The sequence below is a fragment of the Streptomyces sp. NPDC033136 genome (genome assembly GCF_055578235.1).
In genome coordinates this window covers 180,899-237,511 of the sequence record NZ_JBVIPD010000005.1, presented here as the reverse complement: position 1 = coordinate 237,511, position 56,613 = coordinate 180,899, and the positions used below count along the sequence as shown (strand labels likewise).

The 56,613-nt window shown below is 72.5% G+C and carries 45 protein-coding genes, 1 tRNA gene and 1 pseudogene (1 of these 47 running past the window's edge); 20 read left to right on the top strand and 27 right to left on the bottom strand.

Going from position 1 to position 56,613, the window contains the following annotated elements; all coding sequences use genetic code 11:
* Together ACZ5TL_RS11665 and ACZ5TL_RS11660 are read left to right on the top strand one after the other, a co-directional pair.
* A tRNA-Leu gene (locus ACZ5TL_RS11665) sits at positions 1-64 on the top strand; it begins 20 nt to the left of the window's first position.
* Positions 65-149: 85 nt separating this feature from the next.
* Entirely contained in the window at positions 150-938 is a 789-nt protein-coding gene (locus ACZ5TL_RS11660; RefSeq protein WP_468589264.1) for a helix-turn-helix domain-containing protein, read from the top strand.
* Positions 939-945: 7 nt separating this feature from the next.
* Here the strand turns inward: ACZ5TL_RS11660 and pyk are convergent, their stop codons facing one another.
* Complete coding sequence (gene pyk / locus ACZ5TL_RS11655; RefSeq protein WP_468589262.1) at positions 946-2,382, bottom strand: pyruvate kinase; 1,437 nt, start codon at positions 2,380-2,382, stop codon at positions 946-948.
* Positions 2,383-2,538: 156 nt separating this feature from the next.
* Positions 2,539-3,243, bottom strand: a complete 705-nt coding sequence (locus tag ACZ5TL_RS11650) for an SIMPL domain-containing protein (RefSeq protein WP_468589261.1) — start codon at positions 3,241-3,243, stop codon at positions 2,539-2,541.
* Between the two features lie 161 nt (positions 3,244-3,404).
* On the opposite strand from ACZ5TL_RS11650, the gene ACZ5TL_RS11645 reads away from it, so the two are divergent.
* A complete protein-coding gene (locus ACZ5TL_RS11645) occupies positions 3,405-5,213 on the top strand; it encodes a bifunctional metallophosphatase/5'-nucleotidase (protein WP_468589545.1) in 1,809 nt (602 codons plus the stop codon).
* 13 nt (positions 5,214-5,226) lie between these two features.
* Here the strand turns inward: ACZ5TL_RS11645 and ACZ5TL_RS11640 are convergent, their stop codons facing one another.
* The 7 genes and pseudogenes from ACZ5TL_RS11640 to ACZ5TL_RS11610 all read right to left on the bottom strand — a co-directional run bounded on the left by ACZ5TL_RS11640 (position 5,227) and on the right by ACZ5TL_RS11610 (position 13,022).
* The gene (locus ACZ5TL_RS11640; RefSeq protein WP_468589260.1) at positions 5,227-6,666 is read right to left on the bottom strand and encodes a lysine N(6)-hydroxylase/L-ornithine N(5)-oxygenase family protein; all 1,440 of its coding nucleotides are present in this window, start codon (positions 6,664-6,666) and stop codon (positions 5,227-5,229) included.
* On the bottom strand, positions 6,663-8,063 hold the full coding sequence (locus tag ACZ5TL_RS11635; protein WP_468589258.1) for a pyridoxal phosphate-dependent decarboxylase family protein: 1,401 nt from the start codon (positions 8,061-8,063) through the stop codon (positions 6,663-6,665). Before ACZ5TL_RS11635 ends, ACZ5TL_RS11640 begins: the two co-directional genes overlap by 4 nt.
* 176 nt (positions 8,064-8,239) lie before the next feature.
* A pseudogene (locus ACZ5TL_RS11630) lies at positions 8,240-8,485 on the bottom strand (zinc ribbon domain-containing protein); the annotation flags it as partial.
* 362 nt (positions 8,486-8,847) lie between these two features.
* Entirely contained in the window at positions 8,848-11,373 is a 2,526-nt protein-coding gene (gene pepN / locus ACZ5TL_RS11625; RefSeq protein WP_468589257.1) for an aminopeptidase N, read from the bottom strand.
* A gap of 67 nt (positions 11,374-11,440) precedes the next feature.
* Positions 11,441-11,989, bottom strand: coding sequence for a response regulator (locus ACZ5TL_RS11620; RefSeq protein WP_468589255.1), 549 nt, complete (start codon positions 11,987-11,989; stop codon positions 11,441-11,443).
* A gap of 127 nt (positions 11,990-12,116) precedes the next feature.
* The gene (locus tag ACZ5TL_RS11615; RefSeq protein ID WP_468589254.1) at positions 12,117-12,467 is read right to left on the bottom strand and encodes a chorismate mutase; all 351 of its coding nucleotides are present in this window, start codon (positions 12,465-12,467) and stop codon (positions 12,117-12,119) included.
* 99 nt (positions 12,468-12,566) lie between these two features.
* Positions 12,567-13,022: a GNAT family N-acetyltransferase gene (locus ACZ5TL_RS11610; RefSeq protein WP_468589253.1), complete on the bottom strand. Its 456-nt coding sequence runs from the start codon at positions 13,020-13,022 to the stop codon at positions 12,567-12,569.
* A gap of 122 nt (positions 13,023-13,144) precedes the next feature.
* Between ACZ5TL_RS11610 and ACZ5TL_RS11605 the strand changes: the two genes are divergently transcribed.
* On the top strand, positions 13,145-14,032 hold the full coding sequence (locus ACZ5TL_RS11605) for a hypothetical protein (RefSeq protein WP_468589252.1): 888 nt from the start codon (positions 13,145-13,147) through the stop codon (positions 14,030-14,032).
* Positions 14,033-14,448: 416 nt separating this feature from the next.
* On the opposite strand, the gene ACZ5TL_RS11600 is transcribed toward ACZ5TL_RS11605, so the two are convergent.
* Together ACZ5TL_RS11600 and ACZ5TL_RS11595 are read right to left on the bottom strand one after the other, a co-directional pair.
* Entirely contained in the window at positions 14,449-15,354 is a 906-nt protein-coding gene (locus tag ACZ5TL_RS11600; protein ID WP_468589251.1) for an SDR family oxidoreductase, read from the bottom strand.
* Positions 15,351-16,148 (bottom strand): SDR family oxidoreductase, encoded by a 798-nt coding sequence (locus ACZ5TL_RS11595; RefSeq protein WP_468589249.1) that lies wholly within the window; start codon positions 16,146-16,148, stop codon positions 15,351-15,353. Before ACZ5TL_RS11595 ends, ACZ5TL_RS11600 begins: the two co-directional genes overlap by 4 nt.
* A gap of 55 nt (positions 16,149-16,203) precedes the next feature.
* Here ACZ5TL_RS11595 and ACZ5TL_RS11590 point away from each other — a divergent pair, with 55 nt between their 5' ends.
* The 4 genes from ACZ5TL_RS11590 to ACZ5TL_RS11575 are packed head-to-tail and all read left to right on the top strand — an operon-like array spanning position 16,204 to position 19,549.
* Positions 16,204-16,947, top strand: a complete 744-nt coding sequence (locus ACZ5TL_RS11590) for an enoyl-CoA hydratase family protein (RefSeq protein WP_468589543.1) — start codon at positions 16,204-16,206, stop codon at positions 16,945-16,947.
* Positions 16,948-17,784: a CoA transferase subunit A gene (locus ACZ5TL_RS11585; protein WP_468589248.1), complete on the top strand. Its 837-nt coding sequence runs from the start codon at positions 16,948-16,950 to the stop codon at positions 17,782-17,784. It begins immediately after the preceding gene.
* Positions 17,781-18,500 (top strand): CoA-transferase subunit beta, encoded by a 720-nt coding sequence (locus tag ACZ5TL_RS11580; RefSeq protein WP_468589247.1) that lies wholly within the window; start codon positions 17,781-17,783, stop codon positions 18,498-18,500. Before ACZ5TL_RS11585 ends, ACZ5TL_RS11580 begins: the two co-directional genes overlap by 4 nt.
* Positions 18,497-19,549: an NAD(P)H-dependent flavin oxidoreductase gene (locus ACZ5TL_RS11575; RefSeq protein ID WP_468589245.1), complete on the top strand. Its 1,053-nt coding sequence runs from the start codon at positions 18,497-18,499 to the stop codon at positions 19,547-19,549. Before ACZ5TL_RS11580 ends, ACZ5TL_RS11575 begins: the two co-directional genes overlap by 4 nt.
* Here ACZ5TL_RS11575 and ACZ5TL_RS11570 read toward each other — a convergent pair.
* The 3 genes from ACZ5TL_RS11570 to ACZ5TL_RS11560 are packed head-to-tail and all read right to left on the bottom strand — an operon-like array spanning position 19,533 to position 22,156.
* Positions 19,533-20,690, bottom strand: coding sequence for an acetyl-CoA C-acetyltransferase (locus tag ACZ5TL_RS11570; protein ID WP_468589244.1), 1,158 nt, complete (start codon positions 20,688-20,690; stop codon positions 19,533-19,535). The genes ACZ5TL_RS11575 and ACZ5TL_RS11570 overlap by 17 nt on opposite strands.
* A 23-nt stretch (positions 20,691-20,713) precedes the next feature.
* Positions 20,714-21,352, bottom strand: coding sequence for a TetR/AcrR family transcriptional regulator (locus tag ACZ5TL_RS11565; RefSeq protein ID WP_468589242.1), 639 nt, complete (start codon positions 21,350-21,352; stop codon positions 20,714-20,716).
* A 15-nt stretch (positions 21,353-21,367) separates the two neighbouring features.
* Positions 21,368-22,156, bottom strand: coding sequence for an SDR family oxidoreductase (locus ACZ5TL_RS11560; protein WP_468589240.1), 789 nt, complete (start codon positions 22,154-22,156; stop codon positions 21,368-21,370).
* A gap of 47 nt (positions 22,157-22,203) precedes the next feature.
* On the opposite strand from ACZ5TL_RS11560, the gene ACZ5TL_RS11555 reads away from it, so the two are divergent.
* Positions 22,204-23,343, top strand: a complete 1,140-nt coding sequence (locus ACZ5TL_RS11555) for an acyl-CoA dehydrogenase family protein (protein WP_468589239.1) — start codon at positions 22,204-22,206, stop codon at positions 23,341-23,343.
* On the top strand, positions 23,343-24,554 hold the full coding sequence (locus ACZ5TL_RS11550) for an acyl-CoA dehydrogenase family protein (RefSeq protein ID WP_468589237.1): 1,212 nt from the start codon (positions 23,343-23,345) through the stop codon (positions 24,552-24,554). Before ACZ5TL_RS11555 ends, ACZ5TL_RS11550 begins: the two co-directional genes overlap by 1 nt.
* On the opposite strand, the gene qcrB is transcribed toward ACZ5TL_RS11550, so the two are convergent.
* From qcrB to ACZ5TL_RS11535, 3 genes are all read right to left on the bottom strand, one after another.
* Complete coding sequence (qcrB, locus tag ACZ5TL_RS11545) at positions 24,526-26,184, bottom strand: cytochrome bc1 complex cytochrome b subunit (RefSeq protein ID WP_468589236.1); 1,659 nt, start codon at positions 26,182-26,184, stop codon at positions 24,526-24,528. The two genes, ACZ5TL_RS11550 and qcrB, sit on opposite strands and share 29 nt — an antisense overlap.
* A 131-nt stretch (positions 26,185-26,315) precedes the next feature.
* On the bottom strand, positions 26,316-27,041 hold the full coding sequence (locus tag ACZ5TL_RS11540) for a vWA domain-containing protein (protein WP_468589234.1): 726 nt from the start codon (positions 27,039-27,041) through the stop codon (positions 26,316-26,318).
* Positions 27,042-27,105: 64 nt separating this feature from the next.
* Complete coding sequence (locus tag ACZ5TL_RS11535; protein ID WP_468589232.1) at positions 27,106-27,837, bottom strand: ABC transporter ATP-binding protein; 732 nt, start codon at positions 27,835-27,837, stop codon at positions 27,106-27,108.
* Between the two features lie 138 nt (positions 27,838-27,975).
* Between ACZ5TL_RS11535 and ACZ5TL_RS11530 the strand changes: the two genes are divergently transcribed.
* The 4 genes from ACZ5TL_RS11530 (at position 27,976) to ACZ5TL_RS11515 (ending at position 36,221) form a co-directional block, all read left to right on the top strand.
* Complete coding sequence (locus tag ACZ5TL_RS11530; protein WP_468589231.1) at positions 27,976-31,317, top strand: FtsX-like permease family protein; 3,342 nt, start codon at positions 27,976-27,978, stop codon at positions 31,315-31,317.
* Between the two features lies 1 nt (position 31,318).
* On the top strand, positions 31,319-34,054 hold the full coding sequence (locus ACZ5TL_RS11525; RefSeq protein ID WP_468589230.1) for an ABC transporter permease: 2,736 nt from the start codon (positions 31,319-31,321) through the stop codon (positions 34,052-34,054).
* Positions 34,051-35,019 carry an ABC transporter ATP-binding protein gene (locus tag ACZ5TL_RS11520; protein ID WP_468589229.1) on the top strand — a complete coding sequence of 323 codons (969 nt, stop codon included), beginning with the start codon at positions 34,051-34,053 and terminating at the stop codon, positions 35,017-35,019. Before ACZ5TL_RS11525 ends, ACZ5TL_RS11520 begins: the two co-directional genes overlap by 4 nt.
* Before the next feature lie 299 nt (positions 35,020-35,318).
* Positions 35,319-36,221 (top strand): chitosanase, encoded by a 903-nt coding sequence (locus ACZ5TL_RS11515; protein WP_468589228.1) that lies wholly within the window; start codon positions 35,319-35,321, stop codon positions 36,219-36,221.
* Positions 36,222-36,407: 186 nt separating this feature from the next.
* Here ACZ5TL_RS11515 and ACZ5TL_RS11510 read toward each other — a convergent pair whose 3' ends face one another.
* The 3 genes from ACZ5TL_RS11510 to ACZ5TL_RS11500 all read right to left on the bottom strand — a co-directional run bounded on the left by ACZ5TL_RS11510 (position 36,408) and on the right by ACZ5TL_RS11500 (position 43,608).
* On the bottom strand, positions 36,408-37,871 hold the full coding sequence (locus tag ACZ5TL_RS11510) for a glutamate synthase subunit beta (protein ID WP_468589226.1): 1,464 nt from the start codon (positions 37,869-37,871) through the stop codon (positions 36,408-36,410).
* Positions 37,864-42,495: a glutamate synthase large subunit gene (gene gltB / locus ACZ5TL_RS11505; protein WP_468589224.1), complete on the bottom strand. Its 4,632-nt coding sequence runs from the start codon at positions 42,493-42,495 to the stop codon at positions 37,864-37,866. The genes ACZ5TL_RS11510 and gltB overlap by 8 nt, the downstream gene beginning before the upstream one ends.
* Positions 42,496-42,876: 381 nt before the next feature.
* Complete coding sequence (locus ACZ5TL_RS11500; RefSeq protein ID WP_468589223.1) at positions 42,877-43,608, bottom strand: VIT1/CCC1 transporter family protein; 732 nt, start codon at positions 43,606-43,608, stop codon at positions 42,877-42,879.
* Positions 43,609-43,822: 214 nt separating this feature from the next.
* Between ACZ5TL_RS11500 and ACZ5TL_RS11495 the strand changes: the two genes are divergently transcribed.
* From ACZ5TL_RS11495 to ACZ5TL_RS11470, 6 genes are read left to right on the top strand one after another with little or no spacing between them, the layout of a single operon-like run.
* Entirely contained in the window at positions 43,823-44,902 is a 1,080-nt protein-coding gene (locus ACZ5TL_RS11495) for an ADP-ribosylglycohydrolase family protein (RefSeq protein ID WP_468589222.1), read from the top strand.
* A complete protein-coding gene (locus tag ACZ5TL_RS11490) occupies positions 44,899-46,119 on the top strand; it encodes an ADP-ribosylglycohydrolase family protein (protein ID WP_468589221.1) in 1,221 nt (406 codons plus the stop codon). The genes ACZ5TL_RS11495 and ACZ5TL_RS11490 overlap by 4 nt, the downstream gene beginning before the upstream one ends.
* 7 nt (positions 46,120-46,126) lie before the next feature.
* A complete protein-coding gene (locus ACZ5TL_RS11485) occupies positions 46,127-47,296 on the top strand; it encodes an ADP-ribosylglycohydrolase family protein (protein WP_468589220.1) in 1,170 nt (389 codons plus the stop codon).
* Positions 47,284-48,648: an ADP-ribosylglycohydrolase family protein gene (locus tag ACZ5TL_RS11480; RefSeq protein ID WP_468589219.1), complete on the top strand. Its 1,365-nt coding sequence runs from the start codon at positions 47,284-47,286 to the stop codon at positions 48,646-48,648. The genes ACZ5TL_RS11485 and ACZ5TL_RS11480 overlap by 13 nt, the downstream gene beginning before the upstream one ends.
* Positions 48,645-49,844 (top strand): CaiB/BaiF CoA transferase family protein, encoded by a 1,200-nt coding sequence (locus ACZ5TL_RS11475; protein WP_468589218.1) that lies wholly within the window; start codon positions 48,645-48,647, stop codon positions 49,842-49,844. Before ACZ5TL_RS11480 ends, ACZ5TL_RS11475 begins: the two co-directional genes overlap by 4 nt.
* The gene (locus ACZ5TL_RS11470; RefSeq protein WP_468589217.1) at positions 49,841-50,656 is read left to right on the top strand and encodes an HpcH/HpaI aldolase/citrate lyase family protein; all 816 of its coding nucleotides are present in this window, start codon (positions 49,841-49,843) and stop codon (positions 50,654-50,656) included. The genes ACZ5TL_RS11475 and ACZ5TL_RS11470 overlap by 4 nt, the downstream gene beginning before the upstream one ends.
* A 66-nt stretch (positions 50,657-50,722) precedes the next feature.
* On the opposite strand, the gene lgt is transcribed toward ACZ5TL_RS11470, so the two are convergent.
* The 7 genes from lgt to ACZ5TL_RS11435 form a co-directional block, all read right to left on the bottom strand.
* Positions 50,723-51,754 (bottom strand): prolipoprotein diacylglyceryl transferase, encoded by a 1,032-nt coding sequence (gene lgt, locus ACZ5TL_RS11465; RefSeq protein WP_468589216.1) that lies wholly within the window; start codon positions 51,752-51,754, stop codon positions 50,723-50,725.
* 84 nt (positions 51,755-51,838) lie between these two features.
* Positions 51,839-52,615, bottom strand: a complete 777-nt coding sequence (locus ACZ5TL_RS11460) for a DsbA family protein (RefSeq protein WP_468589215.1) — start codon at positions 52,613-52,615, stop codon at positions 51,839-51,841.
* Between the two features lie 86 nt (positions 52,616-52,701).
* Positions 52,702-53,538: a tryptophan synthase subunit alpha gene (trpA, locus tag ACZ5TL_RS11455; RefSeq protein WP_468589214.1), complete on the bottom strand. Its 837-nt coding sequence runs from the start codon at positions 53,536-53,538 to the stop codon at positions 52,702-52,704.
* Positions 53,535-54,821 (bottom strand): tryptophan synthase subunit beta, encoded by a 1,287-nt coding sequence (gene trpB / locus ACZ5TL_RS11450; protein ID WP_468589213.1) that lies wholly within the window; start codon positions 54,819-54,821, stop codon positions 53,535-53,537. The genes trpA and trpB overlap by 4 nt, the downstream gene beginning before the upstream one ends.
* A gap of 56 nt (positions 54,822-54,877) precedes the next feature.
* On the bottom strand, positions 54,878-55,096 hold the full coding sequence (trpM, locus tag ACZ5TL_RS11445) for a tryptophan biosynthesis modulator TrpM (protein ID WP_468589211.1): 219 nt from the start codon (positions 55,094-55,096) through the stop codon (positions 54,878-54,880).
* A gap of 21 nt (positions 55,097-55,117) precedes the next feature.
* A complete protein-coding gene (gene trpC, locus ACZ5TL_RS11440; RefSeq protein ID WP_468589209.1) occupies positions 55,118-55,927 on the bottom strand; it encodes an indole-3-glycerol phosphate synthase TrpC in 810 nt (269 codons plus the stop codon).
* Between the two features lie 139 nt (positions 55,928-56,066).
* Positions 56,067-56,501 carry a DUF2752 domain-containing protein gene (locus tag ACZ5TL_RS11435; RefSeq protein WP_468589208.1) on the bottom strand — a complete coding sequence of 145 codons (435 nt, stop codon included), beginning with the start codon at positions 56,499-56,501 and terminating at the stop codon, positions 56,067-56,069.
* Between the last annotated feature and the right edge of the window lie 112 nt (positions 56,502-56,613).

Sequence of the window (56,613 nt, the reverse complement as noted above, 5' to 3'; positions counted from 1 at the left end):
TCAGACTCGCGGTGCTCAAACCACCGTGCCTTCGGGCATGTGGGTTCGAATCCCACACCGGGCACAACATCAATAAGTGGAGGATCACGTTCGCGTGGTTCTCCGCTTTTTGCTGCTCGCAGTCGCGATCAGTGACGCACAGTGCTCGTATGGACGTCCACGGCACTGATGTACGACAGAAAGCCCTCGTTCTGTTGCGCGGCGGCGCGAGGAACGCTGACGTGGCCCGCAGGCTCAACGTACCGCTGGGGACCATCGGCTACTGGAAACACCTGGACCGGGCGAAACGCGGCGAGTGCCCCGGCAGGCACGATCCGAAGTGCCCCCGCTGTGACGGGCGTGATCTCGACGAGCCCGCCTACGCGTATCTGCTCGGCCTATATCTCGGCGACGGCCATATCAGCCACTACTCGGAGCATCGAGTGCCGAACCTCATGATCTCCTGCACAGAGACATGGCCGGGGCTCATGGATGCCTGCGAAAAAGCCATGCGTGCCGTCTTCCCCGAAAACTCCGTCTGCCGTGTCCGCAAGACCGGTTGCCGCAATGTGAAGGTCTACTCGAAACATCTGCACTGCCTTTTCCCCCAGCACGGGCCCGGCAAGAAGCACGAACGCCGCATCGCCCTCGATCCCTGGCAACAGGTCATCGTCGACAACCACCCCTGGGAGCTCATCCGCGGACTCATCCACTCCGACGGCTGCCGTATCACCAACTGGACGACCCGCATGGTCGCCGGCGAGCGCAAGCGCTATGAGTATCCCCGGTACTTCTTCACCAACGTCTCCGATGACATCCGGCGGCTCTACACCGACACCCTGGACAAGCTCGGCGTCGAGTGGACGCACTGCACCCGCAACGGCAACCCGTTCAACATCTCCGTCGCCCGCAAAGCCTCCGTGGCCCTCATGGACGCCCGCGTAGGGCCCAAGTACTGATGACGCCCTACCGCGGGTCGTCGGCCTCGCCGATGTGGTGGACGCGGACCATGTTCGTCGAGCCGGAGACGCCGGGAGGGGAGCCGGCCGTGATGACGACCGTGTCGCCCTCGCGGCAGCGGCCGTGGCGCAGGAGCAGTTCGTCGGCCTGGGCGGCCATCGCGTCGGTCGACCCGACCTCCGGGACGAGGAACGTCTCCACGCCCCAGGTGAGGCTGAGCTGGGAGCGGGTGGCCTGGTCGGGGGTGAAGGCGAGGAGGGGGATCGGGGAGCGGTAGCGGGAGAGGCGGCGGGCGGTGTCGCCGGACTGGGTGAAGGCGACAAGGAAGCGGGCGCCGAGGAAGTCGCCCATTTCGGCTGCTGCCCGGGCCACGGCTCCGCCCTGGGTGCGGGGTTTGTTGCGTTCGGTGAGCGGGGGGAGTCCTTTGGCGAGGACGTCTTCTTCCGCGGCTTCGACGATGCGGGCCATCGTGCGGACCGTTTCGGTCGCGTGTTTGCCGACGCTGGTCTCGCCGGACAGCATGACGGCGTCCGTGCCGTCGATGACGGCGTTGGCGACGTCGGAGGCTTCGGCGCGGGTGGGGCGGGCGTTGTCGATCATCGAGTCGAGCATCTGGGTGGCGACGATGACGGGTTTGGCGTTGCGTTTGGCGAGTTTGATGGCGCGTTTCTGGACGATCGGGACTTGTTCGAGGGGCATTTCGACGCCGAGGTCTCCGCGGGCGACCATGATGCCGTCGAAGGCGGCGACGATGTCGTCGATGTTTTCGACGGCGTGGGGTTTTTCGATTTTGGCGATGACGGGGAGGTGGCGGCCTTCTTCGTCCATGATGCGGTGGACGTCCTGGATGTCGCGGCCGGTGCGGACGAAGGAGAGGGCGATGGTGTCGGCGCCGGTGCGCAGGGCCCAGCGGAGGTCGTCTTCGTCTTTTTTGGAGAGGGCGGGGACGGAGACGGCGACGCCGGGGAGGTTGAGGCCTTTGTGGTCGGAGATGACGCCGCCTTCGATGACCTTCGTGTGGACGCGGGGGCCGTCGATGTGGGTGACTTCGAGGCAGACTTTGCCGTCGTCGACGAGGATGCGTTCGCCGGTGGTGATGTCGTCGGCGAGGCCGGCGTAGGTGGTGCCGCAGGTGGTGCGGTCGCCTTCGATGCCTTCTTCGACGGTGATGGTGAAGGTGTCGCCGCGTTCGAGGAGTACGGGGCCTTCGGTGAAGCGGCCGAGTCGGATTTTCGGGCCTTGAAGGTCGGCGAGGATGCCGACGCTGCGGCCGGTTTCGTCGGCGGCTTTGCGTACGTGGTGGTAGCGCTCCTCGTGTTCGGCGTGTTCGCCGTGGCTGAGGTTGAGGCGGGCTACGTCCATTCCGGCGTCGACCAGGGCTTTGATCTGGTCGTAGGAGTCGGTGGCGGGCCCCAGGGTGCAGACGATCTTTGCTCGGCGCATGGGGTGAGCCTATGAGTTACCGACTGGTAGGGAATTGGTCGTGGGTGACTGCTCGACAGACTTTGTGTGAAGCGTTATGGACAAGTGTTGAATTGTGCGGTGGGGCGCTCCGATGAGCACCCCGGGGAATTCGGTCGGGTTTTCGGAATGGGCCGGCTACAGCTGTGGCGGCACCATCGTGAAGCGGGCGTTGATCTGGGCGTGGACGTGCTGGCGCTGGGGTTCGAGGTCGAGGGGGGCGGGGGCGTCCTCGGCGTAGGCGGCGGTGCGCATGCGGCCGGGGGCCTGAAGGTGGGCGGGTGGGGTGTTCTCGGTCCCGATGTCGGCGAGTTCGACGAGGGCGGAGAGGGTGGTGCCGAGTGCCTCGGCGTATTCGCGGGCGCGTTGGACTGCTTCGTGTACGGCTTTTTTGCGGGCGTCGCGGTGGGCGGGTGAGTCGGGGCGCAGGGCCCACCAGGGGCCGTCGACGCGGGTGAGTTCGAGGTCGGCGAGGCGGGTGGTGAGTTCGCCGAGGGCGGTGAAGTCGGTGAGTTCGGCGGTGACGTGGACGTTGCCGTGGTAGGTGCGGACGCGTTCGCCGCGGCCGTGTTTGAGTTCGGGGGTGATGGAGAAGGCGCCGGTCTCGAGGCGTTCGACGGCGTCGCCGTAGGACTTGACGAGGTCGAGGATGTCGGCGTTGCGGCGGGTGAGGTCGTCGAGGGCGGAGCGGCGGTCGCGGCCGCGGGCGGCGACGGTGATGCCGATGCGGGCGATTTCGGGGTCGACTTCGAGGTGGGCTTCGCCGCGGACGGCTATGCGGGGGGCGTCGGGTGTGCCGTAGGGGACGGCGGGCTGGGTGGCGTCTGTGGTGGGGGTGGTCATACGTCCTACTCTGTCATGTCTTGGCTGGCCGCAGGGGTGGAGTGGGGGCTCTGAGTCATCAGATCGCAACCTGCTGGGTCTGTTGCGGCCGGTCGTGGCCGGGTCAGAATCTACGCGCGTTATCTACGCGCGTCGTTCACAGATTCCGCGAGGAGCCAGACATGCCGTTGAACCGCCGGAAGTTCCTGGAGAAGTCCGCCGTGACCGGGGCGGGGGTGGCGCTGGCCGGTGCGGTCACGGCGCCGGGTGCGCAGGCAGCCGAGGCTCGGGTCGGCGCCGGGCGGCGGGAGAAGCGGTACGCGTTCACCGTGATGGGGACGACGGACCTGCACGGCAACGTCTTCAACTGGGATTACTTCACGGACAGGGAGTTCGACGACAAGGCCCACAACGATGTCGGCCTGGCGAAGGTGTCGACGCTGGTGAACCGTGTCCGTGCGGAGAAGGGTCGCCGCAACACGCTGCTGATCGACGCGGGTGACACCATCCAGGGCACGCAGTTGTCGTACTACTACGCGAAGGTCGACCCGATCACCGCCGTGGGCGGCCCGGTGCACCCGATGGCGCAGGCGATGAACGCCATGGACTACGACGCGGCCGCGCTCGGCAATCACGAGTTCAACTACGGCATTCCGGTGTTGCGGAAGTTCGAGCAGCAGTGCCGTTTCCCGTTGCTGGGGGCGAACGCGCTGGACGCGAAGACGCTGCGGCCGGCTTTCGCGCCGTACAGCATGCACCGGTTGCGCACGCCGTTCGGGCGGGATGTGAAGGTGGCGGTGCTGGGTCTGACCAATCCGGGTATCGCGATCTGGGACAAGGCGAACGTGCAGGGGAAGATGACGTTCCCGGGTCTGGAGGAGCAGGCGGCGAAGTGGGTGCCGAAGCTGCGGTCGATGGGTGCGGACGTGGTCATCGTGTCGGCGCACAGTGGTTCGTCGGGGACGTCGTCCTACGGTGACCAGTTGCCGTACGTCGAGAACGCGGCCGGGCTGGTGGCGGAGCAGGTGCCGGGGATCGACGCGATCCTGGTCGGACACGCGCACACGGAGATTCCCGAGTACTTCGTGACCAACAAGGAGACCGGCAAGCAGGTCGTGCTGTCGGAGCCGCTGAAGTGGGGGCAGCGGCTGACGCTGTTCGACTTCGAGCTGGTGTGGCGCAGGGGCCGCTGGGCGGTGGAGAAGGTGGGCGCGCAGGTTCTGAACTCCAACACGGTGGAGGAGGATCCGAAGATCGTCGGGCTGCTCTCGGACGAGCACGAGAAGGTCGTGGCGTACGTCAATCAGGTGATCGGCACGAACGCGGCGGAGATGACGTCGGCCGAGGCGCCGTACAAGGACGTGCCGATCATCGACCTGATCAACCACATCCAGGCGGACACGGTGAGGCAGGCGCTGGCGGGTGGGGAGCATGCGGCGCTGCCGGTGCTGTCGCAGGCGGCGTGTTTCTCGCGGTCCGCGCGGATTCCGGCGGGCGAGGTGACGATCCGGGATGTGGCGGGGCTGTACGTGTTCGAGAACACGCTGGAGGCGCGTCTGATGACGGGCGCCCAGATGAAGGCGTATCTGGAGTTCTCGGCGGGTTACTTCGTGCAGACGGCGCCGGGTGATCCGGTGGATCCGGCGAAGCTGACGAACGCGAACGGCACGCCGGACTACAACTACGACGTGGTGAGCGGTCTGTCGTACGAGATCGACATCGCGAAGCCGGCTGGTTCGCGGGTGACGGATGTGCGGTTCGAGGGGGAGCCGCTGGCGGATGATGCGAGGTTCGTGTTCGCGGTGAACAACTACCGGGCCAACGGCGGCGGGAACTTCCCGCATGTCGCCGCGGCCCCGTTGCTGTGGTCGAACTCGGAGGAGATCCGCAACACCATGATCGCCTGGGTGAAGGCGAAGGGGGCGATCGTTCCGGCCGAGTTCGCGGCGGTGGACTGGAGGCTGACGCGGAACGGTACGCCGGTGTTCTGAGCCGCGGGCTTCGTCACCTTCGGTCGACGAGCGGGGTGAGTGCGGGTGCTTCGCGGGGCGGCGGGACGTGCCGGCGCTGGGTGAGGCCGAAGGTGGTGAAGGCGGTGCGGCGCGGGAGTCGGTATGTCTCGCTGCCGGTGAGGGAGTTGAGGATGATCGCGCCGCGCCAGGCGGCGAGGCCGAGGTCGGGGGCGCCGATGCCGTGGGTGTGGGTTTCGGCGTTCTGGACATAGACGGTGCCGGTGACGGACGGGTCGAGGATGAGGCGGTAGTCCTCGTCGATGCGCGGGCGTTCCTGGCTGTCGCGGCGCATGTAGGGGTCGAGGCCGGCGAGGATGCGGTCGAGGGGGCGTTCGCGGTGGCCGGTGGCGAGGACGACGGCGTCGGTGGTGAGGCGGGTGCGGCTGGCCTGGAGGCTGTGCTCCAGGTGTAGTTCCACTTGGGTCATGGCGACGCGGCCGGCGGTACGGACGCGGACGCCGGGGGTGAGGACGGCGTCGGGCCAGCCGCCGTGCAGGGTGCGGCGGTAGAGCTCGTCGTGGATGGCGGCGATGGTGGCGGTGTCGATGCCCTGGTGCAGTTGCCACTGTCCGGCGACGAGCCGATCGCGGGCGGCCTCGGGCAGGGCGTGGAAGTAGCGGGTGTGGTCGGGGGTGAAGTGTTCCAGGCCGAGCTTGGAGTATTCCATGGGGGCGAAGGCGTCGGTGCGGCCGAGCCAGTGCAGTTTCTCGCGTCCGGCCGGCCTGTTGCGGAGGAGGTCGAGGAAGATCTCGGCGCCGGACTGTCCGATGCCGACGACGGTGACGTGTTCGGCGGTGAGCAGGGCGGCGCGGTGGTCGAGGTAGTCGGCGGCGTGCAGGACGGGCACGCCGGGGGCGTCGACGAGGGGTTTGAGGGGGTCGGGGACGTAGGGCTCGGTGCCGATGCCGAGGACGACGTTGCGGGTGTAGGTCCGGCCGAGGGCTTCGGCTTCTCCGTCGGTGTCGAGCTGGGTGAAGTCGACTTCGAAGAGGTCGCGTTCGGGGTTCCAGCGGACGGCGTCGACCTGGTGGCCGAAGTTCAGGCGGGGGAGGCTTTCGCTGACCCAGCGGCAGTAGGCGTCGTACTCGGCGCGCTGGATGTGGAAGCGCTCGGCGAAGTAGAAGGGGAAGAGCCGTTCACGGGACCTGAGGTAGTTGAGGAAGGTCCAGGGGCTGGTGGGGTCGGCGAGGGTCACCAGGTCGGCGAGGAAGGGGACTTGGATGGTGGCGCCTTCGACGAGTAGTCCGGTGTGCCAGCCGAAGGTGGGGTGCTGGTCGTAGAAGACGGTGTCGAGGTCGCTGAGGGGGTGGGCGAGGGCGGCGAGGGAGAGGTTGGCGGGGCCGATGCCGATGCCGACGAGGTCGCGGGGGGCGTCGGGTGCGTGGTGGGGGTGGGGGTGGGGCATGGGAGTGGGGGTGGGGTCGGGGTTCATCGGGGGGTGTGTCCTTCCGCGAGTGTCGCTCGGCGTTCTGCCACGAGGTGCAGCAGGGCGGCCAGGTCGTCGGGCCGGGTGGCGGGGTTGAGGAGGGTGGCTTTGAGCCAGAGCCGGCCGTCGAGGCGGGTCCGGCCGAGGGCGGCTTGGCCGTCGGTGAGGAGTGCGCGGCGTACGGCGGCCACGGTGGCGTCGGTGTCGCCCGTGGGGCGGAACAGCACGGTGCTGATGGCGGGCGGGGCGTGCAGTTCGAAGCCGGGGTGCTCGCGGACGAGGGCGGCGAGCTGCCGGGCTTGGGTGCAGACCTGGTCGACGAGTGTGCCGAGGCCGTCGCGGCCGAGGGTTTTGAGGGTGGCGGCGATTTTGAGGACGTCGGGGCGGCGGGTGGTGCGCAGGGAGCGGCCGAGCAGGTCGGGCAGGCCGGCTTCGGTGTCGTCGGCGGCGTTGAGGTAGTCGGCGCGTTGCCGCAGGGCGGCGAGGTCGCGGGAGTCCTTGACGGCGAGGAGGCCGGCGGCGATGGGCTGCCAGCCGAGTTTGTGCAGGTCGAGGGTGACGGTGTCGGCGGCGTGGAGTCCGCCCAGCGCGGCGCGGTGCCGGGCGCTGAAGAGGAGGCCTCCGCCGTAGGCGGCGTCGATGTGCAGCCGGGCGCCGTGGGCTGTGCAGTGGGCGGCGATCTCGGGCAGCGGGTCGATGAGTCCGGCGTCGGTGGTGCCGGCGGTGGCGGCGACGAGCAGCGGTCCGGTCAGGCCGGTGAGGGTCTCGCCGAGCGTGGTGGGGTCGATCGTGCCGCCGGGGGCGTCCATGATGACGGGTTCGGGCAGTCCGAGCAGCCAGGCGGCGCGCGGCAGTGAGTGGTGGGCGTTGGCTCCGGTCACGAGCCGTACGGTTTTGCCGTGTGCCTCCCGGGCGAGGAGCAGGGCGAGTTGGTTGGACTCGGTGCCGCCGGTGGTGATGAGGGAGTCGGGGGTGGCGTTCGGCCCGGGCGAGTGGATCTCGCGGGCCAGTGTCCCCGCGACCATCGCCTCCAGTTCCGATGCGGCCGGGGCCTGGTCCCAGGAGTCCAGGGACGGGTTGAGGGCGGAGGCGGCGAGGTCGGCGGCGGTGGCTACGGCCAGGGGCGGGCAGTGGAGGTGGGCCGCGCAGTGGGGGTGGGCCGGGTCGGCGGCGCCTTCCGCGAAGGCGTGGACCAGGGTGTGCAGGGCGTGCGGGTCGCCGTGGTCGGGGAGGATGTCCCCCACCGCTGCGCGCAGCCGCGCGGCGACCGTGTCCGGCCCGCCGGCCGGCAGGGGCCCGCCGCGTGCCCGGGCGCCGGCTTCGAGCGCTTCGAGCACGGTGTCGAGCAAGGGCCGCAGGGCGCGGGGGCCTTCGGGGCCTGAGGCGAGGGGCGGCGTGCTCATGGGCTGACCTCCGGGGGCGTGGGGCGGCACGCCCGAAGAGCCCAACGACCCAACCCGGGTGGAGGTATTTCGGTACGGGGGTCTCAGTTCGTCAACTTGACCCGGCCCTAAAAGACCGGGCTTGGAGGTAGTGCCCAACTGGCTGCTGGGGTGGACTCCTCCGTCCAGGCACCCCGTTATGGGGTGGCAGGGACGCGTGACTCACGCCCCGCATTCCACACGTTCCCGCCACGGGTGGCGATGTTGTGGGAAGCATTCCGGTCGGCGTGGGCAACGACCCCGCACCCCCGGCAGATGAAAAGCCCCTGGTCGACACGGTTGCGCTTGTCGACGTGGCCGCACTCGGCGCACGTCTGCGACGTGTACGCGGGATCAACGAAGACCTCTTGTGCCCGGTGGCGGGCGGGGCGGCCGGCGCGCCGCATCGGTGATCGGGCTTGCGCCGCTCGGCCGGATGTTCCGTGTCCGCGGGCCTGCCTCTCGGCCGGCCGCGAGGCCGACGGCGGGGGCGCCCCGCGCGCACGGTCGTGCATCTCCGCCGGCCGTGAGGCCCGCGGCCCGATCACCATCCGCCAGGCCCGCGACCCGATCGCGCCTTCAGGCCCGAAAGCAGGCCAGGCAGCCGACCCACCGCATCGGTGACCGGGCCGGGCCCAACGCCCACGGCCCTGCGTCTCCGCCGACCGCCAGGCCCGCGGCCCGGTCACCCCCTCATGCCCGGAATCAGGCCAGGCAGCCGGCCCGCCGTATCGGCGGTCGGGTCGGGCGCTGCGTGTTCGGGGTCCTAGTTCTTCTCGGCGCCCTGTACGCGCAGTGCCCGCTTCAGGTCGTCCAGTTGGTCGACCAGTTTGCGGTGCAGTGACGGGTTCGGTCCGCCGCCGCTGAGGCATTCCTCGCCGAGGCGGAGGTTGTCCGTGTCGACGGCGTGTGCGGGGAAGGCCCAGCGTCCGGCGGCGTCGGCGATGGCGGGGCCGCGGCGGTCGGCGACGGCGACCGCGTCGGCGTAGTAGCGGGGTACGTACTCGCGTACCAGGTCGGCCTGTTCCGGCTGCCAGAAGCCCTGGGCGGTGGCGGTGAAGAGGTAGTTGGACAGGTCGTCGGAGCCGAACATGGCCTGCCAGGCGCGGGCCTTGGCCTCGGGATCGGGCAGGGCGGCGCGGCAGCGGGCGGCGCCCTCCTGGCCGGTGGCGCTCGGGTCGCGTTCCAGTTCGGCGGCGATGGCGGTCTCGTCGGTCGCGCCGAGGACGGCGAGCCTGGCGAGGACGCGCCAGCGCAGTTCGGGGTCGAGTTCGGGGCCGCCGGGGACGGTGCCGTCGGCGAGCCAGGCGGCGATGGTGTCGGGGTGGGCGGCGGCGTCGATGCGGTGGCGTACGGCGATCAGGCGCAGGCCGGGGTTGTCGCCGTCCTCGGTGCGGCGGATGAGGTCGCGGCACAGTTCGGACAGGGTGGCGAGCGCGGCGGGCCGCTCCTCGGGGGTGAGGTAGCGGTCGGCGATGTGTGTGGAGGCGAAGGCGAGTACGCCTTGGACGATGGCGAGGTCCGTTTCGAGGGGGAGGTGGGCCCGGGCGGTCTCCAGGTAGGCGGCGGGTGCGAGTTCGCCGTCGCGGACGGCGTCGCGCAGGGCGTTCCAGACGACGGCGCGGGTGAGTGGTTCGGGCAGGCCGGACAGTTCCTTGCGGACGGTCTCGAAGGACTCGGGGTCGAAGCGGACCTTGGCGTAGGTGAGGTCGCTGTCGTTGAGGAGGAGCAGGGCGGGCCGCTTGCCGATGGGGTGGGGGGCGTTCTGCGGGAGGTCGAGGTGGAGGCGTTCGCGCAGGACGAGGTGTCCGCCGTTGTCTCCGAGGTCCCGGTCGTAGAGGCCGACGGCGACGCGGTGCGGGCGGCTGCCGGTGTGGTCGGTGGTGAGGGTGCAGGTGCCGTGCTCGCCGGGGGTGATGCGGGGGGTGAGGGTGTCGACGCCGGTGGTGCGCAGCCAGGCGTCGGCCCAGGCGTGGACGTCGCGGTCGGTGGCGCCGGCGAGGTTGTCGATGAAGTCGGCGAGGGTGGCGTTGCCGAACTGGTGGCGGGCGAAGTGGGCGTTGATGCCGGCGAGGAAGTCCTTCTCGCCGAGCCAGGCGACCAGTTGCCTCAGGGCGCTCGCGCCCTTGGCGTAGGAGATGCCGTCGAAGTTGAGCAGGGCGGAGGCGGTGTCGTCGACGGCTTCGGGGGCGACGGGGTGGGTGGAGGGGCGCTGGTCGGCGTCGTAGCCCCAGGATTTGCGGGTGACGCCGAAGTCGGTCCATGTGTCGGTGCCCCACTTTCTGGGGGGAGTCCCGCCGGAGCCGCCGAGGGGCGCCTCGGTGAGGGTCTGGTAGCCCATGTACTCGGCGAAGGACTCGTTCAGCCAGATGTCGTCCCACCATGTGAGGGTGACGAGGTCGCCGAACCACATGTGGGCCATCTCGTGGGCGATGACCATGGCGCGGGTCTGCCGTTCGGTGTCGGTGACGGCGGAGCGGTAGACGAACTCGTCGCGGAAGGTGACCAGGCCCGGGTTCTCCATGGCGCCGGCGTTGAACTCGGGGACGAAGGCCTGGTCGTAGGAGTCGAAGGGGTAGGGCGTGTCGAACTTCTCGTGGTAGCGGTCGAAGCACGCGCGGGTGACGTCGAGGAGTTCGTCGGCGTCGGCGTCCAGGTAGGGGGCGAGGGAGCGGCGGCAGTGCAGTGCGAAGGGCAGGCCGCGGTGTTCCGTCTGTACGGAGTGCCAGGGGCCGGCGGCGACGGCGACGAGGTAGGTGGAGATGAGTGGGGTGGGCGCTGCCCGCCATACGCCGTCGGTCTGTTCGGTGACGCCGTTGGCGAGGACGGTCCAGTTCCGCGGGGCGTGGACCGACAGTTCGAAGACGGCTTTGAGGTCGGGCTGGTCGAAGGCGGCGAAGACGCGCTGGACGTCGTCCAGGAACAGCTGGGTGTAGACGTAGGTCTCGCCGTCGGTGGGGTCGGTGAAGCGGTGCATGCCCTCGCCGGTGCGGGAGTAGCGCATCCGCGCGTCGACGCGCAGTTCGTGCTCGCCGGCGGTGAGGTTTTTAAGGGGGAGCCGGTTGCCGTCGAGGGCTTCCGGGTCCAGGGGCTGTCCGTCCAGGGTGGCGGTGCGCAGTTCGGCGGGCTTGACCTCGACGAAGGTGTCCCCGTCCGCGCGGGCGCTGAACCTGATCAGGGTGCGGGAGTCGAAGGTCTCGTCCCCGCCGGTCAGGTCGAGTTCGATCGTGTAGCGGTGGACGTCGAGGAGCTCTGCTCGGGCCTGCGCTTCGTCGCGCGTCAGTACGGACATGCAGGACATGCTGCCTGATGGCGTCGGCATGGCACAGAGGCGGATCGGTACGTGCCCAATGTCCGGTCTAGGTGCGGTCCTTTTCGAGCTCCCCGGCGTGCGCCCCGGGTCGCTGGAGGGGTACGTGCGCGTCGGGGTGGGGCAGTGCGGGGCGCGGGGGGTGTGCGGCGGATTCGGGGTGCTCCCGGACGAAGGTGCGCAGGCGGCGTACTTCCCGTTCCAGGGCGAGGTGGTGCTGGTGGGCGTCGTAGAGGTAGCGGACCTTGGTGCGCAGGGCCCAGGGGTCGACGGGTTTCAGGACGAGGTCGGCGACTCGGAGTCCGAAGGCGGTTGTGGCCAGTTCGTGGTCGGCGCCGAAGCCGGTGAGGAGGATGACGGGGATGTGCTGGGTCTGTTCGACGCGGCGCATGTAGCGCACGACTTCCAGGCCGCTGACGCCGGGCATGCGCACGTCGAGCAGGAGCAGGCCGACCTGGCCGCGGAGGACCTGCTTGAGTGCTTCGTCGCCGCTGGTGGCCCGGCTCAGCCGGTAGCCCAGTGGGGCCAGGGCGCTCTCCAGCGCGTACAGCGTGTCCTCGTGGTCGTCGACGATGAGGATCCTGGTTTCCGACGGCATGGCCCGACGCCCCCTCCCTCGTGGAGGACCAGAGTAGTCCGGGACGCTGACGCGCAGTGCTCGTCAGCTGACATGCTGTGCACAGCGCAGCATGCACCGGCCTGGGCGCCGTGTCACTCCCCCGAGGTCAGTTACCGGTGGTCGCGGAGCCGTTGAGTGCCTCGTCCGCGATGCGTTCGTGGTGGCGGATGACTTCGCCCACGATGAAGTTCAGGAACTTCTCGGCGAAGGCCGGGTCCAGCTTGGCGTTCTCGGCGAGCGCGCGCAGCCGGGCGATCTGGCGGGCCTCGCGGGCCGGGTCGGCGGGCGGCAGCTGGTGTCGGGCTTTGAGGTGGCCGACCTGCTGGGTGCACTTGAAGCGCTCGGCGAGCATGTGGACGACGGCGGCGTCGATGTTGTCGATGCTGTCGCGCAGCCGTGCGAGCTCCTCGCGGACGGCCGGGTCGACGTCAGCGGAACCGGTGTTGCTGGTGGTCATGGGTCGTCAGCCTACGGGGAGCGGGCCCGGCGGCCGCAGGCCGTCTCACGACTCGGCCGGACCTCACGACTGGGCCGGACCTCACGACTCGGCCGGACCTCACGACTCGGCCGGACCGAGCCGCTTGTGGAAGCAGATGTCCTCGTGGCCGCCGGGGACGCCTTCGATGCGGCCTCGTTCCCGGTAGCCGAGCCGGAGGTAGAAGCCGGGCGCCTGGAAACCGCAGGTCGAGACGATCATGTGGGTGCAGCCGCGCCGGGCGGCCTCCGTCTCCGCGGCGCGCGCATCAGGCGGCCGCCCCGGCCCGCGTGCCGCTGGTCCTCGCGCACCCGGAGCATGTCCACGGAAGCAAAGGCTGCCCCAGGTCCGGGCGGTGAGGCCGCCGATCAGGTCACCGGGGTCGCCGGTGGCGCGGACCGAGAGGGGCTCCGTGGCGGCACCGTCGGCGGCGGCGGTGTTGAAGGCGGTCAGTTCCTCGTCGAGCCGCCTTTCGAGGTCGTCGTCCTGGCCGCCCACCCGCAGGCCGACGGCGACGGCGTGCTGTTCGCTGGTCACGGCCCGGATTGTGGCAGCGGCCCCGGGGCACGACGACCGGTTTTCGCCGCTCCTCGGACCGTCAGCGACGGGGGCGGCCCTCGTACAGTGGAAGCGGGTTCTGGGCGTCTTGGGGGTGAGGCGTGGCGAACGACGGGCCGGTCGAGCACGGGTACCCGCATCTGGAGACGGTGCGGGCCGCCATCACGGCGCTGTACAGACGGCTGTCGTACGACACGATCCAGACGTTCGCGGCGAGTGTGGTCCCCGCCGACGTGGCGTTCTGCGACACCGACGATCTCTATGCGGGGGCGCAGCGGGTGGCGCGCGAGCTGGTGCGGCACTACCGGCTGCCGGACGCGCGGCTGATCGTGGGTTTCCGGGAGATGCGGCACGCGGCGAATGTCGAGCTCACGGCCGGGCCGGAGTACTTCGTGGAGCTGAACGACCGGTTCCGTAAGCATCGGCGGGACATCGGGGCGGCTCTCGCGCATGAGGTGATGCACGTGTACCTGCATCGCCTGGACCTGTCCTTCCCGGGTGTGCGGGACAACGAGATCCTCACGGACACGGCGACGACGTACCTGGGCGCGGGGTGGCTGCTGCTGGACGCCTTCCGGGAGGACGGGGTGTCGTCGCAGAAACTGGGGTATCTCACGCCGGAGGAGTTCGGGTACGTGCTGGCCAAGCGGGCGCTGGTGTTCGGGGAGGATCCGTCGGTGTGGTTCACCAGTCCGCAGGCGTACACGGCGTACGGGAAGGGGATGGAGCTGGCCCGGCGGGACGAGCGGCAGCCGCCGTTGACCGCGGCGGGGTGGGCGGGGCGGCGGAGGTATGCCAGGGACCGCAGGCATGCGCCGGCGGGGCCGCCGCAGCCGGGCGTGCGGTACGCGTTCTCTCCTGACGGGGGCGGGCGGTTGCGGGTGTCGTTCCCCTGTCCCACGTGTCATCAGCGGATCAGGGTGCCGGTGAAGGGCCGGGTCCGGGCGCGGTGCGCGCTGTGCCGGAGTGTGCTGGAGTGCGACACCTAGGGTCACCCAGGGGGCTTCTGACGGGGCTCCGCGGCGTCGCGACGCCCGGCACGCGCCCCCACGCTCCCCCGCCGCCACGCCCTCACTTCCCCCACGCCCCCACGCCCCCACTGCCTCAACGGCGTCCCAGGGCCGTGACAGGCGGCGTCCGGGTGTCGCGGCGGGGCGGACATCGCCTGTCGTGGCACGGGGGTGCCCGGTCGGTGCCGGGGGCCGGGCCCGGGCCCGCCCGCCTCCGCCGGCAGCACGGCACGGGGACGCCCTGTCGGTTCCGTGGGGCCGGGCGCGCCCGCCTCCACCGGCAGCGCGGTACCGGGACGCCCTGCCGCCGCCGCGAGGCGCCCGGGCCCGCCCGCCTCCGCCGGTAGCTCATGTCCCGTGGACAGGCCTCGGCTTCACAGGCTTCTGCCAGCGGCTCAGGCCCCGTGAACAGCCCCGGCTTCGCAGGCCTCCGCCAGGAGCTTCCGTACCGTCTCCCCGGCTTCCGCCGGCTCCCATCGCGCTCCCTTGTCCGCGCTCGGCCCCGGCCTCCAGCCCTCCATCACGGTGATCTTGCCGCCTTCCGTCTCGAAGACCCGGCCCGTCACCCCGGTGCTCGCCGCCGAGCCCAGCCAGACCACCAGGGGGGAGACGTTCTCCGGGGCCATCGCGTCGAAGCCCGAGTCGGGGGCCGCCATGGTGTCCGCGAAGGTGCGTTCCGTCATGCGGGTCCGGGCGGCGGGGGCGATCGCGTTGACCTGGACGCCGTAACGGCGCAGTTCGGCCGCCGCCACAAGCGTCAGGGCGACGATCCCGGCCTTCGCCGCGCTGTAGTTTCCCTGCCCGACCGAGCCCAGCAGCCCGGCTCCGCTGCTGGTGTTGACGATCCGGGCCGCGGTCGGGCGGCCCGCCTTGGTCTCGGCCCGCCAGTGCGCTGCCGCGTGGCGCAGGGGCAGGAAGTGGCCCTTGAGGTGGACGCGTACGACCGCGTCGAAGTCGTCCTCGTCGAGGTTGACCAGCATCCGGTCGCGCAGGAAGCCCGCGTTGTTGACGAGGGTGTCGAACCGGCCGTACGTGTCCAGGGCCGCGCGGACCAGCGAGGCGGCGCCTTCGGTGGTGGCGATGTCGCCGCCGTGCGCCACCGCCTCGCCGCCCGCCGCGTGGATCTCCGCGACGACGCGGGCGGCGGGTCCGTCGGGTTCGGGCGTGCCGTCGAGGCCCACTCCGAGGTCGTTGACGACCAGCCGCGCCCCCTCGGCCGCGAAGGCGAGCGCGTGGGCGCGGCCTAGCCCCCGCCCCGCGCCCGTGACGACGACGACCCGGTTCGCGCAGATTCCGCTCATCGGTTCTCCCTGTCCGCGACGGGTGTGCGGCCGGTGCCGCCTGTACGGCCGGTGCCGCCTGTACGACCGCTGCCGGCCGCGTCCAGGAACGCCGGCCGCTCCCCGCCCCCGTGCACGAGCAGGCTGGCGCCACTGATGTAGGCGGCGGCGGGCGATGCCAGGAAGACCGCTGCCGCGCCCACGTCGGACGGCTCGGCGAGACGGCCCAGCGGGACGGTGCGGGCGACCGCGGCGATGCCGTCCGGGTCGCCGTAGTGGAGGTGGGACAGTTCGGTGCGGACCATGCCCACCACGAGGGTGTTGACCCGGATGTCGGGCGCCCACTCCACGGCCATGGAGCGGGCGAGGTTCTCCAGGCCCGCCTTGGCGGCGCCGTAGGCGGCGGTGCCGGGTGAGGGGCGGCTGCCGCTGACGCTGCCGATCATGACGATCGAGCCCCTGGTAGTGCGGAGGTGGTCGTGGGCGGCGAGGGAGACGGTCAGCGGGGCGAGGAGGTTGAGCTCCACGACGCGCGCGTGCCGGTCCGCTCCGCTGTCGGTGAGCAGCCGGTGGGGTGCGCCGCCCGCGTTGTTGACGAGGACGTCCAGGCGGGGCAGGGCGGCGAGGAAGCTCCGGACGGCCTCGGGGTCCCTGATGTCCAGCGGCACGAAGACGGTGCCGGGCAGGGGGACGTCCGGGGGGTGGCGGGCGCAGACCACGACCTCGGCGCCCGCCCTGACGAAGGCGTCCGCGATGCCGGCGCCGACGCCCCGGGTCCCGCCCGTGACGACGGCGACCTTCCCGTCCAGCTCCATGCGCTGCTACCTTTCACCTAACAAACGTTTGGTGGAAAGGTAGCTGATGCGACCCATGGGTGTCTCCACCTCGCGCGGGGAAAAGGGCATAGCCCTCGTCACGGTCGACGTCCCGCCGGTGAACGCCCTGCCGGTGGCCGGGTGGTACGCGCTGGCCGACGCGGTGCGCGCGGCCGGACGCGACGCGGAGGTCCGGTGCGTGGTGCTGGCCGCCGAGGGGCGCGGGTTCAACGCGGGCGTGGACGTCAAGGAGCTGCAGAGGGGCGGGAACGGCGCTTTGATCGGCGCCAACCACGCCTGCGCGGAGGCCTTCGCCGCGGTGTACGACTGTGCCGTGCCGGTCGTGGCGGCGGTGCACGGCTTCTGTCTGGGCGGGGGCGTCGGCCTGGCGGGCAACGCGGACGCGATCGTGGCGAGCGAGGACGCCGTGTTCGGACTGCCCGAGCTGGACCGGGGCGCGCTGGGCGCGGCCACCCATCTGGCCCGGCTGGTCCCGCAGCATCTGATGCGCGCCCTGTACTACACCTCGCGCACGGTGACCGCGGCCGAGCTGCACGCGCACGGCTCGGTGTGGCGGGTGGTGCCGCGCGGGGAACTGCGGGCCGCGGCGATGGAGCTGGCCCGTGAGATCGCCGCGAAGGACGGACGGCTGGTGCGCCTGGCCAAGGCCGCCATCAACGGCATCGACCCGGTCGACGTGCGCCGCAGTTACCGCTTCGAGCAGGGCTTCACCTTCGAGGCGGGCCTCAGCGGGGTGGCCGGCCGGGTGCGGGCCGGATTCGGGAAGGAGGGGGCGTAGGTGAGTGACAAGACGATGACCGCGGACGAGGTCGTCAGCCGTCTGCACAGCGGCATGACGCTCGGCATCGGCGGCTGGGGCTCGCGCCGCAAGCCGATGGCCCTGGTGAGGGCAGTGCTCCGGTCGGAGATCACCGATCTCACCGTCGTCTCGTACGGCGGCCCGGACGTGGGCATGCTGGCCGCCGCCGGCCGGATCCGCAAGCTCGTCACGCCCTTTGTCACCCTTGACTCGATTCCCCTGGAGCCGCACTACCGGGCGGCCCGCGAGCGCGGCGCCTTCGAACTGGCCGAGATCGACGAGGCGATGTTCATGTGGGGCCTGCACGCGGCGGCGAACCGGCTGCCGTTCCTACCGGTGCGGGCCGGACTCGGCTCGGACGTGATGCGGGTCAACCCCGGTCTGCGCACGGTCACTTCACCGTACGAGGACGGGGAGACGTTCGTGGCCGTGCCCGCCCTGCGGATGGACGCGGCCCTGGTGCACGTCAACCGCGCGGACCGGTCGGGCAACGGGCAGTACCTGGGCCCCGACCCGTACTTCGACGACTTGTTCTGCGCGGCGGCCGGCACGGCGTACCTGAGCTGCGAGCGGATCGTCGGCACGGCCGAGCTGACGAAGAAGGCCCCGCCCCAGACCCTGCTCGTCAAACGGCACACCGTCACCGGCGTCGTCGAGGCCCCCCACGGCGCGCACTTCACGTCCTGCGCGCCCGACTACGGCCGGGACGAGGCCTTCCAGAAGACGTACGCGACCACGCCCTGGCCCGACTTCGCGGCACGGTTCCTCAGCGGGGACGAGCGGACGTACCGGTCGGCCGTCGGGGAGGGGACATGACGGCGGTCACCCGCGCCGAGTACTGCGTGGTCGCCTGCGCCGAGGCCTGGCGGGGCGACGGCGAGGTGCTCGCCAGTCCCATGGGTGTGATCCCCTCCGTCGGTGCCCGGCTGGCCCGGCTCACCTTCGCTCCGGAGCTGCTGCTCACCGACGGCGAGGCCCTGCTCGTCCGCCCGGACGGCACGCCCGAGGGCTGGCTGCCCTACCGGCAGCATCTGGCCCTGGTCACGGGTGGGCGGCGGCACGTGATGATGGGCGCGAGCCAGATCGACCGGTTCGGCAACCAGAACATCTCCTGCGTCGGCGACTGGGAGCGGCCGACGCGGCAGCTGCTGGGAGTGCGCGGGGCCCCGGTCAACACCCTGAACAACCCGACCAGTTACTGGATCCCGAGGCACTCCCGGCGGGTCTTCGTCGAGCGGGTCGACATGGTCTGCGGCGTCGGGTACGACCGTGCGGCCGGGGCGCGGCACCACCGCATCCCGCGGGTCGTCTCCGACCTGGGCGTCTTCGACTTCGCCACGGCCGACCGCTCGATGCGGCTGGCCTCGCTGCACCCCGGTGTCACGATCGAGCAGGTCAGGGAGGCGACGGGTTTCGAGCTGGCCGTCCCCAAGGAGGTGCCGGCCACCCGTGAGCCGACCGCCGAGGAGCTCCGGCTGATCCGTGAGGTCCTCGACCCGGCCGGCACCCGGGCCAGGGAGGTCGCCGCGTGAGCCGGACGGCCCTGACCCGGCTCACCGGTGTCCGCCATCCGATCGTGCAGACCGGGATGGGCTGGGTGGCGGGCCCCCGCCTGGTCTCCGCCGCGGCGAACGCGGGCGCCCTCGGCATCCTGGCGTCCGCGACGATGACGCCCGGGCGGCTGCGGGCGGCCGTACGGGAGGTGCGGGCTCGGACGGACGCGCCGTTCGGTGTGAATCTGCGGGCCGACGCGGTGGACGCGGGCGAGCGCGTGCGGATCCTCGTCGAGGAGGGTGTCCGTGTCGCCTCCTTCGCCCTGGCGCCCTCCCGGGAGCTGATCGGTGAGCTCAAGGAGGCCGGGGTGGTCGTCATGCCGACGGTGGGGGCGCGGCGGCATGCCGAGAAGGTCGCGGCCTGGGGGGCGGACGCGGTGCTCGTGCAGGGCGCGGAGGGCGGCGGGCACACCGGCGAGGTGGCCACGACCGTCCTGCTGCCGCAGGTGGTGGACGCGGTGCGCATCCCGGTCGTCGCGGCCGGCGGCTTCTTCGACGGGCGCGGACTGGTCGCGGCGCTCGCCTACGGGGCGGCGGGCGTGGCCATGGGCACGCGGTTCCTGCTGACGTCGGACTCGACCGTGCCGGACGCGGTGAAGGCCCGGTATCTCGCGGCGACGGTGCGGGACGTGACGGTGACCAGGGCGGTGGACGGGCTGCCGCACCGGATGCTGCGGACGGAGCTGGTCGACGCCCTGGAGCGGGCCGGACGGGCCCGGGCGCTGCTACGGGCGCTGCGGCACGCGTCCGGCTTCCGGAAGCTGTCGGGGGTCGGCCGGCGCCGGATGATCCGCGACGGGCTGGCCCTCCGGCACGGCAAGGACCTGTCCTGGAGCCAGGTGCTGCTCGCCGCGAACACGCCGATGCTGCTGAGGTCGGCGATGGTGGACGGGCGTACGGATCTGGGTGTGATGGCTTCGGGACAGGTCGCCGGGGTCATCGACGACCTGCCGTCGTGCGCGGAGCTGGTGGAGCGGATCATGCGGGAGGCCGACGAGACGCTGGAGCGGCTCAGAGCCGTTCGATGATCGTCACGTTGGCCTGGCCGCCGCCCTCGCACATGGTCTGCAGGCCGAACCGGCCGCCGGTGCGCTCCAGTTCGTGCAGCAGCGTCGTCATGAGCTTCACGCCGGTCGCGCCGAGGGGATGGCCCAGGGCGATGGCCCCGCCGCTGACGTTGACCCGCTCCGGGTCCGCGCCGGTCTCCTTCAGCCAGGCCAGGACGACCGGGGCGAAGGCCTCGTTGATCTCGACGAGGTCGATGTCGTCGATGGCCAGGCCGGTCTTCCGCAGGGCGTGGGCGGTGGCCGGGATGGGGGCGGTGAGCATGCGGATGGGGTCCTCGCCGCGTACTGAGAGGTGGTGCACGCGGGCGCGGGGGGTGAGCCCGTGGTCGCGCACGGCCCGCTCGGAAGCCAGCAGCATCGCCGCCGCTCCGTCGGAGACCTGGGAGGAGCAGGCGGCGGTGACGGTGCCGCCGTCGAGGACCGGCTTGAGCCCGGCCATCTTCTCCAGGGAGGTGTCCCGGCGCGGGCCCTCGTCGGCGGTGACCTCACCGTAGGGCACGGTCTCGCGGTCGAAGCGGCCCTCGTCGATCGCCCGTACCGCCCGCCGGTGGGAGCGCAGGGCGAACTCCTCCTGGTCCCGCCGGCTGATCCCCCAGTGCGCGGCGATCATCTCGGCGCCCACGAACTGGTTCACGGGCTTGTCCCCGTACCGGGCCCGCCAGCCCGCGCTGCCGGCGAACGGTCCCTGGGTCAGCCCGAGCGGTTCGGCGGCCTGCCGGGCGGCGAAGGCGATGGGGATCATCGACATGTTCTGCACCCCGCCGGCGACCACCAGGTCCTGGGTGCCGGACAGCACGGCCTGCGCGGCGAAGTGCACGGCCTGCTGCGAGGAGCCGCACTGCCGGTCGACGGTCACGCCCGGCACCTCCTCGGGCAGCCCGGCCGCCAGCCAGCAGGTCCGCGCGATGTCCCCGGCCTGCGGCCCGACCGCGTCCAGACAGCCGAGGACGACGTCCTCCACGGCGGCCGGGTCGGCGCCCGAGCGGCTCATCAGCTCCTTCAGGACGTGCGCGCCGAGGTCGGCCGGGTGGACAGCGCCCAGTCCTCCCCCGCGTCGCCCGACGGGCGTGCGGACCGCTTCGACGATGTAGGCCTCGGCCATGACGACTCCCTCACGAGTAGGGGCTATGCGCGTACGGCGATCCCGTCCAGCACCATCGACAGGTACTGCCGGGCGATCTCGTCCGGGCTGTGCTGTCCGCCCGGCCGGTACCAGGACGCGGCGACCCACACCGTGTCGCGCACGAACCGGTAGGTGAGCCGGACGTCGAGGTCGGCGCGGAAGGCCCGCTCGGCGACGCCGCGCTCCAGCGTGGACAGCCAGGCCTTCTCGAACCTGCGCTGCGACTCGGCGAGGAACGCGAACCGCTCCTGCGCCACCAGTTGCCTGCTCTCCTTCTGGTAGATCGCGACGGCCGCCCGATGCCGGTCGATCTCCCGGAACGACTCGGTGACCAGGGCCTGCAGCGTCTCGCGCGGACCGAGCCCGGCGCCCAGGACGGCGTCGTAGCCGTCCCAGAGCTCGTCGAGGAAGGTGCGCAGGATCTCCTCCAGCATCGACTCCTTGGAGTCGAAGTGGTAGTAGAGGCTGCCGGCGAGCATCCCCGCGTGGTCCGCGATCTTGCGGACGGTGGTGGCGTTGTAGCCCTGCTCGGCGAAGACCTCGGCGGCGGTGCCGAGGAGTTCGCCGCGGCGGTCGCGAGCGGCGGCGGCCGCGGCGGGCTCCGTGGCGGTCCCCTGGGGGTTCTTCTTCGTAGGAGGCACGGGTCCATTGTCGTCCTAGGGATGCCTGCTGCTGACGGACACCACTTCTCCCGTCATGTACGAGGAGTAGCCGGACACGAGGAACACGATCACGTTGGCCACCTCCCAGGGCTCGGCGTGGCGCCCGTAGGCCTCGCGGGAGGTCAGCTCGGCGAGCAGCTCGGGCGTGGTCACCTTCACCAGGTGCGGATGCAGCGCGAGGCTGGGCGCGACCGCGTTGACCCGCACCCCGTACTCGGCCGCCTCGACCGCCGCGCACCGGGTCAGTGCCATCACGCCCGCCTTCGCGGCGGCGTAGTGGGCCTGTCCGGCCTGGGCGCGCCAGCCGACGACGGAGGCGTTGTTGACGATGACGCCGCCGCCGGTGCCCTTCATGTGGCGCAGGGCGGCCCGCAGGCACCGGAACGTGCCGTTCAGTGTGACGTCCAGGACGCGGGACCACTGTTCGTCCGTCATGTCGACGAGGTCCGCGGTGCCGCCGAGGCCGGCGTTGTTGACCACGACGTCGAGGCGTCCGTGTTCCGCCACGGCCGTCTCGAAGAGGGCGCTGACCTGCGTCTCGTCGGTGACATCGCAGGGCACGGCGGCGACCGAGCCCGCACCGAACGCGCCGGAGAGTTCGGCCTCGTATTCCTTGAGGCGTCCCAGGTGCCTGTCGCTGATCAACACGCGCGCGCCCTCCTCCAGGAGGCGGCGTGCCGTGGCCCCGCCGATGCCCGCCCCGGCCGCCGCGGTGACGACGGCGGTCCGCCCCTTCAGCAGGCCGTGGCCGGGCACGTACGCCGGACTCTCGACGTCTGTCATGGGTTCACGCTAACCTACCAAACACTTGTTAGGGAAGGAGGGCGGTCGTGGACCTCGCGTTCTCCGCGGCGGACGAGGAGTTCCGCACCGAGGTGCGGGAGTGGCTGCGCGCACACGTGCCGCGCACCCCCCTGCCCTCCCTGGAGACCGAGGAGGGCTTCGCCGCGCACCGCGCCTGGGAGGCGGAACTGGCCGCGGGCCGCTGGTCGGCCGTCACCTGGCCGCACCGGTACGGCGGCCGGGACTCCGGGCTCCTGCGGTGGCTGCTCTTCGAGGAGGAGTACTGGGCGGCGGGCGCCCCGGGACGCGTCGGGCAGAACGGCATCCAGTTGCTCGCCCCGACCCTCCTCGACCACGGCACCGAGGAGCAGCGGGCCCGGGTGCTCCCCCCGATGGCCTCCGGCGAGGTGGTCTGGGCGCAGGCCTGGTCGGAACCGGAGGCCGGCTCGGACCTGGCCTCCCTGCGGGCGAGGGCCGTGCGCACGGACGGCGGCTGGCGCCTGAGCGGCCAGAAGACATGGTCCTCGCGGGCCGCCTTCGCCGACCGCGCCTTCGGCCTGTTCCGCAGCGACCCGCACGCCGCGAAACCCCACCAGGGCCTGACGTATCTCATGTTCGGCCTGCGTGCCCCCGGCGTCACGGTCCGCCCGATCGCCCGCCTCGACGGCAAGCCGGCGTTCGCCGAGCTGTTCCTGAACGAGGTCTTCGTGCCCGACGGGGACGTGATCGGCCCACCCGGCCAGGGCTGGCGGATCGCGATGTCGACAGCGGGCCATGAGCGGGGGCTGATGCTCCGCTCCCCCGGCCGTTTCCTCGCGGCCGCGCGCGGGCTGGAGGCGCTGTGGCGGGAGCGGGGCAGCCCGCTGTCCGCCCGGGACCGGGTGGCCGACGCCCTGATCGGCGCCCGCGCCTACCAGCTCTTCACGTACGCGGCCGCCTCCCGCTTCCTGGAGGGCGAGGCCGTCGGCCCGGAGTCGAGCCTGAACAAGGTCTTCTGGTCCGAGCTGGACATCGCGCTGCACGAGACAGCCCTCGACCTGCTCGGCCCCGAGGGCGAGAGGGCGGACACCGACTGGGCGCAGCGGTACGTCTTCGCACTCGCCGGCCCCCTCTACGCGGGCACGAACGAGATCCAGCGCGACATCATCGCCGAGCGCCTGCTCGGCCTGCCGAAGGGACGCCGCTGATGCGTTTCCTCCTGGACGCCGAGCAGCGCGCCTTCGCCGCCTCGCTGGACGCCCTGCTGACGGCGGCGGGCACCCAGGCGGTGGTCCGGGACTGGAGCCGGGGCGACCATGCGAGCGGGCGGGCCCTGTGGTCCCGTCTCGCGGAGGCGGGCGTGTTCGCGCTGGCGGTGCCGGAGGCCTACGAGGGGCTCGGCCCGCGGCCCGTCGAACTGGCCGTCGCCTTCGAGGAGCTGGGCCGCCACGTGGTGCCGGGCCCGCTGGTCGAGACGGTCACGGCGGCGGTGCTCCTCGCCGGGGCCGACCCGGGTCTCGCCGAGCGGCTGCTGCCGGCGCTGGCGTCCGGGGAGACGATGGCGACGGTGGCACCGCCGGGGCCGAACGGGCCCGCGCGGGAGCAACCACCGGACGGGACTGATGAACCGGGCTTGCCACCACCCCCGGACGGGACCGGTGAACCGAGCTCACCACCACCCCCGCACGAGACCGGTGAACCGAGCTCACCACCACCCCCGCAAGGGACGGTTGAACCAGGCTCACCACCACCCCCGCATGCCACCGATGAACCGGGCTCGCCACCCCCGCAAGGCTCCTACGCCCCGCAAATCCCCTACGCTCCGCACGGCCCCTACGCCCTGGACGGCGACGCCGCCACCCTCCGGCTCGCCCTCACCCCGGACGGCATCCGCCTCTCCCCCGGCCACGGCCCCGTCCGCCCCTCCCTCGACCCCGCCCGCCGCCTCACCCCCCTCACCCCCGGCGGCGAACTCCTCGGCGCCCCCACGGAACCGGCCCTCCTCTGGGCCCGCCTCGCCACCGCCGCCCAGGCCCTCGGCGTGGGCCTCGCGCTCCTCGACAGGACGGTCGGATACGTCGGGCAGCGCACGCAGTTCGGTGTCCCCGTCGGCTCGTTCCAGGCGGTCAAGCACCGGCTGGCCGACGCGAGGACCGCCCTCGGCTTCGCCCGGCCGCTGGTCCACGGCGCCGCGCTGACCCTGCGTCCGGCCGACGTCGCCGCCGCGAAGGCCGCCGCGTGCGAGGCGGCGTACGCCACCGCCCGTACCGCGCTGCAACTGCACGGCGCGATCGGCTACACCGCGGAGTACGGCCTGTCGCTGTGGCTGACCAAGGCCCGGGCCCTGCGCACGGCCTGGGGCGGCCCCGAGGAGTGCCGGGCCCTGGTCGTCAGTGCGGCTGGTGATCGCCGCTGGTGATCTCCCGGTACTCCTCCACCGTCGGCTTCTCGATGCGCGCGTCCGGCCCGAACATGGCCTTCGCGAGCCGGGCTCGCAGCCGCTCGGACCGCTTGACCCGGCGGCGGACACCGCCCTCGTCGACCTCGGGCCCGATCTCGTACGGCGGGTTCTGCTCGTGCTGCGTGAGGGTGAACAGCTGGGCCTGGGAAAGGGGCTCGTGCACCTCGATGTACTCGCCGTTCGGCAGCCGCTTGATCGTGCCCGTCTCCATGCCGTGCAGCACCTTGGCACGGTCACGGCGCTGCAGGCCCATGCAGATCTTCTTGGTGACGATGAAGGCGGCGACGGGCAGCACGAAGACGCCGATCCGCACGAACCAGGTGATCACGTTGATGGACAGGTGCAGATGGGTGGCGACGATGTCGTTGCCGCCGCCGATCAGCAGCACCGCGTACAGGGTCAGCCAGGCCACGCCCAGGCCGGTGCGGACGGGCGCGTTGCGCGGCCGGTCCAGGATGTGGTGCTCGCGCTTGTCGCCGGTGATCCACGCCTCGATGAAGGGGTAGACGCCGAGGGCGAGCAGGATCAGCGGGAAGAGCGAGAAGGGGATGAACACGCCCAGGGCGAGCGTGTGGCCCCAGAGGTTGATCTCCCATCCCGGCATCACCCGGATCAGGCCTTCGGAGAACCCGAGGTACCAGTCGGGCTGGGCGCCGGTGGTGACGAGGTCGGGCCGGTAGGGGCCGTAGGCCCACAGGGGGTTGATCTGGGCGATCGCGCCCATCACCGTCAGGACACCGAAGACGAGGAAGAAGAAGCCGCCCGCCTTGGCCATGTACACCGGCAGGAACGGCATCCCGACGACCGACCGCTCATCGCGTCCGGGCCCCGGGTACTGGGTGTGCTTGTGGTAGAAGACCAGGATCAGATGGGCGGCCACCAGGCCCAGCATGATCCCGGGCAGCAGCAGGATGTGGACGGGGTACAGCCGCGAGATGATGTCCTCACCCGGGAACTCCCCGCCGAAGAGGAAGAACGACAGGTACGTCCCGACGACCGGGATCGACAGGATCGCGCCCTGGGCGAAGCGGACGCCGGTGCCGGACAGCAGGTCGTCGGGGAGGGAGTAGCCGGTCAGGCCGGTGATGATGCCGAGCATCAGCAGGGTCCAGCCGAAGACCCAGTTGAGCTCGCGGGGCTTGCGGAAGGCGCCCGTGAAGAACACCCGCATCATGTGCACCAGCATGCCGGCGACGAAGACCAGCGCCGCCCAGTGGTGGATCTGCCGGATCAGCAGCCCGCCGCGCACGTCGAAGCTGATCTCCAGGGTGGACTCGAACGCCCTGGACATGAGCACGCCGTTGAGCTCCGTGTAGGACCCCTGGTACACGACCTCCTGCATGCTCGGTTCGAAGAACAGCGTGAGGTAGACGCCGGTGAGGATCAGGACGACGAAGCTGTAGAGGGTGACCTCGCCCAGCATGAAGGACCAGTGGTCCGGGAACACCTTGCGCATGTTGGCCTTGGCCAGCGCGAGGAGCCCGAGCCGTCCGTCCGCCCAGTCGGCGAGCTGCTCGCCCTTGCCGGCGGGAGGTCTCCGGCGAGCGGAGTCCGTCCCGTACGCCCGTCGTGCGCCGTCGTCGCCCATACGTCGTCGCCTCCCCGTCGGATCCTTCCCAGCGTGGCACGGTGCCGCCGCGGCGCAAACGGGGCGTGGGGGCGACTGGGCCAAGGGGCGGGCGGTTGGGCCGAGGGGGCGAGCCGGGCGGCTCGGACGGACTAGGCCGACCGCACGATCCCCTGGGCCCTGGCGGCCACGAGCCACTTCGGGAACTCGCCCACCAGCCGGTCGTACAGCTCGGCGTCCGGCACCTTCCGCGGATCCTCACCCGCGTGGAAGAACCCGGCGTTGTCGACGGCCCGCTTGTCCGGCACGGCCAGCTCGTCCAGCTTGCGCAGGAAGTCGAACTGCTTGCTGCGGGGGTCTCCGAAGCCGATGAACTGCCAGAACAGCGGCAGCTTCGCCGCCTTGCACAGATACCGCTCCGCGGCGAGCTTGCTGAGGGGCCCGCCGTCGGTCTGGAAGACCACCAGGGCGGGCTCGGCCGCCCCGCTGTCCAGGTAGTGGTCGATGACGGCGTCCATCGCCAGGTGGTAGCTGGTCTTCCCCATGTGCCCGAGCCCCGCCACGATCCGGTCGATCCGCCCCTGGTGGCCGGCCAGGGCGATCTCGGTCTCGGCGTCGATGTCCGTGGAGAAGAACACGACCGGCACGGTCCCGTCGTCATCGAGGTGTGCCGACAGCCCGAGCACCCGGTCGGCCAGCGCCTGCACGCTGCCGTCCTTGTAGTACGGCCTCATCGAGCCGGAGTAGTCGACCACGAGGTAGACCGCGGCCCGCAGCCCGTCCAGCCCGTGCTTCGTGAGGGAGACCCCGGCGCTCTTGTAGAGATCCACCAGCGCGGGAGCGGTCTCCTGAACCTTGCTCAGACTGATCGCGGCCATGGCGCCCATCCTCCCACCCCCGGGAGCCACGGGAGTCCACACCGGAAGGCCGGTGCCGGGGCTCTCAGCCCTCGGCGACCACCCCGTCGCTCAGTTCCAGCACTCGGTCGGCGAGGCCGAGGAGTTGGGGGTCGTGGGTGGCGACGAGGGCCGTGACGCCCTCGCTGCGGACCACGGCCCGCAGCAGTTCCATCACCGCCAGGCCGGTCGCGGCGTCGAGCTGGCCGGTCGGCTCGTCGGCGAGCAGCAGGGCCGGGCGGTTGGCGAGGGCCCGGGCGATGGCGACTCGCTGCTGCTGTCCGCCGGAGAGCTCGGCGGGCCGCTGCGTCTCGTGGCCGGCGAGGCCGACCAGGGCCAGGAGCAGCGCCACCCGCTCCTCGCGTTCGCGCGGCTCGGCCCGGCGCAGTCGCAGTGGCACGCCCACGTTCTCGGCGGCGGTGAGGATGGGAATGAGCCCGAAGGACTGGAAGACGAAACCGATCCGGTCGCGGCGCAGCTCCAGCAGCTCGCTCCCGCTCAGCGCCGACAGGTCCGTGCCGCCCACGACGACACGGCCGCTCTGCGGGGAGTCGAGGCCACCGATCAGATGGAGCAGCGTCGACTTGCCGGAGCCCGAACGGCCTTTGAGGGCGACCAGTTCACCGCGCCGGACAGCGAAAGAGGCCCCGCGCAGCGCGTGCACGGCCGCGGCTCCCGTGCCGTAGGAGTGGTGCAGGTCCGCCACCCGCAGCATCGGCTCGTCGGACGCGTCGTCGGCGAGGGCGGCACCGGACCCCGGACTGGTGTTCTCGGTCATCACCGCATCCCATACGGAACCGGTCGGGAAGGTCAAGAGCGGAGCAGCCCGCGTTCGAACACACGTGCCGGGTAGTCAACTCCGTGATATGCATGCCGGGTTGGAACAACAGTGGCTCGGCCGTCGGGTGGGGGAAGAGTGACCGGCTTACTGCTGCTGCGTCTGCGTGCGCACCGGCTGCTCCTCACGACCGCCCTGCTCGCCGTGCTGCTGACCACCTCGGTGCTCGCCGCCCTCACGGCCTACTCCGACTCCGTCGGGCACGCGGCGCTGCGCGGCACCCTGAGCGGCCGGGCCGCGGCCTCCGCGTCCCTGGTCGTCGAGGCGGATGTGCCCCGGGAGCGGCGGGACGCGGCACAGCGGGCCGTGGTGCGCGGGGCGCGGGAGGCGTTCGGCGGGCTGCCGGTGACCGTGCGGAGGCTGGAGCGGTCCGGGCCGTACGCGCTGCCCCGTTCCCTCCGGGACGCCGACGCCCGCGCCGGGCAGCCGGGTCTCACGCATGTCGCCGCGCTCGACCGGTCCCGGATCAGGCTGGTCTCGGGCACCCTGCCGGGGCCGGCCCCGGCCGCCCGCGGCGCCGCCGTGCCCGTCGCCCTGCCCGAGGCGGCCGCCGGAAGGCTGAAGCTGCGGCCCGGAACGCACCTCACGCTCACCGACCGGCTGGGCGGCGAACCCCTCCGGGTACGGGTGACCGGCGTGTACCGGGCGGCCGACAGCTCTGATCCCTACTGGCAGGCGGACGCCCTCGGCGGCCAGGGCGTCCGCACGGTCGACTTCACCACGTACGGGCCGCTGCTGGCGGACACCTCGGTGTTCGCCTCCGGCCGCACCTCCGAGGACGGCACCGGCTGGGTGGCGACGGCCGACTACCGGACCTTCACCACCGACGGCATCGGCACCCTCCGCGAGGCGGCCGTACGCGCGGCCGGGGCGCTGCGCGAGGACGCGGCGCTCGGGGGAGGCGCGGACGTACGGACCGGGCTGCCCGAGGTGCTCGACCGGACCGGGCGGGCCCTGCTGGTGTCCCGGTCCACGCTGATGATCGTCTCCGTGCAGCTGGTGCTGCTCGCCGGGTACGCGCTGCTGCTGGTGGCCCGGCTGCTGGACGCCGAACGGGCGGGCGAGACCGAGCTGCTGCGGGCCAGGGGCGGATCGCGCGGCCGGATCGCGGGGCTCGCCGCGCTGGAGGCGATGCTGCTGGCGGTGCCCGCCGCGCTCGGTGCCGTGCTGCTGTCCGGCCCGCTGGCCCGGCTGCTGGCCCGGTGGTCCTCGCTCGACCGGATCGGGCTGCGGCTCGACGACGCCCCGGCGGGCCGGGTCTGGCTGGTCGCGGGCGGAGTGGCAGTGGCGTGCGCGGTGGCGGTCGTGGCGCCCGCGCTGGCGGCGACGGCGGGCGCCACGATGCGGCTGCGTCGGGTCCGTGCCGCGACGGCGGCCACGCCCGTGCGCGCCGGGGCCGATGTCGGGCTGCTGCTGATCGCGGGCATGGCGTACTGGCAGCTGGCACGGCAGACCGGCGCGACCGGCGGCGGCGTGCTCAGCCGGGACCGCGCCGGAGAGCTGGGCATCGATCCGCTGCTGGTCGCGGCGCCCGCGCTGGCGTTGCTGGCGGGCACTGTGCTGACGCTGCGTCTGCTGCCGTTCGCGGCCCGGCTCGCGGAGCGGCGGTCCGCGAGCGGGCGGGGGCTGCCGGCGGCGCTGGCGGGCTGGCAGTTCAGCCGGCGCCCGCTGCGCGGGGCGGGCCCGGTGCTGCTGCTGGTCATCGCCGTGGCGACCGGGATGCTGGCGATCGGGCACGGCGCGTCCTGGGACCGGTCACAGGACGACCAGGCCGACTTCAGGACGGGCGCCGCCGTACGGGTCCTCGACCACAGACCGGGCAGCCCCGGGCAGTCCGGTCTCTACGCCGCGCTGCCCGGGGCCCGGGACGTCGCTCCGGCGCACCGCGCCGCCCTGGGCCTCTCCGGCGACCGCGAGGCGACGGTCCTCGCCCTGGACACGGCCCGCGCCGGGGAGGGCATGCTGATGCGTGGCGATCTCGCCGACGAGGCCCCGGCGAAGCTGTTGCGGGCCCTGGCACCGCCCGCGCGGGACGAGGACCGGGCCGTACGGCTGCCCGACGGCACCCGGCGGCTCGCCCTCGACGTGCGGATCACCGATGTGCGGGCTCGGACGGGACGCTCCCCCTCCGGCCGCGCACCCCTGCTCACGGTGGTCATCGAGGACCGGTACGGCATCGCGTACCGGCTGGGCGCCGGGAGCGTCCCGGTGGACGGCCGGGTGCACCGGACCACGCTCGACCTGGACGTGACGGCGTCGGGCCGCCGGGCCGACCCGGCCGGGCCGTTGCGGCTGACCGGACTGCAGCTCGACGACACCTCCCCCGTCGGCCGCCCCGAACAGCACCGGCTCACCGTCGAACGTCTGCTCGCCACCGGCCGTGACGGCTCCGCGCGCACCGTCCCGGCGCCCGCCGTGACGCGCTGGCAGGGCGGCCGGACCGTGACGGAGAACGGCGAAGTCGTCGCCCGTACGGCCGTGAAGCCCGCCGCGCCGGGGACCGCGCCGCTGACCGTGTCGTACGGCACCGGTGCCGACGCCGACGGGAGCACCGGCACCGCGCCGGTCTACACCCTGCGCGTCGCCACCGCCGGGGACGGGGCCGGGGCGTCGCGGAGCCTTCCCGCCGTCGCCACCCGGGACTTCCTGCGGGCGGCGGGGGCCGCGCCCGGCGACACCGTCGACGTGCCGCTGTCCGGGGAGCAGCTGCGGGTGCGGATCGTACGGTCGGTCGAGGAGCTGCCGACGACCGCCACCGGCCTGGACGGGGAAACCGTGGACGGCGGGGCACTGCTGCTCGATCTGCGGGCCGTCGACGCCGTCCTGGCGCGGCGGGCCAGTGCGCCGCTCACCCCCACCGAGTGGTGGGTGAGCGCGGTCCCCGGCAAGACCGCCGAGGTCGCCGCCGCGCTGCGGGCGCGCCCCGACCTCGCACCGCAGCAGGTGCTGGTGCGGGACGAGACCGCGTCCGAGCTGCTGCGGGATCCGCTCGGCGCCGGACCGCGGTCGGCGCTGACGGCGGTGGCGGTGGCCGCCGCGGCCCTCGCCGCCGGGGGTTTCGCGGTGAGTGCCGCCGGTGCGCGGCGGGAGCGATCCGCGGAGTTCGCGGTGCTGCGCGCCCTGGGCACACCGCGGCGGGATCTCGCCCGGCTGGTCGCGACGGAGCAGAGCCTGCTCATCGGCGCCGGTCTGCTCGCGGGGCTCGGGCTCGGCACCGTGCTGACCCGGGCGGTCGTCCCGCTGATCGTGCTGACCTCCGATGCCGCCCGGCCGGTCCCGCCCGTCCTCGTCGAACTGCCGGTGGCCCGGGTGGCCCTGCTCCTCGCGGGGGTGGCCGCTCCGCTCCTGCTGATCACCGTCGCGTCGGCGCTGCGCCGTGCCGAGCCGGCGGTCGCGCTCCGCCATCAGGGGGAGGGCTGAGATGCCGCCGAACGCACAGGACGCGCCCTGGGTGCGGACCCGGCTGCGGACCGCGCCGGTGTCCACCGTCGTCTTCGGTGTGCTGGTGCTGGTCACGGCGTTCCTCGCGGCCGTCCTGCCCCGGGCCGTCGAGGCGTACGGGACGGACGGGCTGCGCGCGGCCGTCGCCGAAGCCTCTCCCGAGTCCACCGTGCTGGAGCTGAAGGCGCCGCCGCCCGGTCTCGAACAGCCGGACCAGGCCCGTGCGGACGCGGTGCGGCCAGAGGCGCTCGCGGCGGTCGACGGCACGGCGCGGGCGCTGCTGCCCCGGCCGCTGCGGGCGGATCCTGCCCAGTCGGCGTACGGGGTGCGGACCGGGAGGAGCCTGGAAGCGCAGGACCCGTCCCTGCCGCGGCCCGACGGGCTGCCGCCCCGGTTCACCCTGCTCGCGCAGTCGGGAGTGGCCGGCCACGCCACGGTGCGGGAAGGCCGGCTGCCCACCGCGGGCACGCCGGTGACCGTGGACACCAGGGTGGTGGAAGGCGCCGTGACCACCGAGACCGCCCGCACGCTGCGTCTGCGGGCCGGCTCCACGCTCACGCTGGCCGGCTTCCTGGACGGACCGCTGACCGTACGGATCACCGGCATCCTCCAGCCCCGGCATCCGCAGCGGAGCTACTGGGCCGCGGAACCGGTCCTGCGCAGCCCGGCCCTGACCTCCACCAGCAGCCGTCCGCCGATGCTCTACTGGGAGGCGGGCGTCCTGCTGGCGCCGGGGGCCGCACCGGCGCTGCTCGGCGGCCAGGGCGAGCCGGAGAAGTACTGGCGGTTCGCGCCCGCGACCGGGCGGCTCACCGCGGGGGACAGCTCGGAGATCGTCGACGCGGTCGCGTCCGTCGAGGACGGGCCGGGGCTGGTACGGATGCGCGGGGCCGCCGGTCCCACGGCGCAGCTGTCCACCGGCCTGGAGCAGGTCGTCGGCTCCTACACGAAGACCCGGGACGCGATCACGCCCGTGGTCGCGGTCGCGGCCTTCGGGATCGCCGCGGTCGCCGTCGTCGTCCTGGTCATGAGCGGTGCTCTGGCCGCCGCCCGCCGCGACGCCGAAGTCGCCCTGCTGCGGGCCCGGGGCGGCTCCCTGCGCGGTATCGCCGGGCGGCTGCTGGCCGAGACCGCGGTGCCGGCGGTGCCCGCGGCGGCCTGCGGTCTGCTGCTCGCCGTGCTCGTCGTGGACGGGGGCCAGCCGCTGCCCGCCGTACTCGGGGCGGGCGCCGTGGCGCTGCTCGCCTGTGCCGTGCTGCCGGTGCGCGCGGTCGTGGCGCATCGCAGGCCGCGGGCGCACCGGGAGCGCGACGACCTCGCCCACGCCGGGCCCGGCGGGCGCCGCACGGTCGCCGAACTGACCGTGCTGGTGCTGGCCGTCGGCTCGGTGGCGGCGCTGCGCCGCCGCGGGACGGACGGGGCCGGCGATCTGCTGGTGAGCGCCGCCCCGGTGCTCGTCGGGCTGGTCGCCGCGCTGGTCCTCGTACGGTTGTCCCCGCTGCCCCTGCGGTGGGCCGCCGGCCCGGCCGGGCGGCTGCGCGGCGTGGTCGGGTTCCTGTCACTGGCCCGCGCGGGCCGCTCACCGGCCGCGGTCGCCACACTGCCCCTGCTCGCCCTGCTGACGGCCCTGACGACGGCCGCGTTCGGGGGGTCCGTGCTGGCGGGCGTGGCGGACGCCCGGGACCGGGCCGCGCTGCTGGAGACGGGCGCGGACGTGCGGATGGAAACCACCGACGGCACCGCGCTCCCGGCGGGGCTGGCACGGGCGGTACGGGACGTGGGGGGCGTACGGCAGGTCACGGCCGTGGGATTCGAGTTCGCCGCGGAGCGCGCGGACGACGAGAGGCGGTCGCTGACCGTGGTCGGTGTCGAGCCGGGGACCTACGCGGAGTTGGCCCGGCAGATGGGTCTCGGGGGCTTCGCGGCCGACCGGTTGGGGGCCGGGGGCGGGGTGCTGGACGCCGTCGCCTCCCCCGGCGTCGCCGAGCGGCTCGGGCGGGCGCCGCGCCGGATCGTGACGGACGGCGGAGCGGTCACGGTGCGGATCACCGCCGTGCGCCCCCGCACCCCGGCCGTCCCCGAGGGCGACTTCCTGCTGGTCGACGCTGCGGGCCTGCGGGGCTCCGGCGGTCCCTCGACGCTGCTGGCGTCCGGTGCCGGGCTCGACGCGCAGGCGCTGCGGGCTGCCGTGCGCGGCGCCGGGCCGGACCTCTCCGTGACACTGCGCGGCGAGGTACGCGCGGCGCTGTCCGACTCTCCGTTGCAGGCGGGCGCCGAACGGATCTACGGCTGGGCCGTCCTCGCGGGAGCGGGCTACGCCGTGCTCGCCCTGGTGCTCGACCTGCTGCGGACCGCGCCGGAACGGGCGGCGCTGGTGGCCCGGCTGCGCACCCTGGGTCTGACGTCCCGCCAGGGGCGCCATCTGCTCGGCTTGGAGGCGCTGCCCCTGGCGGTGCTCGCGGCCGGCGGGGGCATGGCTGTCGGCTGGGCCACGGTACGGCTGCTCGCCCCCGGCATCGATCTGGACCAGCTCGCCCTGGCCGGCGCGTCCGGTGTCACGGCGCCGCGGGGTGCCGCGCTGCGGGCCGACCTGTGGTCACTGACCCTGCCGGCCGCGGGCGCGGTGCTGCTGGCGGGGGCGGCCGCCGTCGCGCAGGCCTGGTGGGCGGGACGCCGTTCACCCCTCACTCACCTCAGGGCAGGAGACTTGCGATGAGCGGTACGACGGAGTCGCTCGCGGAGCTGGAGCGGCGGGCGGCGCGGCACCGCGACCGGCCCGCGTACGGGCATGACGCCCTGATCGCCTGCGACCGGCTGGTGCGGATCTTCGCGAAGCGCGGTGGTGGGGACGCCGTGGAGGTGCAGGCGCTCCAGGGGCTCGATCTCCTGGTGCGGGAGGGCGAGTTGATGGCCTTGGTGGGGGCGTCCGGCAGCGGCAAGTCGACGTTGATGAACATCCTCGCGGGCCTGGACGCCCCCACCGCGGGCACCGCGAGGGTCGCGGGCCGTGATCTGCTGGCGATGGACGCGAAGGGGCGGTTGCGGTACCGGCGTGAGGTGGTCGGATTTGTCTGGCAGCAGACGGCACGCAATCTGCTGCCCTACCTGACGGCGGCCCAGAACGTCGACCTGCCCATACGGCTGGCGGGCGGCTCGCGTGGGAAACGGGCCGGACGGGCGGACGACCTGCTGTCCCTGCTCGGCGTCGCCGACTGCCGGGACCGGCGTCCGCAGCAGATGTCCGGCGGTCAGCAGCAGCGCGTCGCGATCGCCGTCGCCCTGGCCAACTCCCCCGCCGTACTGCTCGCCGACGAGCCGACCGGCGAGCTGGACTCGGCGACCGGGCAGCAGGTCTTCGCGGCGTTCCGCCGGGTCAACGAGGAGCTGGGCACGACCGTCGTCGTCGTCACGCACGACCAGGCGGTAGCCGGCGAGGTCCGCCGCACGGTCGCGATCCGCGACGGCCGTACCTCGACGGAGGTGCTGCGCCGCACGGAGGTCGACGAGGCGGGCGAGGAGGCCCTGGTGGCCCGTGAGTACGCGATGCTCGACCGCGCGGGCCGCCTCCAGCTGCCGGCCGAGTACACGAGAGCACTGGGCATGCGGGACCGGGTGCTGCTGGGGCTGGAGGAGGACCACATTCAGGTGCGGCCGGACAGGAACGGGAGCGGGAGCGGCTGAGGACATGCGAGCGCCGGCGGGGTGGCTGGGCCAAGGGAGGTCACCGGCGCGGGAGCGGGCTCCTGGACCTTGCTCAGACTGATCGCGGCCATGCGTGTTCCCCTGGGGTCACCGGACGCGATGCCGAAAGTACGCCCCATGCGACCTGCCGGTGGACGTGTGCGGACGCTGGCGTACGCTTACGCGCCCCTGGACCGGCGCCGCGCGCCGGTGCGGGCGGGGGCGTGTGCCGGCCGCTGGTGCTCCAGGCGGCCGGGACGGCGGGGAACGTGAGGGAGCTGACAGGCAGGGTGATCCCAGTGAATCGTGCTGGTGTGGCGTTCTTCGTCGCCGTTCCCGTGGTCGCCACGGCGGCCTACTTCCTCGTACCCGCGGATTCCGCCGAGCCCACGGCGAAGCCCGCCGTGTCCGCCGCCCAGGCGGCCCGGGACGAGGCCAAGGACCGGGCCGAGAAGGAGCGGGCGGAGGACGACAAGGTGATCGCCGGGCTGCCCGCGGGCCTGGCCGCCCCGGAGAAGAAGGAACTGGCGCAGCAGATCGTGGCGAGCGCCCACCAGTCGACACTGAACTGGCGCGCCCTCTACGGCTCGATCGAGGACCTGGAGGACGGGCGGGGCTACACCGCCGGGATCGCCGGCTTCTGCACCGGCACCCACGACCTGCTCGCCCTTGTCGAGCGCTACACCGAAACCCACCCGGACAACGGCCTGGCCCGCTACCTGCCGGCCCTGCGCGAGGTCGACGGCACGGACTCCCACGAGGGCCTGGACCCCGGCTTCACCGCGGCCTGGAAGGCGGAGGCGAAGCTCCCGGCCTTCCGCAGGGCCCAGGACGAGCACCGTGACCGTGTCTCCTTCGACCCGGCGGTCCGCCTCGCCAAGCTGGACGGCCTGGGCACGCTCGGCCAGTTCGTCTACTACGACGCTCTGATCTTCCACGGTCCCGACTCCGGCCCCGAGGGCTTCTACGGCGTGCGCGAACGCACGCTGCGCGTGGCGGACACGCCGGCCGAGGGCGGCAGTGAGAAGGCGTACCTGGACGCCTTCCTCGACGTCCGCCGCACCGCCATGGCCACCGAGCGCCCCGGCGCGGACACGAGCCGCGTCGACACCGCCCAGCGCCGCTTCCTGAACGAGGGCAACCTGCGTCTGGAGACGCCGCTGGAGTGGGCCGTCTACGGGGACACGTACAAGGTGCCATGACCAGGACCCGTACAGGGTGTCGTCGTACCGGGGGAAAACGGCGGCGCCTGCCCGTTCGTCCGGTCGGGGACAAGGGGGCAGGCGCCGTCTCGGGGGGTCTGGGAGGGGAGCCCTCTCAGATATCCCGCCCGTACGCCTTTGTACGGGTTGTCTGTGCGTGACCGTCAGGTCAGTTCGTCACCGGGCTCAGACCATCAGCGCGCGGTCCGTCGGGCCGATCGGCGCCGGCAGCTCGCTGTTGCCCGTGAGGTGGCGGTCCACACCGCGCGCCGCCGAGCGGCCCTCCGCGATCGCCCAGACGATGAGTGACTGGCCGCGGCCCGCGTCCCCGGCGACGAACACGCCCGGCACGTTGGTCTGGAAGTCGGCGTCGCGGGCGATGTTGCCGCGCTCGTCGAGCTCCAGGCCGAACTGGTCCACGAGGCCGTTGTCGCGGTCGGTGCCCGTGAAGCCCATGGCCAGCGTGACCAGCTGGGCGGGGATCTTGCGCTCGGTGCCCGGCTTCGGGGTCAGCCTGCCGTCGATGAACTCCACCTCGGTGAGGTGCAGCCACTGGACGTTGCCCTCCTCGTCGCCCTCGAAGTGGGTCGTCGAGACCGCGTAGACGCGCTCGCCGCCCTCCTCGTGGGCCGAGGTGACCTTGTAGAGCATGGGGAAGGTCGGCCAGGGCTGGCTGATCGGGTGCCGCTCCTCGCCCGGGCGGGGCATGATCTCCAGCTGCGTGACGGAGGCCGCGCCCTGGCGGTGGGCGGTGCCCACGCAGTCCGCGCCGGTGTCACCGCCGCCGATGACCACGACGTGCTTGCCCTCGGCGGAGATCGGAGTGGTGACGTAGTCGCCCTCCTGCACCTTGTTGGCCAGCGGCAGGTACTCCATGGCCTGGTAGATGCCCTTGAGTTCGCGGCCCGGCACCGGCAGGTCGCGGGCCGTGGTCGCGCCGACGGCCAGGACGACCGCGTCGTAGCGCTTCTTCAGGTCCGTGGCCTTCAGGTCGCGGCCGATCTCGACGCCCGTGCGGAAGCGGGTGCCCTCCGCGCGCATCTGCTCGATGCGGCGGTTGATGTGCCGCTTCTCCATCTTGAACTCGGGGATGCCGTAGCGGAGGAGGCCTCCGACGCGGTCCGCGCGCTCGTAGACGGCGACGGTGTGGCCGGCGCGGGTCAGTTGCTGGGCGGCGGCGAGGCCCGCCGGGCCCGAGCCGACGACCGCGACGGTCTTGCCGGACAGGCGCTCCGGGATCTGCGGGGCGACGTCCCCGGTCTCCCACGCCTTGTCGATGATCGAGACCTCGACGTTCTTGATGGTGACCGGCGGCTGGTTGATGCCGAGCACACACGCGGCCTCACACGGAGCGGGGCACAGACGGCCCGTGAACTCCGGGAAGTTGTTGGTCGCGTGCAGCCGCTCCGAGGCGGCGGCCCAGTCCTCGCGGTAGGCGTAGTCGTTCCACTCGGGGATCAGGTTCCCCAGCGGGCAGCCGTTGTGGCAGAACGGGATGCCGCAGTCCATGCAGCGGCTGGCCTGCTTGCTGATGATGGGCAGCAGGGAGCCGGGGACGTAGACCTCGTTCCAGTCCTTGACGCGCTCCTCGACGGGGCGGGACCTGGCGACCTCGCGGCCGTGGTTCAGAAAGCCCTTCGGGTCAGCCATTGATCGCCGCCTCCATCATCTTCTCGTGGGTCTCGGTCTCGGAGAGACCGGCTCGCTCGGCGGCGTCCTTGGCGGCGAGCACTGCCTGGTACGTGCTGGGGATGATCTTGCTGAAGCGCTCGACGGCTGTGTCCCACTCGGCCAGGAGCTTCTCGGCGACGGTCGAGCCCGTCTCCTCCTGGTGGCGGCGGACCACGTCGTGCAGCCACTGCTTGTCGGTGTCGTCCAGCGCCTGAACGGCGTCCAGGTTGCCGACATTGACGTTGTCCCGGTCGAGGTCGATCACGTAGGCGATACCGCCGGACATGCCGGCCGCGAAGTTGCGGCCCGTCTCGCCGAGGACCACCGCGTGGCCTCCGGTCATGTACTCGCAGCCGTGGTCGCCCACGCCCTCGGAGACGACCGTCGCGCCGGAGTTGCGGACGCAGAAGCGTTCGCCGACCTTGCCCCGCAGGAATATCTCGCCGCCGGTGGCGCCGTAGCCGATGGTGTTGCCGGCGATGACGCTGAACTCGGCGAGGTGGTCGGCCGCGCGGTCCGGGCGGACGACGATCCGGCCGCCGGAGAGGCCCTTGCCGACGTAGTCGTTGGCGTCGCCCTCCAGGCGCAGCGTGACACCGCGCGGCACGAACGCGCCGAAGGACTGGCCGGCGGAGCCGGTGAAGGTGATGTCGATGGTGTCGTCGGGCAGACCCGCGCCACCGAACTTCTTCGTCACCTCGTGGCCGAGCATGGTGCCGACCGTGCGGTTGATGTTGCGGATGGCGACCTGGGCGCGCACCGGGTGGGCGTCGTTGGCGCCGGCGGCGGCGAGCGCGTCGGCGGCGAGCTTGATGAGCTCGTTGTCGAGCGCCTTCTCCAGGCCGTGGTCCTGCGCGATCAGCTGGTGGCGCACCGCGCCCTCGGGCAGCTCGGGCACGTGGAACAGTGGTGCCAGGTCCAGGCCCTGCGCCTTCCAGTGGTCGACGGCGCGGGTGACGTCGAGGGTCTCGGCGTGACCGACGGCCTCCTCGAGGGAGCGGAAGCCCAGCTCGGCGAGGATCTCGCGGACCTCTTCGGCGATGTACTGGAAGAAGTTCACGACGTACTCGGCCTTGCCGTTGTACCGCTCGCGCAGGACCGGGTTCTGCGTGGCGATGCCGACCGGGCAGGTGTCCAGGTGGCAGACGCGCATCATGACGCAGCCGGAGACGACGAGCGGCGCGGTCGCGAAACCGAACTCCTCGGCGCCGAGCAGCGCGGCGATGACCACGTCACGGCCGGTCTTCAGCTGGCCGTCGGTCTGCACGACGATGCGGTCGCGCAGGCCGTTGAGCAGCAGCGTCTGCTGGGTCTCGGCGAGGCCGAGCTCCCAGGGGCCGCCGGCGTGCTTCAGCGAGGTGAGCGGCGAGGCGCCCGTACCGCCGTCGTGGCCGGAGATGAGCACGACGTCCGCGTGCGCCTTGGAGACACCCGCGGCGACCGTGCCGACGCCGACCTCGGAGACCAGCTTGACGTGAATCCGCGCCTGCGGGTTCGCGTTCTTCAGGTCGTGGATCAGCTGGGCCAGGTCCTCGATGGAGTAGATGTCGTGGTGCGGGGGCGGCGAGATGAGCCCGACGCCCGGCGTCGAGTGACGCGTCTTGGCGACCCACGGGTAGACCTTGTGGCCGGGCAGCTGGCCGCCCTCGCCGGGCTTGGCGCCCTGGGCCATCTTGATCTGGATGTCGTCGGAGTTGACCAGGTACTCGGAGGTCACACCGAAGCGGCCGGAGGCGACCTGCTTGATGGACGACCGGCGGGCCGGGTCGTACAGGCGCTCCGGGTCCTCGCCGCCCTCACCGGTGTTGGACTTGCCGCCCAGCTGGTTCATGGCGATGGCGAGGGTCTCGTGCGCCTCCTGGGAGATGGAGCCGTACGACATGGCGCCCGTCGAGAACCGCTTGACGATCTCGGAGACCGGCTCGACCTCGTCGATGGAGATCGGCTGGCGGTCCGACTTGAAGCCGAAGAGCCCGCGGAGCGTCATCAGCCGCTCGGACTGCTCGTTCACGCGCTCGGTGTACTTCTTGAAGATGTCGTAGCGGCCGGAGCGCGTGGAGTGCTGGAGGCGGAAGACCGTCTCCGGGTCGAACAGGTGCGGCTCGCCCTCGCGGCGCCACTGGTACTCGCCGCCTATGTCCAGCGCGCGGTGCGCCGGGGCGATGCCGGAGGCCGGGTAGGCCTTGGCGTGGCGGGCGGCGACCTCCTTGGCGATGACGTCGATGCCGACGCCGCCGATCTTGGTGGCCGTGCCGTTGAAGTACTTCCCGACGAAGGTCTCGTCGAGGCCGACGGCCTCGAAGACCTGGGCGCCGCGGTAGGAGGCGACGGTCGAGATGCCCATCTTGGACATGACCTTCAGCACGCCCTTGCCGAGGGCGTAGATGAGGTTGCGGATGGCCTGCTCGGGCTCGATGCCCGGCAGGAAGGTGCCGGCGCGGACCAGGTCCTCGACGGACTCCATCGCCAGGTACGGGTTGACGGCGGCGGCGCCGTAGCCGATGAGCAGGGCGACGTGGTGGACCTCGCGGACGTCCCCGGCCTCGACCAGCAGGCCCACCTGGGTGCGCTGCTTGGTGCGGATGAGGTGGTGGTGGACGGCCGCGGTGAGCAGCAGCGACGGGATCGGCGCGTGCTCGGCGTCCGAGTGGCGGTCCGAGAGGACGATCAGCCGGGCGCCGTTGCCGATGGCGGCGTCGGCCTCGGCGCAGATCTCCTCGATGCGCGCGGCCAGCGCGTCACCGCCGCCGTGCACCCGGTACAGGCCGGACAGCGTCGCGGCCTTGAAGCCGGGCATGTCGCCGTCGGCGTTGATGTGGATGAGCTTGGCCAGCTCGTCGTTGTCGATGACCGGGAAGGGCAGCAGGACGCTGCGGCAGGACGCGGCCGACGGCTCCAGCAGGTTGCCCTGCGGGCCCAGCGACGAGCGCAGGGAGGTGACCAGCTCCTCGCGGATGGCGTCCAGCGGAGGGTTGGTGACCTGCGCGAACAGCTGGGTGAAGTAGTCGAACAGCAGCCGCGGGCGGTCGGAGAGCGCGGCGATGGGCGAGTCGGTGCCCATGGAGCCGATCGGCTCGGCACCGGCCTTGGCCATCGGCGCGAGGATGACGCGCAGCTCCTCCTCGGTGTAGCCGAAGGTCTGCTGGCGGCGGGTGACCGAGGCGTGGGTGTGCACGATGTGCTCGCGCTCGGGCAGGTCGGACAGCTCGATCTCGCCGGCCTCGACCCACTCGGCGTAGGGGTGCTCGGCGGCGAGCTGCGCCTTGATCTCGTCGTCCTCGATGATGCGGTGCTCGGCGGTGTCCACGAGGAACATGCGGCCGGGCTGGAGGCGGCCCTTGCGGACGACCTTGGCCGGGTCGATGTCCAGGACGCCGACCTCGGAGCCGAGGACGACGAGGCCGTCGTCGGTGACCCAGTAGCGGCCGGGGCGCAGGCCGTTGCGGTCGAGGACCGCGCCGACCTGGGTGCCGTCGGTGAAGGTGACACAGGCCGGGCCGTCCCAGGGCTCCATCATCGTGGAGTGGAACTGGTAGAAGGCGCGCCGGGTCGGGTCCATGGAGTCGTGGTTCTCCCACGCCTCCGGGATCATCATCAGCACGGAGTGCGGCAGCGAACGGCCGCCCAGGTGCAGCAGTTCCAGGACCTCGTCGAAGGAGGCGGAGTCGGAGGCGTCCGGCGTGCAGACCGGGAAGATCCGCTCGATGGCCTTGTCGTCGGAGCCGCTGTGTCCATGGTCGGCAGAGCCGAACAAGTCCGAGACGAGCTGCGACTCGCGGGCCACCATCCAGTTGCGGTTGCCCTTGACGGTGTTGATCTCACCGTTGTGCGCGACGAAGCGGTAGGGGTGTGCCAGCGGCCACGACGGGAACGTGTTCGTGGAGAACCGGGAGTGCACGAGCGCGACCGCGGAGGCGAAGCGGCGGTCGGACAGGTCCGGGAAGAAAGGCTCGAGCTGGCCGGTGGTCAGCATGCCCTTGTAGACGATGGTCCGCGCGGACAGTGACGGGAAGTACACGCCGGCCTCGCGCTCGGCGCGCTTGCGCAGCACGAAGGCCTTGCGGTCGAGGTCGATGCCCGTCGCGGGCACGGCCGCGCCGTCGCTGACGAAGATCTGACGGAAGACCGGCATGGTCGACCGGGCGGTGGCACCCAGCAGTTGGGGAGCGACCGGCACCTCGCGCCAGCCGAGGACGGTCAGGCCCTCGTCGGACGCGATCGCCTCGATCTGTGAGACGGCCTCGTCGGCGGCGTCTTCCGGCAGGAAGGCGATGCCGACCGCGTATCCGCCGGCCGCGGGCAGCTCGAATCCGGCCACGTCACGGAAGAAGGCGTCCGGGACCTGCGACAGGATGCCGGCGCCGTCGCCGGAGTCCGGCTCGGAGCCGGTGGCCCCGCGGTGTTCGAGGTTGCGCAGAACGGTCAGAGCCTGCTCGACCAGGGTGTGGGACGCCTCGCCGGTGAGGGTGGCGACGAAGCCGACGCCGCAGGCGTCGTGCTCGTTGCGGGGGTCGTACATACCCTGCGCAGCAGGGCGAGCATCCATGAAGGACCAGTTCTGGCCATTCGCGGAGTGCTGGGACGGCTGGCGCGGCGTACGCATCGGCTCTCCCGTCGTCGTCATCTGGCATATGCATGGCGCCGAGGGACGACGTTGGCCCTCGCGTGGTCGCAAAATTTCGTGCAGGTTACATGATGGAGCGGTTCTCGGGAAGCGGGATAATTCGTTCCATCATGCGGACACTGCGGGTTCGCGGCGGGGGTACCGCACCAGCAGTGGAAGCCATGGAGGGGCCGCACGGAACGATCGGGTCAGATCGATGTCCGTCGGCCCGGGGGCGGGACGGGCGCCTTCGCCCACCTCGCCGTGGTGCGCGGCGGGCGTCATTGCCCGCAGCGCTTACGGCTCATGCCCCGTGGTCGCACGGTCGAAACCAGCAAGTAACGGCTACTTATGCGGTCCCTTGTATAGGTCCGAGCCGAGCTATCCTACGGCCGTTCCGAACAAGGTGCCCAGGGCGTACGTCACACCGGCCGCCGCGCCACCCAGGAGCAGCTGCCGCAGTCCGCTGTACCACCAGGTGCGCGCCGTCACCTTGGCCACGACCGCACCGCACAGGAAGAGCCCCAGCAGCGCCAGCAGCACGGCCGGCCACATACTGCTCGCCCCCAGCAGGTACGGCAGGACGGGAACCAGCGCGCCCAGCGCGAAGGAGCCGAAGCTCGACACCGCGGCGACGGTGGGCGAGGGCAGATCGCCGGGGTCGATGCCGAGTTCCTCCCGGGCATGGATCTCCAGCGCCTGCTCGGGATCCTTGGACAGCTGCCGGGCGACATCCCGGGCCAGCCGCGGCTCGACGCCTCTCGACTCGTAGAGCGCGGCGAGCTCGGCCTCTTCGTCCTTCGGGTGCTTGCGCAGCTGGTGCCGCTCCACGTCCAGCTCGGCCTCGACGAGCTCGCGCTGGGAGGCCACCGAGGTGTACTCGCCGGCGGCCATGGAGAAGGCGCCGGCGGCCAGGCCCGCGAGTCCGCTGAGGACGACGGCGTGCTGCCCGGCCGACCCGCCCGCCACACCGGTCATCAGGGCGAGGTTGGAGACGAGGCCGTCCATCGCGCCGAACACCGCGGGACGCAGCCAGCCGCCGTTCACGTCCCGGTGGGTGTGGTTGTCCCGGTGCGCCCCGTGCAGTGTCGCCTCGGTCTCGATGATGGCCATGGAAGACCCCCGCTCCCCTTCTTTGGACAACTTCCAGATTTTTACAACACATAAACTACGCTCTGGATCCGCCCTCCGCCAGCAAGGAAAGGCTGCGCTAACCTGCGGCTTTACCCTTCCGTGCTCACTTGATGGCCAGCCCGCGCAGATGTCGACCGGGTGATGCTGAGGCTCGTGAGGCTCGGGGCAGCCACCCCGGTGGGACACATGCCGTATGGCATCGACCGCCTGCATCCCCTCCGTCCCGGCGCCCGGGGACGCCGCCGCGTTCCGCGCCCGGGCACGGGGCGCGTTGCTGGGCCTGGCCGTCGGCGACGCCCTCGGAGCCCCCGCGGAGAACCTGAAGCCCTCCGAGATCCGCGCCCGCTGGGGCCGGATCACCGGCTACGTGGCCGAGAACCCGGCGGGCACCGACGACACCGAGTACGCGATCTTCTCCGGCCTCCTCCTGGCCCGGCACGGCTCCGCCCTCGCCCCGGCCCACGTGGAAGCGGCCTGGCACGAGCTGATCGCCGACCGTGACGAGGGCCCCTTCCGGGGCGCCGGCTTCAGCGAACGCGGCACCCTGGAGAACCTGCGCCGGGGCCTGGCCGCCCCCATCTCCGCCCAGCACCGGCACGCCTGGAGCGACGGTCTGGCCATGCGCGCGGCCCCCTTCGGCGTGTTCGCCGCCGGCCGCCCGGCCGAGGCGGCCCGGCTGGTCGCGATCGACGGCTCGGTGAGCCATGACGGCGAGGGCATCTACGGCGGTCAGGCGGTGGCGGCGGGCGTCGCCGCGGCGATGGCGGGTGCCCCGGCGATCGCCGTCGTGGCCGCGGCCCTCGCGGTCGTCCCCGACGACTCCTGGACGGCCCGCTGCCTGCGCCGCGCCGTGGCGGTGGCCCATCGCGGCGAACGCGCGGTCCGCTCCGCGGTCGTCATCGGCGGCTACCCCTGGACCGACCTGGCCCCCGAGGCGGTCGCCCTCGCCTTCGGCGCGTACGCGGCGGCCGACGGCGACTTCGAGCAGTCGGTCCTGACGGCGGTGAACATGGGCCGCGACGCGGACACGACGGCGGCGGTGGCGGGGGCGCTGGCGGGTGCGACGCGGGGGGTGCCGGCGATCCCGGCGGCATGGGCGGCGGCCATCACCCCGGCCCGCGGGTCATGCCTCCCGGCGATGGCGGGCTACCACGTCCTGGACGTGGCGGACCTGCTGACACCGGCGGACGGCGACGCCCGGCCCGCCACCGCCGGGCCCCCGGCCCTCACGGACTTCGTCCTCGCGGCGGGCGACGGGACAGAGCCCTCATGACGACCGAGGCAGCGGCAGCCGCCGACGGCGTGGATGCCCCACGGGAGACCAGGACCCCTCGGGTGACAGTGACGGGCGGTGCTCCGGGCGGTGCTCGGGTGGGAGACAAGAGGGCCGAAGGCCTCCTGCTCGGACTGGCCGCGGGCGACGCCGCCGGCTGGCCCGCCGCCCGCCACAGAGCCGCCCGCATGCCCGACTGGACCCGCCGCCTCACCCGCGAACTGGACACCTTCGCCGAGGACAACGCGACCACCACCCTCCCCGTCCCCATCGCCCTGAACCAGTCCCCCGAGCCCCTCCGCCTGGGCCCCTCCGACGACGCGGAATGGGCGGCATTCGCCGCCGAGGCCCTCCTGCGCGCCGGTGACGACGGCGTCCTGGGCGACCTCAGCCGGGAACGCCGCGCCCGGGCCGCGATCGACCTCACCTGGAACGCCGTCGCGAGCGAGGTGGCGGCCGCGGCGGACCGCGCCCCCGAGATCGAGTCCGCGGTCCTGCCCCTGCGCGCCCGCATCTCCGTCCGGGCCGGCCTCGGCAACCTCGCCACCGGCCTGCGCCCGCCCGCCACCGGCCACGACAACCCGCACTACTTCGACGACGCCGCCTGCGTACGCGCCTGCGTCCTGGCCGTGGCCCACCCCGGCGACCCCCGGCGCGCGGCCGACCTCGCCGAGTTCGACGCCCGCTACACCCAGGACGGCGACGGCGTCCACGGCGCCCGCGCGATGGCGGCGGCGCTCGCCCTCGCCCTGGCCGGCGCGCACGTCGACGCCTGCGTCACGGCGGCCCTCGCCGAACTCCCCGAGGAGACGGAGATCGGCCGCAACGCCCGCCACGCCCTCAAGCTCGCCGCCGACGCGGACGGCGTCTTCGCCCTGGTCCCGCCCCTGGAACACCAGATCGTCGACCACGTCTACAGCTACGGCATCGCCGCCGCCGAGACGGTCCCGGTCGCCCTCGCCCTGGCCACCGCCGCCCGCGGCCGCATCGCGGAGGCGATCCCGGCCGCGGCCTGCCTGTCCCGCGTCGCGGACTCCGCCCCGGCCCTGACGGGCGCCCTGACCGGCGCCCTCGGCGGCGGCGCGTCGATCCCGGCCTCCTGGCGGGAGACCTGCCGCACCCTCTCCGGCTGCGTCCTGCCCCGCCTGACCGGCACGGACCTCGTGGAACTCGCCGAACTCCTGGAAGCCGCACAACCGGCCCGCCCGGGTGGATGATGCGCCCATGCAGCCCAAACCACACCAAAACACCCCGCTGGACGAGCGGATCACCGGAGCCCTGGTCGGAGCCGCCGTCGGCGACGCCCTCGGCGGACCGGTCGAGGGCTACTCGCCCGAGCAGATCCTGGAACGCCACGGCGGCCGCGTCCACGGCATCGTCGGCCCCTGGCACGGCGACGACTGGCGCACGGCCCGCCCCCTCGCCCCGTACCACAAGGGCGACGGCCACGTCACCGACGACACCTTGATGACCCACGCCCTGATCCGCGTCTACGCCCGGGTCCGCGACCACCTCGACGCCTACGCGATCGCCGGCCACCTGGTCCCCGACCTGATGACCGAGCCCCGCTGGATCCCGGAACTGGAGACCGAGGCACTGCCCCTGCACCGCCTCTTCCTGGCGGAGAAATGGCTGGTGACGAGGATCCACTACGGCCACGCCGACCCGCGCGAGGCCGGCACCGGCAACATCGTCAACTGCGGCGCGGCGATGTACATCCCCCCGGTCGGCCTGGTCAACGCGGCCAACCCGCAGGGGGCCTACGCCGAGGCACTCGACATCGCCGGCGCGCACCAGTCCTCGTACGGCCGTGAGGCGGCGGGCGTCCTGGCCGCGGCGGTGGCGGCGGCCTGCACCCCCGGAGCGACCCCGGACTCGATCGTCTCGACGTGCCTGTCCCTCGCGAAGGACGGGACCCGGACGGCGATCGAGCGGGTCTGCGAGGAGGCGTCCCGCCACACGGACTTCGAGTCGGCACTGGGCTCCCTGCGCGAGACGGTCGCCCCCTACGACACCGTGGGCCCCGACTACCGCGCCCCGTCCCTGGGCGCCCGCCGCCCCTCCCGCCTGCACGCGATCGAGGAACTCCCCGTCGCCCTGGGCATGTTGCTCGTGGCGCGGGGCGACTACCGCCACGCGGTGCTCGGCGCGGTGAACTACGGCCGCGACTGCGACTCCATCGCCACCATGGCGGGCGCCCTGGCAGGCGCCCTCGGCTCCCCGGTCCCGGAGGACTGGGCCAAGACCGTGGCGGAGGCCAGCCGCCTGGACCTCTGGGAACCGGCCGCCACCCTCACCACCGTGACACGCGAGATCTTCACCCGCGACGTGGCCCGCCGCCGCACCCATGAACACGCCTTCACGTCCCTCGGGGGCCAGGAATGCTCCGACTGACCTGGGTCCAGCCGGAGGACCTGATCGGCCACGAACTGCGCCAGGCGTCCCAGGACGGCCGCGAGCCGAAGGCGATCGCAGCCCGCTGGCGCGCGGCAGGCGGCCGGGCCGCCCCCCTCGCGGCAGGCGCGTCCCCCACCCCCGTCTCCCGCTACCTGCGTCAGCTGGCGGAAGACCTCCTGGACGAACTGGCCGACCTGCCGAGCGCGTTGGCGGACGACGAACCCACGCACCTCGACAGGATCAGGTCCTCCTGCCCCGAGTGGCCACCGCCGCGGGCGAGCGCCCCGGCCCCCACGCCGCAGCGCCTGGAAGCCGCCTGGCTCGGCCGCGCCGTCGGCTGCCTCCTGGGCAAACCGGTCGAGAAACTCCCCCTGCAGGCCATCCGCCGACTGGCCGGGTCCACCGGCAACTGGCCCCTGACCACCTGGTTCACCGCCCGGGGCGTACCCGCTGAACTCCTGGCCGCACATCCCTGGAACCGCCGCTCGGCCACCACTTCCCTGGCCGAGAACATCGACGGCATGCCCGAGGACGACGACCTCGACTACCCGCTCCTCAACCTCGTCCTCCTCCAACGCCACGGCATGTCCTTCACCACCACGGACGTGGCCCGCACCTGGCTGGACGAACTCCCCGCCGGCCGCACGTTCACCGCCGAACGCGTCGCCTACCGCAACCTCCTCACCGGCCTGGAACCCCCGCACACCGCCCGCCACCGCAACCCGTTCCGCGAATGGATCGGCGCCCTGATCCGCGCCGACGTCCACGGCTGGACCAACCCCGGCGACCCGTCCGCCGCCGCCGAACAGGCCCACCGGGACGCCGTTCTCACCCACACCGCCAACGGTGTCTACGCGGCGATGTTCGCGGCGGCCACCATCGCCACGGCCGCGACCGGCGAGCACGACGTCCACACCTGCCTGCGCACCGGCCTCACGGTCGTGCCCCCACGCTCCCGCCTCGCCCGAGCCGTCCGCCACGCCATCCGACTTGCCCGGGGACACGACGACTTCGACACGGTGGTCGACGAACTGCACGCCACCCACGCCGCCACCCACCACTGGGTGCACGCCGTCCCCAACACCGCCCTGATCGCCGCCGCCCTCACCCACGCGGACGGCGACTTCACCGGCTCCATCTGCCGCGCGGTGAGCGGCGGTTGGGACACCGACTCAGGCGGCGCCACAGCCGGCGGCATCGCCGGCCTGCTGGCCGGACACCCCGCGGCACTCCCCGACCGCTGGACGGCCCCGCTGAAGAACCGGCTGTCCACGTCCATCGGTGACTTCAACGGCATCGGCTTCGACACCCTCGCCCACCTCACCCACCGGGAGACCCACCGCTCATGACCCCGCCCATGACCGCGCCCCTCACCGGCCTCCGCGTCCTCGACCTCGCGACCCTCTTCGCCGGCCCGATGGCCGCCACCCTGCTCGGCGACTTCGGCGCGGAGGTCGTCAAGGTCGAGCACCCGTCGAAGCCAGACCCCTCCCGCGGCCACGGCCCGTCGAAGGACGGCGTGGGTCTGTGGTGGAAGATGCTCGGCCGCAACAAGCGCACCATCACCCTCGACCTGTCGAAGCCCGGCGGCCGCACCACCCTCCTGCGCCTCGCCGCCGGCGCCGACGTGATCATCGAGAACTTCCGCCCCGGCACCCTGGAGAAGTGGGACCTGGGCTGGCCGGAGCTGTCGGCCGCCAACCCCCGTCTGGTCCTGGCCCGCGTCACCGGCTTCGGCCAGTTCGGCCCCTCCGCGCACCGCCCCGGCTTCGGCACCCTCGCGGAGGCGATGAGCGGCTTCGCCGCGATCACCGGTGAACCCGACGCGCCCCCGACCCTCCCACCGTTCGGCCTGGCCGACTCCATCGCGGGCCTCACCACGGCGTACGCGGTGATGACGGCCCTCGCCGCCCGGGACAGGACCGGCGAGGGCCAGGTCGTCGACCTGGCTCTGATCGAGCCCATCCTGGCCGCCCTCGGCCCCCAGCCCCTCTGGTACGACCAGCTCGGCCACGTCCAGCCCCGCACCGGCAACCGCTCCCCCAACAACGCACCGCGCGGCGTCTACCGCACCGCGGACGGCACCTGGGTCGCCGTCTCCACCTCGGCCCAGTCGGTCGCGGAACGCGTGATGCGCCTGGTTGGCCGCCCGGAACTGATCGACGAGCCCTGGTTCGCCACCGGCGCCGACCGGGCCCGCCACGCCGACGTCCTGGACGAGGCGGTCGGCGGCTGGATCGCCGAGCGCACCCGGACCGACGTGATGGCCGCGTTCGAGAAGGCGGAGGCGGCGGTGGCCCCGGTCCAGGACATCCGGGACGTGATGACGGACCCGCAGTACCAGGCCCTGGACACCATCACCACCGTCGACGACCCGGAGCTGGGCCCCCTGCGCATGCAGAACGTCCTCTTCCGCCTCTCCGCCACGCCCGGCGCGATCCGCTGGGCCGGCCGCCCGCACGGTGCCGACACCGACGAGGTCCTCACCGAACTGGGCCTGTCCCCGGCCGACCTCACGGCGCTGCGCACGGCGGGCGCCCTGTGACGGCACACCCGCTCACCTGGCTCTACGCCCCGGGCGACCGCCCCCGCGTGGTGGCGAAGGCACTCGCCTCCGGCGCCGACACCGTCGTGATCGACCTGGAGGACGCGGTCGCCCCCGACCGCAAGACTTACGCCCGTGCCGCCACCGCCGACCTGCTCGAAGACCCGCCGCCCGTCCCGGTCCACGTCCGCGTCAACGCCCTGGACAGCCCCTGGGGCGAACAGGACATCGCGGCGGTGGTCCGGGCCCCCGGCCTCTCCGGCCTCCGCCTGCCCAAGATCAGCTCGCCCGCGCAGGTCACGCACGTCGCACGCCGCGCCGCCCGGGCCGGCCTGTACGCCCTCCTGGAGACGGCCCTCGCCGTGGAACAGGCGTACGCCATCGCCGGCGCCCATCCGAACCTGCGCGGCATCGCGCTCGGTGAGGCCGACCTGCGGGCCGACCTGGGGGCATCCGACGACTCGGGCCTCGACTGGCCCCGCTCCCGGGTGATCGTGGCGGCCCGGGCCGCCGGCCTGCCCCCACCGCCCCAGTCGGTCCACCCGGACACCCGCGACCTGGAGGGCCTGGCCGCCTCCTGCGCTCACGGCCGCGCCCTGGGGTTCTTCGGCCGCGCCGCGATCCACCCCCGCCAGCTCCCGGTGATCGTACGGGCCTACCGGCCCACCGAGGAGGAGATCGAGCAGGCGGAGGCGGTCCTCAAGGCGGCCGCCACCGAGCCGGGCGCCCAGGCCCTGCCGGACGGCCGTTTCATCGACGCGGCGGTGGTGACGGCGGCCCAGCGCACCCTTGCTCTGTCCCGCCTCCGCTGACACCCCCCACACGCACCGAGGGCGCCCGGATAGCTCCGGGCGCCCTCGGTGTCGTACGGAGGATCGTCAGGTCTTCTTCGCCGAGCCGGCCTCGTTCTTGGCCTCCTCGGCGTCGCCGGCCTTCACGGCGTCGCCGGCCTTCGCGGCGTCGCCGGCCTTCGCGGCGTCGCCGTCCTTCGCGGCGTCGCCGTCCTTCGCGGCCTTGCCGTCCTCGCCCTCGGCGTCGCCGTCCTCGCGCTCGCCGTCGGCCTCGCCGTCCGCGTCGCCGGCCGGACCGCCGGAGGCTCCCGGCTCCACGACTTCCTCCCGGCCGGGCCGCTTCTTCGACGACACCACCAGGTACGCCACGGCGAGCAGGAACACCAGGATCGCGGTCCAGACGTTCAGCCGGAGGCCCAGGATGTGGTGGGCGTCGTCGACGCGCATGTACTCGATCCACGCCCGGCCCGAGCAGTACGCGGCGACGTACAGCGCGAACGCCCGTCCGTGTCCGAGCCGGAAGCGGCGGTCCGCCCAGATGACCAGGAACGCGACACCGACGCACCACAGCGACTCGTACAGGAACGTCGGGTGGTACGTGCCCGGCACCCGCCCGTCCGCCGACGAGGTGATCTCCAGGGCCCACGGCAGGTCGGTGGGCTTGCCGTACAGCTCCTGGTTGAACCAGTTGCCCCAGCGGCCGATCGCCTGGGCGAGGGCGATGCCCGGCGCGACGGCGTCGGCGTACGCGGGGATCGGGATGCCCCGGCGCCGGCAGCCGATCCACGCGCCCAGCGCGCCGAACGCGATCGCGCCCCAGATGCCGAGACCGCCCTCCCAGATCTTGAAGGCGTCCACCCAGTCACGGCCCTCGCTGAAGTACAGCTGGTAGTCCGTGATCACGTGGTAGAGCCGGCCGCCGACGAGGCCGAAGGGCACGGCCCAGACAGCGATGTCGGCCACCGTGCCGGCCCGCCCGCCCCGGGCGATCCAGCGCTTGTTGCCGAGCCAGACGGCAACGAAGACGCCGATGATGATGCAGAACGCGTAGCCGCGCAGCGGAACGGGGCCGAGGTACAGCACCCCGCGCGACGGGCTGGGAATGAAGGCAAGTTCCATGGCAAGGTCGACGCTACCGTGCCGGACCGGGGCCGCGGCAGGCAGCCCGGCTACGGGTCCATAACGGGGGCGTGAGAATCTCCTTTACCCCTTGTTCGCCTCCTGCACCATCTGCTTCAGCTTGGCCGGGGTCATCGTCCGGTCCTGGTAGATGTTCTTGCCGTCGAACAGCACGGTCGGCGTGCCCGAGAAGCCGCCCTTGTCGAAGGCCTCGTGGGACTTGGCGACCCACGCGTTGTGCGTGCCGTCCTCAACGCACCTGCGGAAGGCGGGGGTGTCCAGGCCGTCGACCTTGCCGGCCAGTTCGATCAGCTTGTCGGTGCCGGCATAGGCGTCGTCGACCTCCGGGGGCTGGTTGTCGAAGAGCACGTCATGGTACGCGGGGAACTTCCCGGCGTCCTGGGCGCAGGCGGCGGCGTTGGCCGCGTTACGGGAGCCGCTGCCGCCCATGTTGCCGTCGATGAGGGTGACCAGGTGGTACTCGGTCCTCAACTGACCCGCGTTCGTCAGCTCGTGGATCACCGGACGGTACGCCGTTTCGAAGGACTTGCAGGCCGGGCAGCGGAAGTCCTCCCACACCGTGAGCGTGGACTTGGCGCTGTCCTTGCCGACCGGGATCGCGAGGCCGTCCTTGCCCTGGGCTCCCGAGGGGGCCACGACCGGGCCCGAGGCCTCGCTGTCGTCGTCCTTGCCGGCGTTGGCCGCGACGACGCCGATCACCGCCGCGAGTCCCAGGACGGCGACGACGGCCCCGCCCACGATCAGCGTACGCCGGCGCTTGTCCGCGGACTTCTGCTTCTCGCGCTCGGCCGCCAGCTTCTCCCGGGCGGTGCGCTTTCCCTCAGGGTTCTTCTCGCTCACATCCCGGAAACGAACCGGGGAGACGCACCGCGCCTCCCCGGTCCCAGGTCCACCCGTACGAGGGACCTGTATGACTTCCGGCTTTCCTACGCCTGTCCGCGCACGCCCTTGGCGAGGTCGCCCGCGAGCGCGCGCACGGCCTCGACACCGGCCGCGTCGTCCGGGGCGTCCAGCATCGCCTTGACGAAGGCCGAGCCGACGATCACGCCGTCGGCGAAGCCCGCGACCTCGGCGGCCTGGGTGGGATTGGAGACGCCGAGCCCGACGCAGACCGGCAGGTCCGTGCCGGTGGCCCGGGTCCGTTCCACCAGGTCCTGGGCCTGCGAGCTGACGGTGGCGCGGGTGCCGGTGACGCCCATGAGGGAGGCGGCGTAGACGAAGCCGCTGCCGGCCGCGGTGATCTGCGCGAGCCGTTCGTCCTTGCTGCTGGGGGCGACGACGAAGACGGTGGCGAGGCCGTGCTTCTCCGCGTGCTCCCTCCACAGCGCCGACTCCTGCACGGGCAGGTCGGGGAGGATGCACCCGGCGCCGCCCGCCTCGGCGAGCTCGGCGGTGAACCGCTCGACGCCGTAGCGGTCGATGGGGTTCCAGTACGTCATGACGAGGACGGGCTTGCCGGTGGCCGCGTGGGCCTCGCGGACCGTGCGCATCACGTCGGCGATCTTCACGCCGCCGCGCAGGGCGATGTCGTCGGCGGTCTGGATGACGGGGCCGTCGAGGACGGGGTCGCTGTGCGGCAGACCGACCTCGACGACGTCGGCGCCGCCGTCCAGGGCGGCCTTGATCGCCTCGATGCCGCCGTCCACGGTCGGGAACCCGGCCGGGAGGTAGGCGATGAGCGCGGAACGCCCCTCGGACCTGGCCGCGGCGAGGGTGTCGCTCAACAGCTGGCCCCTCTGACTGTTCAAAGCAGCGCCGCTCACTTGGCGTCCCCCTCGATCTCGGCGGTGTCGGTGTCCGCGTCGGCGGCGACCTCGGCGTCGGTGTCGTAGAGGCCGAAGTAGCGTGCGGCGGTGTCCATGTCCTTGTCGCCGCGGCCGGACAGGTTGACCACGATCAGCCCGTCCTTGCCCAGCTCCTTGCCGACCTCCAGGACGCCGGCCAGCGCGTGGGCGCTCTCGATGGCCGGGATGATGCCCTCGGTGCGGGACAGCAGGCGCAGGGCCCGCATCGCCGCGTCGTCGGTGACCGCGCGGTACTCGCCGCGGCCGGAGTCCTTGAGGTAGGAGTGCTCGGGGCCGATGCCCGGGTAGTCCAGCCCGGCCGAGATCGAGTACGGCTCGGTGATCTGGCCCTCGTCGTCCTGGAGGACGTAGGAGCGCGAGCCATGCAGGATGCCGGGCTCGCCGGCGGTGAGGGTGGCCGCGTGCTCGCCGGTCTCGACGCCGTGCCCGGCGGGTTCGCAGCCGATGAGGCGGACGGACTCGTCCGGGATGAAGGCGTGGAACAGGCCGATGGCGTTGGATCCGCCGCCGACGCAGGCGACGGCCGCGTCGGGCAGGCGCCCGGCGCGCTCCAGGAGCTGGCGGCGGGTCTCGACGCCGATGACCCGGTGGAAGTCGCGGACCATGGCCGGGAAGGGATGGGGTCCGGCGACGGTCCCGAAGAGGTAGTGGGTGTGGTCGACGTTGGCGACCCAGTCGCGGAACGCCTCGTTGATGGCGTCCTTCAGCGTGCGGCTGCCGGACTTCACGGCGATGACCTCGGCGCCGAGCATGCGCATGCGGGCGACGTTGAGGGCCTGGCGCTGGGTGTCGATCTCGCCCATGTAGATCGTGCACTCGAGACCGAAGAGGGCACAGGCGGTGGCGGTGGCGACGCCGTGCTGGCCGGCGCCCGTCTCGGCGATGACGCGGGTCTTGCCCATGCGCTTGGTGAGCAGGGCCTGGCCGAGGACGTTGTTGATCTTGTGGGAGCCGGTGTGGTTCAGGTCCTCACGCTTGAGGAAGACCCGGGCGCCTCCGGCGTGCTCGGCGAAGCGGGGCACCTCGGTGAGCGCCGAGGGGCGGCCGGTGTAGTTGGCCAGGAGGTCGTCGAGTTCCCGGGCGAACTCCGGGTCGTGCTTGGCCTTGTCGTACTCGACGGCCACCTCGTCGACCGCGGCGACGAGGGCCTCCGGGATGAACTTGCCGCCGAACGCCCCGAAGTAGCCTTCGGGGCTGGGGGTATGACCCTCGGGGTCGGGGATGAAGAACTGGCTGGGCATGCGGAAACCTCACGGTGAGTGTGTGAATGCACTGATCGCCGTGGGGGCGGGGATGGTCACTTGGCTGCGGGCCCGTTGTGGCTTGTCGCGCAGTCCCCGCGCCCCTGAAGGAAGGGGCGCTGCCATCGCATGCCGTTGACCTGGCCGGGCTCGTCACCGATGACGTAGCGGACGCGGCGGCCGTGTACCCGGCGGGCCGGGGCGCGGCAGCCGCGGGGTCGGCAGCCGCGCGCGAGGCGGGCGTACCGGTCCACGGTCGTCATGGGGAGAGTCATCGGTCCAAGCCTAGCGGGAGGTCAGCTCCGGCCGTGCCGGAGGGCGGGGTGTTCTCCCGCCGCCACCAGGTCCGAGACCGCCGTCCTGGGGTCCTTGCCGGTGACGAGGGACTCGCCCACCAGGACCGCGTCCGCGCCGGCGTTGGCGTAGGCGATGAGGTCGTGCGGGCCGCGGACGCCGGACTCGGCGATCTTGATGATGTGGTCCGGGATCTCGGGTGCCACACGCTCGAAGGTGCCGCGGTCGACCTCGAGGGTCCTGAGGTTGCGGGCGTTGACACCGATCACGCGGGCGCCCGCGTCGACCGCGCGCTCGACCTCGTCCTCGTCGTGCACCTCGACGAGCGGCGTGAGCCCGATGGACTCGGCGCGCTCGATGAGGGACTCCAGCGCGGGCTGCTCGAGGGCCGCGACGATCAGCAGGACGACGTCGGCGCCGTAGGCGCGGGCCTCCCACAGTTGGTACGACGTGACGACGAAGTCCTTGCGCAGGACCGGGATGTCCACGCGGGAGCGGACCGCCTCCAGGTCGGCGAGCGAGCCGCCGAAGCGGCGCTGTTCGGTGAGGACGGAGATGACGGCCGCGCCGCCCGCCTCGTAGTCCGCGGCGAGTCCGGCGGGGTCGGCGATCGCGGCCAGCGCGCCCTTGGACGGGCTGGAACGCTTGACCTCGCAGATGACCTTCACGCCGTCGCCGCGCAGTGCGGCCGCGCCGTCCTTGGCGGCGGGAGCCTTCGCCGCGCGCTCCTTGAGCTCGTCGAGGCTGACGCGCGCCTGCCGCTCCGCGAGGTCGGCACGGACTCCGTCGATGATCTCGTCGAGCACACTCACGCGAGCGGCCCCCTTCCAGACTCTTGACAGTTCCAGCGACCGATCGAAAACCGATGGTCACTGCGATGGTATCCGCAGCGAGGCGTAGGCCTCACATCCGGTTGACGCCGGTCCCACTACCTGGACATTCGCCAGTTGATCAAGGGTGGAGCCAGCCACCGAAGGGCAAGTTCCGGACAACCGAGAAGACCAGCAGCACAGCACCGAGGCTCCACACCAGCCCCGGGCGGGGATCGATCCGCAGCGGGCGCCCGCGCACGGCGTGGACCACCCACACGGTCCACAGCACGGCGAAGGCCAGATAGCCGAGGACGGCGAGCGCGTTGGCCTGCAGCGCCGCCGGGAGGTCGCCGTGGACGAACGCGTGGGCGCTGCGCAGGCCGCCGCAGCCCGGGCAGTACAGACCCGTGGAGAGCAGCAGCGGGCAGGCGGGGTAGTGGCCGGGTTCGTTGGGGTCGACCGCGCCCACGTAGACGAAGGCGGCGGCGACGGCAGCGAGCATCCCGGCGGGGACGGCCAGGCGTCCCCGGACGCTCTGCGTCACCCTGCGGCTGTCGGCGTTCACGGTATGCATTGTGCCCCGGACGCGGGGGGGGGGGGGGGGGGGAGGAAACCCCCCCCCCCCCCCCCCCCCCCCCCCCCCCCCCTCTCCCCCCCCCCCCCCCCCCCCCCCCCCCCCCCCCCAC

Excerpts from the sequence above, each read along its gene's own strand:
- ACZ5TL_RS11660 (WP_468589264.1), top strand. The coding sequence starts at position 150 with ATGGACGTCCACGGCACTGATGTACGACAGAAAGCCCTCGTTCTGTTG.
- pyk (WP_468589262.1), bottom strand. The coding sequence starts at position 2,382 with ATGCGCCGAGCAAAGATCGTCTGCACCCTGGGGCCCGCCACCGACTCC.
- ACZ5TL_RS11650 (WP_468589261.1), bottom strand. The coding sequence starts at position 3,243 with ATGACCACCCCCACCACAGACGCCACCCAGCCCGCCGTCCCCTACGGC.
- ACZ5TL_RS11645 (WP_468589545.1), top strand. The coding sequence starts at position 3,405 with ATGCCGTTGAACCGCCGGAAGTTCCTGGAGAAGTCCGCCGTGACCGGG.
- ACZ5TL_RS11640 (WP_468589260.1), bottom strand. The coding sequence starts at position 6,666 with ATGAACCCCGACCCCACCCCCACTCCCATGCCCCACCCCCACCCCCAC.
- ACZ5TL_RS11635 (WP_468589258.1), bottom strand. The coding sequence starts at position 8,063 with ATGAGCACGCCGCCCCTCGCCTCAGGCCCCGAAGGCCCCCGCGCCCTG.
- pepN (WP_468589257.1), bottom strand. The coding sequence starts at position 11,373 with ATGTCCGTACTGACGCGCGACGAAGCGCAGGCCCGAGCAGAGCTCCTC.
- ACZ5TL_RS11620 (WP_468589255.1), bottom strand. The coding sequence starts at position 11,989 with ATGCCGTCGGAAACCAGGATCCTCATCGTCGACGACCACGAGGACACG.
- ACZ5TL_RS11615 (WP_468589254.1), bottom strand. The coding sequence starts at position 12,467 with ATGACCACCAGCAACACCGGTTCCGCTGACGTCGACCCGGCCGTCCGC.
- ACZ5TL_RS11600 (WP_468589251.1), bottom strand. The coding sequence starts at position 15,354 with ATGAGCGGAATCTGCGCGAACCGGGTCGTCGTCGTCACGGGCGCGGGG.
- ACZ5TL_RS11595 (WP_468589249.1), bottom strand. The coding sequence starts at position 16,148 with ATGGAGCTGGACGGGAAGGTCGCCGTCGTCACGGGCGGGACCCGGGGC.
- ACZ5TL_RS11590 (WP_468589543.1), top strand. The coding sequence starts at position 16,204 with ATGGGTGTCTCCACCTCGCGCGGGGAAAAGGGCATAGCCCTCGTCACG.
- ACZ5TL_RS11580 (WP_468589247.1), top strand. The coding sequence starts at position 17,781 with ATGACGGCGGTCACCCGCGCCGAGTACTGCGTGGTCGCCTGCGCCGAG.
- ACZ5TL_RS11570 (WP_468589244.1), bottom strand. The coding sequence starts at position 20,690 with ATGGCCGAGGCCTACATCGTCGAAGCGGTCCGCACGCCCGTCGGGCGA.
- ACZ5TL_RS11560 (WP_468589240.1), bottom strand. The coding sequence starts at position 22,156 with ATGACAGACGTCGAGAGTCCGGCGTACGTGCCCGGCCACGGCCTGCTG.
- ACZ5TL_RS11550 (WP_468589237.1), top strand. The coding sequence starts at position 23,343 with ATGCGTTTCCTCCTGGACGCCGAGCAGCGCGCCTTCGCCGCCTCGCTG.
- qcrB (WP_468589236.1), bottom strand. The coding sequence starts at position 26,184 with ATGGGCGACGACGGCGCACGACGGGCGTACGGGACGGACTCCGCTCGC.
- ACZ5TL_RS11540 (WP_468589234.1), bottom strand. The coding sequence starts at position 27,041 with ATGGCCGCGATCAGTCTGAGCAAGGTTCAGGAGACCGCTCCCGCGCTG.
- ACZ5TL_RS11535 (WP_468589232.1), bottom strand. The coding sequence starts at position 27,837 with ATGACCGAGAACACCAGTCCGGGGTCCGGTGCCGCCCTCGCCGACGAC.
- ACZ5TL_RS11525 (WP_468589230.1), top strand. The coding sequence starts at position 31,319 with ATGCCGCCGAACGCACAGGACGCGCCCTGGGTGCGGACCCGGCTGCGG.
- ACZ5TL_RS11520 (WP_468589229.1), top strand. The coding sequence starts at position 34,051 with ATGAGCGGTACGACGGAGTCGCTCGCGGAGCTGGAGCGGCGGGCGGCG.
- ACZ5TL_RS11510 (WP_468589226.1), bottom strand. The coding sequence starts at position 37,871 with ATGGCTGACCCGAAGGGCTTTCTGAACCACGGCCGCGAGGTCGCCAGG.
- gltB (WP_468589224.1), bottom strand. The coding sequence starts at position 42,495 with ATGCGTACGCCGCGCCAGCCGTCCCAGCACTCCGCGAATGGCCAGAAC.
- ACZ5TL_RS11500 (WP_468589223.1), bottom strand. The coding sequence starts at position 43,608 with ATGGCCATCATCGAGACCGAGGCGACACTGCACGGGGCGCACCGGGAC.
- ACZ5TL_RS11495 (WP_468589222.1), top strand. The coding sequence starts at position 43,823 with ATGGCATCGACCGCCTGCATCCCCTCCGTCCCGGCGCCCGGGGACGCC.
- ACZ5TL_RS11490 (WP_468589221.1), top strand. The coding sequence starts at position 44,899 with ATGACGACCGAGGCAGCGGCAGCCGCCGACGGCGTGGATGCCCCACGG.
- ACZ5TL_RS11485 (WP_468589220.1), top strand. The coding sequence starts at position 46,127 with ATGCAGCCCAAACCACACCAAAACACCCCGCTGGACGAGCGGATCACC.
- ACZ5TL_RS11480 (WP_468589219.1), top strand. The coding sequence starts at position 47,284 with ATGCTCCGACTGACCTGGGTCCAGCCGGAGGACCTGATCGGCCACGAA.
- ACZ5TL_RS11475 (WP_468589218.1), top strand. The coding sequence starts at position 48,645 with ATGACCCCGCCCATGACCGCGCCCCTCACCGGCCTCCGCGTCCTCGAC.
- lgt (WP_468589216.1), bottom strand. The coding sequence starts at position 51,754 with ATGGAACTTGCCTTCATTCCCAGCCCGTCGCGCGGGGTGCTGTACCTC.
- trpB (WP_468589213.1), bottom strand. The coding sequence starts at position 54,821 with ATGCCCAGCCAGTTCTTCATCCCCGACCCCGAGGGTCATACCCCCAGC.
- trpM (WP_468589211.1), bottom strand. The coding sequence starts at position 55,096 with ATGACTCTCCCCATGACGACCGTGGACCGGTACGCCCGCCTCGCGCGC.
- ACZ5TL_RS11435 (WP_468589208.1), bottom strand. The coding sequence starts at position 56,501 with ATGCATACCGTGAACGCCGACAGCCGCAGGGTGACGCAGAGCGTCCGG.